Below are 57,671 nucleotides of genomic sequence, written 5' to 3' on the forward strand. Positions count from 1 at the left end.
GACCCCACGCATGACGCATTGCAAGTGAAGGAGCACACAGTGACCGTTTCCGGCATCAGCACGTTCGGCCGCGCCGACGATTCCGACGATTCCGCCGATTCCCCGACCGAGGGCCGCGCGGGCACGGCAGGCTTCCCCGCGGACTATGTGACGCTTGATCTGGAGACCACCGGCTTCTACCCGAACAGCTGCTCGATCACGGAGATCGGCGCGGTGCGCGTACGCGACCGTCGCATCGTGGACCGGTTCCAGCAGCTGGTGAACCCGCTGCGCCCGATCCCCGCGCAGGTGGTCAAGCTCACCGGCATCACCGACGAGATGGTCGCCGGCCTGCCGACGATCGACGAGGTGCTCCCCCTGTTCGTCTCGTGGCTGGCCGACGGCGTCTCGGCCGATCCGGACGCCTCCTACGCGCCCGATTCCGACAGCGCCACCGGCTCGAACGATTCCGCCGCCATCCCCGCGGTCCCGTTCGAGCCGATCGTCGGCCACAACGTGAGCTTCGACATCCGGTTCCTCGATTGGAACGCACGCAAGGTGCTCGGCGGCCCGTTCTCCTGCGTCGACTACGACACGATGCAGATCAGCCGCGTGCTGTTCCCCGAGCAGCGCCACCACCGCCTGCTTGACCTGATCCAGCGCTTCGACATCGCCGACAACGAGGAGCACCGCGCGTTGAGCGATGCGATCCAGACCCAGCAGTGCCTCGAATGGATGCACCGCTACACCGACCGCCACGCCGGCCGCGGCTTCGGCTCGATCGACTGGGCCGACGTCACCTCCAAGGGCAACGACGCCGTCATCCACCGTCAGCTCACGCTGCTGTAACGCGCTGCAATAGACTGTGTAACGCAACCAAGCTTGCCTCACCTGCTGCTGAACACCGCAGTAGCATGGAACATGCACAGTGGCAGGGGCTCAAAAGGGGGATGACGATGGCCGAGGATTTCAATACGCAGGTGCGAGACACGGTGCTCCGCCTGCTCACCGAAGCCAACCGCGTCCCCTTCCTGTTCGTGGGTTCCGGCATCTCCCGCCGATATATGGGTTCCGAGGATTGGGACGGGCTGCTCAAATGGGTGTGCGAAAGCGCAGGCGCCCCGATGAAACCGTACTATCAGTACAAGCTCGCCGCCTCCGCCGAGGGTGATGGCAGGAAGAACACGGTCTATCCACGCATCGCGACACTGATGGAGAGGGATTTCCTCGATGCGGTCAATCGTCCGGAATATGCGGCATGGGTCGAAGCGTATCAGGAGGAGTTCGAATCCGGTATCGAGCCGATGAAGGTGTACATCGCCGACCATCTGAAGACCTTCCAACCGACGCAGCTGTCCGAAGAACTGGAGGTCCTGCGCAGAGCGACACGCCATGTGGCCGGCGTCATCACCACCAACTACGACTCCCTCATGGAATCGGTCTTCCCCAAGTACGACGTGTACGTGAAGCAGGACGATCTGCTGTTCTCACCGCTCATGGGCATCGGCGAGATATACAAGATCCACGGCTCGGCCGACGATCCCGAATCGATGGTCATCGACGAACGGGATTACCAGCGACTCGGCGAACACCGTGATTACCTGACATCGAAGATCCTCACCATCTTCGGCGAGTATCCGATCATCTTCCTCGGCTATTCAATGAACGATCAGGACATCCGCGACATCATCTCGTCGATCGCGTCCTGTGCGGGAGAACGCCGCGCCAGAGAGATCGCCAAACGCTTCATCTTCGTGGAGTATTCGGCCGATCACACGATCACATCCAACCGCTACGAAGTAAACGACAGCCAAGTGGTGGAGATGACCGGCATCCGCACGCAGGATTTCACGCCGATCTACGAAGCCATCGCGAAGACCAACCAACGGTATGCGCCGAAGGTGCTCAACCAGATTCTCAGGCAACTGTACAGGGCATCGTATTCCGGGGAAGACGCCGAAAGCGTGGTTGCCGTGGAACTCTCGCATATGGACGAACTACCGCCCGACAAGAACGTCATCGTAGGCGTGGGCGTGATGGACTACGGGCGCAAGGTGACCTTGTCCGATCTGTATGAAGATGTGCTGTTCGGCACCAAACAGTTCTCTCCCGAACTTGTCGTAGGAGAATACATGGACGCGATGCTCAAACAAGGCGGCGTCCCCATGTACTACTACTTGCGCCGCTACGACGACCCGTTGGGACCACGAACCCAACAGGAGATCGCGACAAAGACCTCAATGGAGTCGTATCTCAATAACACGGACCGAAAGATACGGGAGCATAGTCGTACAAAGCTGTCAGACGCCAGCATCGATGGCCTTATCAAGGCTTTCCCCGATGATGCCTACAAACATCTCATTCTGCTTCATCAATCGGAAATCGACGTCAACCAACTCGAGATGCTGCTGAAAACCACCGCAAAAGGCATGCTCAAGGCCGGCAAACAGCTTGACTACGTATTGCGCAAGGACATCAGAATCTACGATTTCCTCAAATACGGCAGAGACTATCTGAAAACCAGTACGCCCCCACAGTCACCGTCATCAGCTCCAACTCTTATAGCGGAACCCAACGGATCAGCGGGGGCGTCACCGACATCGGACCCAAGCCACGCGTAAGCCTGCAATCCTGCTTCCAAGGATAGTCGCATACCTCCCGGCAGGCAACCCTTATCCATTTCGGAACAGAACATTCACTGACAGCACGCAGCGGACGAACGCGCCTCCGCTCCCCCGTGCCGACTACTGTGGTTGGTATGAGTGAAGCATCTGCAACCACCGGCGCGACCAGCGCATTGAAGTCCGGCATCGACCCGGCATCGTTCTCCGGAGTCGTCAAGCCCGCCGACGACCTGTTCCGTTACGTGAACGGCCCTTGGATCGACACGTACCGTCTGCCCGACGACCGTTCCCGCTACGGCTCGTTCGACAAGCTCGCCGAGAACGCGGAGGACCAGATCCGCGACATCCTCGAGGACGAGGACACGCAGGGCGTCGGCACGGCCGATGCGCCCGACGCGAACGCCTCCGCGGCCGCCGTGGCCGCCATCGCGGCGCCGGCGGCGAAATCGCGCGCCCTGTACCGTTCGTTCCTGAACACGGATGCGATCGAGGCGGCGGGCATCAGCCCGATCAAGCCGGAACTCGACGCGATCGACGCCGCCCAGGACAAGACGGATCTCACCCGCGTGCTCGGCCGTCTCAACCCGGCCGGTGGCCCCGACCTGTTCGGCGTGGCCGTCTACGGGGACCCGGGCGACCCCGATCTCAACATCGCGCACATCGAACAGGGCGGCATCCTCCTGCCGGACGAAGCCTACTATCGCGAGGAGCATTACGCCCCGGTGCGCGAGGCGTTCGTGACGATGATCGCCACGCAGCTGGTGAACGCGGGGTACGCGCCCGCCGCCGAGGACAACCCGAACGTCGACGACGAACTGCCCCGCACCGCAGACGAGGATGAGGCGGACGCCGACGGCGTGGCGATCCCCACGCCGAGCGAGGCCGCGCTCGACATGGCCCGAAGGTTCCTGGACGTGGAGACGCGGATCGCCGCGAACCATTGGGACAACGTCGCCACGCGCGATTCGGTGAAGACGTACAATCCCACCGATTTCGCCGATCTGGCCGCGTCGCTTTCGCACTTCGGACTCGACGCGTGGATCGACGCGTGGCAGCGCGCCTATGACGCGACGCCGGCCGCGACCGTGCAGCCGCTCGACTTCCGCAACGTGTTCAGCCGGGTGATCGTGCACGAGCCGAGCTTCCTGACCGGACTCGACGCGTTCTGGGACGCGGCCGAACTCGATGATCTGAAGCTGTGGGCGCGCGTGCACGTCATCGTCGGCTCCGCCTCCATGCTGTCGCGCGTGTTCGACGCCACGAACTTCTCGTTCTTCGGCAAGGTGCTGTCCGGCGCAAGGAAGCAGCGTGACCGCTGGAAGCGCGGCGTGAGCCTCGTCAACGGCGTCTGCGGCGAGGATGTGGGCCGCGAGTACGTGCGTCGTCACTTCCCGGAAAGCTCCAAGCGGCGCATGGAGCAGCTCGTCGCGAACCTGATCGATGCCTACCGCGTGTCGATCACGAACTCCGACTGGCTGGGTGAGGAGACGAAGGCGAAGGCGTTGGAGAAGCTCGCCAAGTTCACGCCGAAGATCGGCTACACGAACCACTGGCGCGACTACACGGCCCTGGACGTGCACGAGGACGCCGTGCTCGCCGAGAACATGAAGGCCGCGTCCCTCTACGAGACCGGCTACCAGTTGGAGAAGGTCGGCAAGACGGTCGACAAGGACGAGTGGCTGATGAACCCGCAGACGGTCAACGCCTACTACGAGCCGACGATGAACGTGATCGTCTTCCCGGCCGCGATCCTGCAACCGCCGTTCTTCGACCCGGACGCCGAGGACGCGGCCAACTACGGCGGCATCGGCGCGGTGATCGGCCACGAGATCGGCCACGGCTTCGACGACCAGGGCTCCCAGTACGACGGCGACGGTAAGCTCAACGACTGGTGGACGCCCACGGACAAGACGAACTTCGAGCAGCGCACGAAGGCGCTCATCGAACAGTACAACGCGTTCGTGCCCAAGCAGCTCGAGGAGAAGTACGCGGACGAGCCGGACAAGGCTCCGCATGTCAACGGCGCCTTGACGATCGGCGAGAACATCGGCGATCTGGGCGGCGTGAACATCGCGCTCAAGGCGTACGCGTTCGCGCTCGACAAGGCCGCGGGCCGCGAGGAGGACGGCTCGGCCTCCGCGATCGAGGCGTCGCTCGCCACCGCCCCCGAGATGGACGGGTTCACCGGATTGCAGCGTTTCTTCCTGAGCTACGCGTCGATCTGGCGCACGAAGAACCGCGACGAGCTGGCCGAGCAGTACCTGCAGATCGACCCGCACTCCCCCGCCGAATGCCGCACGAACGGCATCGTGCGCAACGTGGACCTGTTCTACAAGGCGTTCGATGTCAAGGACGGCGATCCGATGTACCTCGCGCCCGACCAGCGCGTGCGCATCTGGTGACGTGCTGATTCCACAGTGAACGGCGCCCGTACGATGAATGCCGTACGGGCGCCGTTTTTGCGTGTGATTATGGTGTTAGGTCAGGGATCAGAACGGGTCGGAACCGTCCTCGTCGCCCTGATCGGGAGCGGTCGACCATGAGCCTCCGGAGCCGGTGCGCAGGACGGGGTTCGACGTGCCCGCGCCGGCGCCGGTCTCATTGGTGCCGGTCTCATCGGTGGTTCTCTCATTGATGGCGGTTCCGTCACCGGTATCCGTCACGGTTCCGCCGTCATCCCCGTCATTGTCGACCACGCCATCGTCGACCACGCCATCGTCGACCACGCCATCGTCGTCGTCTCCGCCGGCGGCTCCGTACACGATCTCAGTGCCGCCGGTCTCGTCGACATCCTCCGACGGAGCGCCGAGGATGTCGACCGGTCGCGCCGAAGACGGGATCCTCGATACCGAATCGTTGGTCGGCGCGTTCGCGATGCTCGCGCCGCTCTGCCCAGTCATCTGTCCGGCGGACTGACCCGGCGCTCCCTGCTGCCCGTCCGAACCGTTCTGGCCGGCGGCAGGCTGCTCACGTCCGGCACGGCGGAACCGGCCGACGCCCTGGCTCAGGTCGTGGCCGACCGCGACCGCGTCGATCACCGGCGTGAACCGGTCGGCCTGCTCGCCCTCCTTGCGCCAACGCTCCGAATGGAGCGTGCCGGTCACGATGACGGGATCGCCCTTGTGCAGCGAGCCGAGGATATTCGAAGCGAGCGTGCGATAGGCGCGCACACCCACCCACGTGGTCTCGCGGTCACGCCACTGCCCGCTGTTCGAGTCAAAATATCGTGGAGTAACCCCGAGTCGAAACGAACAGGCGGGAGCGTCGATGCTCTTGCCGAAGGATTTGGGGTCCGCACCGAGATTGCCGGTGACGGTCACTTGGATCTGTTGGATGCCCATGTCGATTGGTCCTTTCCGTATGCGATCGGCCGCCGTTGGCCGTCGCGATCGATTGATGGACCGAAGGAGCGCCGGGACGCGGACGCCATAGGAAAAGCAGGACATCGCAGCACACACGGACACCGCGGACGACGCCCTTCGGTGACCCCAGCGTGCGCCGGACCGGAGCAGACAGGCAAGCCCGACCGGGCGATGTGGACGAAGCCCCTCACCGCGGACGTGTTTGTGGATAAGCCCCATAGGAAAACAAAAACAGCCCCCTCATTTGAGGGGGCTGTCAGGCGAAAACGACCACCGTCAGAGGCGCTTGGCCAGCTCCTCGACGGCCTGATCGGCGGGCACGGCGACCTTGTTCTCGCCGTCGCGGTCGCGGATCTCGATGGTGCCGTCGTTGACGTAGTCGCGGCCGACCACGGCGATGACCGGCACGCCGATCAGCTCGGCGTCCTTGAACTTGACGCCCGGGGAGACCTTCTTGCGGTCGTCGTAGATGACCTCGACGCCCTTGGCCTCGAGCTCGGCGACCAGCTTCTCGGCGCCTTCGAACGCCTTCTCGTCCTTGCCGGTGGCGACCACGTGGACCTGCGCCGGCGCGATGACGGTCGGCCAGGCGAGGCCCTTGTCGTCGTGATGCGTCTCGGCGATGCAGGCGAGCACGCGGGAGACACCGATGCCGTAGCAGCCCATCCACACCGGGACGGCCTTGCCGTTCTGGTCGAGGACCTTCAAGTCCAGAGCCTTGGAGTACTTGAGGCCGAGCTGGAAGACCTGGCCGATCTCGACGCCACGCTCGAAGCTCAACGGGCCGGAGCCGTCCGGGCTCATATCGCCGTGACGCACCTCGACGGCCTCGACGGTGCCGTCGGCCTCAAAGTCACGGCCGTAGACGAGGTCGTAGTAGTCGACCTCGTGCTCGTCGGCGCCGGTGAACCATGCGGAGCCCTTGACGACATGCGCGTCGACGAGGTAACGCAGCGACTCCTCCACGCCGGCCGCCTTGGCCTGCGGGCCGAGCGCCATCGGGCCGATGTAGCCGGGCACCAGCTCCGGATGGGCCTTGAGGTCCTCCTCGGTGGCCTCCTCGATCTCGGCAGGGGCGAACTGGGCCTCCAGACGCTTCATGTCCACGGTGCGGTCGCCGGGCACACCCACGACCACGATCTCGCGCCACGGCTGGTCATGCTCGTTGTCCTCGGCGTGCTTGACCGCGATCACCACGTTCTTGAGGATGTCGGATGCCTGCCATTCGCGGCCGTCGGCGCGCGGGTGGTCGGCGTTGGCGCGCTCAATCATCTGCTCGATGGTCTTGGCGTCCGGCGTGGTCTCCCTGTGCGCGGCCGGGGTGGCGGACGCGTCGATCTCGGGCAGTTCGGGCGTGTGCAGCGCCTCGACGTTCCACGCCTTGCCGGACGGGGCGAGCGCGAACGTGTCCTCGCCGATGGCCATCGGGGCGAGGAACTCCTCGGACGCGGAACCGCCCATCGGGCCGGACATCGCGAACACGGGCACGTACTTGAGGTCGAGACGCTGGAAGATGCGCTCGTAGGCGCCGCGCTCGTCGTAGTACGCCTTGCGCATGCCCTCCTCGTCGATCGTGAAGGAGTAGGCGTCCTTCATGATGAACTCGCGGCCGCGGATGAGTCCGGCGCGCGGACGGAACTCGTCGCGGTACTTGGTCTGGATCTGGTAGAGGGTGACGGGCAGGTCCTTGTAGGACGAATACATGTCCTTGACCAGCAGCGTGAACATCTCCTCGTGCGTCGGCGCGAGCAGGTAGTCGGCCTGATGACGGTCCTTGAGACGGAAGATGTTGTCGCCGTACTCCTCCCAGCGGTGGGTGGCCTCGTACGGTTCACGCGGCAGCAGGGCCGGGAAGTGCACCTCCTGGGCGCCGATGCCGTTGATCTCCTCGCGGATGATGTCCTCGATCTTGTTGAGCACGCGCAAGCCGAGCGGCAGCCAGGTCCAGATGCCGGGCGCGGCCTTGCGGATGTATCCGGCGCGCTGCAGGAGCTTGGCGGAATCGACGTCCGCGTCGGCGGGGTCCTCGCGCAGGGTGCGCAGGAACAGGGTAGACATACGAAGGGTATTGGAAGTCATACGCTCCAAGATATTCACGTCAACCGACAAGCGGGTGACGCGCATCCGTTCCACTCGTTCCGCCCGTTCCACTCGTTCCGCCCGCGATCACCACCTGCCGGCGATCACGGTCCCGCACTCCGGGCATCGCACGCCCTCCGCGTCCCGTCCGTCGCTCCCGCCCTCTCCTGCCGGCGTCCCGCCCGTGAGCCGGTCGGAGACGATCCGGTACCAGTCGCGCACCACGAGCTTTGCCCGGCAATCCGGGTTCGGGCAGTACGTGGTGTCGCCCTCGGTGTCGTGCACGTTGCCGGTGTAGACGTAGTGCAGTCCCTCGTCCAATGCGATGCCGCGGGCGCGGGTGAGCGTCGCGTGCGGGGTGGGCGGCACGTCGGTCATCTTCCACGCGGGGTGGAACGCGGAGAAGTGCAGCGGCACGTCCGGGCCGCAATGCTCGCGGATCCACGTACATTCGGCGTGCAGTTGCGCGTCATCGTCGTTCAGTCCGGGGATGAGCAGCGTCGTCAGCTCGACCCACACATGACGCCCGTCCGGGGTGCGCGCCTCGTTGACGGCGTAGTCGATGGTGTCGAGCACGTCCTGCAAGTGCGTGCCGGTGACCTTCCAGTAGAAGTCCTCGGTGAAGCCCTTCAGGTCGATGTTGGCGGCGTCCATCGCGTCGTAGAAGTCGGCGCGGGCGGGCGCGGCCATGTATCCGGCGGTGACGGCGATCGGGTGGATGCCTCGCGCGCGGCATGCGGCGGCGGTGTCGATCGCGTATTCGGCGAACACGATCGGATCGTTGTAGGTGAACGCGACCGAGTCGATGCCGCGATCGGCGGCGACCTGCGCGATCTTCCCGGGACTCGCCTCGACGCCGAGCCGGTCGTAATCGCGAGCGCGCGAGATGTCCCAGTTCTGGCAGAACCGGCATCCGGAGTTGCAGCCGGCCGTGCCGAAACTCAGCACACTGGAACCGGGATGGAAGTGGTTGAGCGGCTTCTTCTCGACCGGGTCGACGGCGAATCCGGAGCTGCGGCCGTACGTGTCGGACACGATCACGCCGTCGTGGTTGGAGCGCACGAAGCAGAAGCCGCGTTGGCCGGGTTTGAGCACGCAGCGACGCGGGCACAGTTCGCAGCGGGCGCGGCCTGTGCCATCGTCGAACCGCGTCTGCCAGCGGCCTCGGGCCGGGCCGAACGCGTCGGTCTCTTTCGTTCGCGTCATCCGTGTAGTCCGTGCAGTCCGCAGGTCACTCACGTTCGGCATAGGCCGTCACCCCGTAGCGTTCGCACTCGATCTCGCCATGATCCCAGTCGAGATGCGGCGAGATGCCGGCCTTGGCGAGCAGATGGGAGACGAAGTCGTGCGGGTCGGGCAGTTGCTCCCACACCTGCGGCAGGAACGTGGCGCGACGGCCGCGCCCATCGGTGAGGATGAGCCCGTCCTCGCCGGGGTTGAGCGTGCTTTCGAGCTCGGCCCGCGAGCGCACGGCGATCGGTTCGGGGCGTGAAAGCACCGACACCTCCACGTCGAGCAGCGGGTATTCGCGCGGCGTCACGGGCGTGAACCGCGGGTCGCGGCTGGCCGCGTCGACCGCGTGGTCGGCCACGTCCCGGCCCAGCGGCCGGTACGCTTCGAGCGTGCCGATGCAGCCGCGCAGGTCGCCGTGTTCGGTCAGGGTGACGAAGCTCGCGCCGGGCTCGTCGAGCCACGGATGCCGTGCGATGATCGCGTCCGGACGGCCCGCTGGATCGTCATCCAGTCCGAGATGCTCGCGGATCGCGGCGCGGGCGAGTTCGAGGAGCACGATGCCGCGGTCGGCGGACGCATCCTGCTGCCATACCGCGAACGACGAGTAGCCGACGACGGCCTCGTACGGGTCGCGCATCTCGGGACGCGGTTCGCCGGCGAGCGCGACCACACCGTCGTCGCCGGAGGTGCTGCGGCCGAGCAGCCGCAGGTCGAAGGCGACGTCACCCTCGTCCGCGTGGCCTCGGATCGACGATGCCGCAGACGTCGCGGGACGCAACCCTCGTGTCAGTACGTCGAGCAGCCCGTTGACCGGGTACGCCCCGCATGCGCGACGCGGGTGGATGGGCCCGTGCAGGTGCGCGATCGCGTCGATGGTCTCGTCGTCGAGTTCGCGCGCGTACTCCTCGGGATGGTAGTGGGACAGGTCGGAGCTGATCACGATCACGGTCTCGGGACCACCCCACAGGGCGCGCAGTACGTCGCCGACCTCGCGCGGACTGGCGTCGCCGGCGTTGAGCGGCACGATCTCAAGATCGGAGTCGAGCACGGTCTGGAGGAACGGGATCTGCACCTCGACCGCGTGCTCCTGCGCGTGCGTCGGATCGTTGACGATGAGCGCCTGGGCGGGAGCGTCGGGCAGGGCGCGCATGCCGGAACACAGCGCGCCGCCGACATCGTCCGGTTCGTCCGTCCCGTCCGCGTCACCGTCATCGTCGGTCAGCAGTCCCAGCGCACGACGCTCGGACGCGACATCGACCGGAACCGCGCCGAGCGGGGTCGCGAACGCCGTGGCCGAGGAACAGGCGACGCCGCGCACGGCCACGCGATGCGTCGGCCCGACGATCACCGCGCGGCGGATCGTGCCGCGTCCACGTTCGAGCAGCGCGTAGGCGAGCGCCGCGGTCGTGCCGGAGTACACGTATCCGGCGTGCGGCACGATCACCGCCTTGGGGGCGCCCTGCGGCAGCGGATCGCCGCCGTTGTCGTCATCCTCCAGCTTCGCGAGCAATTCGCGTCCGTAGTCGAGCTGCCGGTTGACCATCTTCTTCAATACGACACGATCGTCGGGATAGAAGGCCCCGGCCACCGCCGCCGGACGAATGAAATCGGCACGCACCATAACGACCACCTCTTTCACGTCCCATCGTAGTCGTCCGCGAGCGCGATCGTCCATTCCCGCGAAAGCGGCAGGATCAGTCGGAATCGGGCGAATCAGCAATTATCAGCTGGCGATGCCGGTGTCCTGACCGCCCTTGCGCACGGTGTCGATGTTGTCGAGACTGTAGATCATGTCGCCTGGCTCGACGGGCTGTATGGCGCCGGCGAGGAGCGTGTCGACAGTGACGATGCGGTAGCCCTTCTTCTCGAGACCGTTGATGATCTCGGGCAGGGCCTTGGCGGTTGCGGCGTTGCCGTCGTGCAGGGCGATGATCGAGCCGGCGTAGGCATCGGAGACCACGCGTTTGGCGATCGCGGAGGCCGTGGCCTTGCCGTCCCAGTCGCCGGAGTCGACGCTCCACATGATCATCGACTGGTTGCTGTTTCTGGCGGCTGCCCGCAGTGCGTCGCTCCACGCACCGTCCGGCGGGCGGAACAGGGTGACGGGCTTGCCGGAGGCCTGCGAGATCACGTCGTCGGTGTCCTTGAACCATTTGGCGAGCTGTTCGGCGCTCATTGCGTGCATCTGCGTGTGCCGCCAGGAGATCGATCCGACGGAGTGTCCTTCGGCGACCATGCGCCTGACCAGGGACACGTTGGAGCCGTTGACGAACTGCCCCTGCAGGAAGAACGTGGCAGGCACCTTGGCCCGTTTGAGCTCGTCGAGGATCTCCGGCGTGCGCTGTTTGTTGGGGCCGTCGTCGAAGGTCAGAGCCACGCAATTGATGAAATGGCAGTCGAGCGGCATGGCTGCGATGACCTTGTCCGTGGCGTCGGAGAGCGGCCCGGTCACATTCGCGATGGTCGCCGCGTCGGTGGTGGACGTGGTGTCGAGCGTATGCTGCGCCGCGTCGATGGTCTGTTTGAGCGCGGCGCGCAGGGCGTTGTCGGCTTTGTTCTCGGAACGCGCATAGGCGGTGTTCGCCTTGTCGAGGAGCGCGGTGAGCCGGGTGCGCGCATCCTTGGCGGTCAGACCATCGAGAATGCCCTGCAGGGTCTGCATGTCGTACGGCATGGAGATGAGGGCCGTGTCCATCTGGGTGTCGGCACTGCCGTACCGGTCGGACAGGTCGTCCAGTGCCGTGGCGGACATGTCTGACGCGCAGTCGGCGGTGGCGAGCGCCGTGAAATCGATGCCGTCCGTACGGTTCACCTGTTGCTGGAGTCGTTCGCGGGTGTCGCTGTCGTCAAATCCCTTGGTTTTGTCGAGCAGCGTCTTCGATGCGGCGAGGGTCGGTGTGAACGAGGTGGCGGTCTCCATGTACGCCCTGCGGGAGGCGCGGCATCCGGCGAGTGCGCTCTCATGCGCGCGACGCTGCGACGCAAGCACCGAACTCGCGACCGTCCATCCGGCGAACACCAGTCCCGCCGCGAACAACGCGATCACCGCAACAACGATCGGCGTGCGCAGATGACGGACACCGGCACGACGCCTCTCAGCGCCACTCTCGGCATCGCTCTCTGAGGAGTCCATTCCGCGCCCAGATTGCGCAGCTGCGTGAAAGTCGCCATCCATCGACTCGCTCGCTTCATCAGCAGACTCGTCAGAATAAGACAGATCGTCTAATAGATTCGGATCATCGATCTCGTCATCGTAGACAGAGTCACGACCACCATCGTCATTTCGTGCCGTCTGATTCCCCGTCATAGCATCTGGCCTTTCAGAGTCCGCACCAATCGTCTCATCAATACGATCCTCGTCTCCCCAGTCCAAGCATAGACTCCCCTTTGCGGGACTCAGCACGATTTCGACCGATTTCGACGCTGAATCCCGCAATACAGGGTCAGAACAGCGACTCCTGGGCGAATTCGTCGTCGGCAGCGGACGCGAGTGCCGACGCGCCCGGCTTGAACGCGGCGGCGCCTTTCTCGGCGAGCAGGTCGGATGCGGCGGCGGACGCCTCGCGCAGGTCGCCGTCGAGCATGACCGCGTCGGGCGAGACGAGGAACATGCGGTTGTTGACGCCCTCCAGATACAGTCCGCCCAACGATTCGACGCGGGAGAGCGCCACGTACCCCATGCCGGGCGCGAACGTGCGCCTCAGGTCCATGACCGCGCGGTCGAGCGTCATGCCCTGCGACTTGTGGATGGTGATGCCCCACGCGCAACGCAGCGGCACCTGCGAGACGGAGGCGAGCACCTCGTCGCCGTCCATCATCTGCCATGAGGCCGGCTTCATCGTGACGATGTTGCCGTTCTCGAATTCGACGATCGGCCATCCGCCCTTATTGCTGGCGGCGAACCCGCGCACCGTGCCGAGCGAGCCGTTGACGAACTGCCGATCGGTGTCGTTGCGCAGGGCCATGACGGCAGCCCCCTCCTTGAGCACGAGCCGCTCGGGGGCGAGCATGTTGCGTTTGAGTCGTTCGACGAGGTTCGCGGGCCCCGCCTGTTCGGCGTGGAACTCGTGCGGGGCGTCGTCGATCCGTGCGAGCTTCATGTCGTTGAGGTTGTCGGCCTGACGGTTGACGGGGAACAGGTGGACGGCGACCTCGCCTTCGGCCGGCCGGACGCCGAGGCGGGTGACGAGGAGGTCGCGGTCCGCGTCGTCGACGCGCCCGGCGCGGATGTCGGTCAGCACGCCGAGCAGCTTGCCGTCGTCCTGACGATGCTGCTCGGTCAGATAGCAGACGGCCGGGTCGAGTTCGGCCCAGACGAGCGATTCGGTGACGAAGCCCTCCGGGTTGAGTCCGGCGCGCGCGTACCGTTCGCGCGACGCGGTGAACTCGGGGTTCGCCGGCAGCACGTCGCGGTCGCGTCCGGAGACGGAGACCGGCGGCAGCTGGAAGAAGTCGCCGGAGATCACCACCTGCAGGCCGCCGAAGGGGCGCGGATCGCGCCTGACCTGGCGACAGACCTGATCGACCATGTCGAACAGCCAGGCGTGCAGCATCGACACCTCGTCGATGACGAGGACGTCGGCGCCCTGGATGCGGCGTTTGCGGCGGGTTTTGATGGTTTTGAGCAGGCTTGCGGTGAGCACGTCGGCCAGTCCGATGCCGCTCCACGAGTGGATGGTCTGGCCGTCGATGTGCGTCGAGGCGATGCCGGTGGAGGCGGTGACGGCCACGTCGGCGCCGTCGGCGCGCGCCCCGCGGATGAACTCGTTGAGCACGTACGTCTTGCCGGCGCCGGGCGCGCCCGTCAGGAACACGTTCGCGCCCGAGTTCAGAATCGCCAGGGCCTCGCTTTGCCGCATGCCTTCCTTCTTCCCGACTTTCCCGACCGCTATCCGATCAGCCTGCGCACCGCGTGGATCACGCCGTGATCGGTGTTGGCCGGCGCGAGGTAGTGCGCCGCGGCCTTGAGGTCGTCGTGCGCGTTGGCCATCGCGAACGACCACTCGCCGGCCTCGAGCATCTCCAGATCGTTGAGGTAGTCGCCGAACACGGCGGTCTGCGCGGCGGTAACCCCGAAATGACGCTGCAGCGCGACGACGCCCTGGCGCTTGTTCGTCGCCGGGTCCATGATGTCGACCCAGTGGGCGCCGGAGACGACCACCGCATGCGTGCGCGCCACGTCGCCGAGCAGGTCGGAGGCCATGCCCTCGGCGTCGCCGAAATCGAAGATCGCGAGCTTGAGCACGGTCTCGCCGGGCGTGCCGAGGATCTCGTGCAGGTCGTCGACGACCCTCATCGCCTTGTAGTATTTCGCGCATTCGTCGACGAACGGCTGGTCCTTGCGCTGGATGTACGCGGTCTTGAGCCCGCACACGACCAGTCCGATGTCGTGCGAGCCGGATTCGACCGCGCGATCGACGATGTCGATCAGATCGCGCGTCAGATCCCAGCCGACGCCGTGCACGTCGACGATCTCGCCGTCGGCGACCACGACGTTGCCGTTCTCCGCGACGAACGACATGGCGCCGCCCGACCCGCCGGTCTCCTCCGATCCGTCGGATTCGAACATCGACTTGAGCGTCGCCAGCTGGCGGCCGGATGCGGGCACGAACTCGACGCCACGCGCCTTCAAGTCGTCCAGCAGAGGCCAGAAGTCGTCCGGGATGCGGCTGTCGCCGTCGAGCAGGGTGCCGTCCATGTCCGCCACGACGAGGCGGATGTCATGCGGTCCGGCGGTGATGGTGGTCCAGTCCTGTGCGCTCATAGGTCCTCTCGTTGGTCGTTCGTCGCTGATCGTTCGTCAATAGCCGTTCGTCACTGGTTGTTCAGGCTGGTCGCGACGATCTCGTCGCGGATGCGCGCGGCCTCGGCGGCGTCCGGCCCGGGGGCGGCGGCCATGACGGCCGCGCGGTAGTAGCGCAGTTCGTCAAGCGATTCGATGATGTCCGCGAGCGCGCGATGGCCGCCGTTCTTCGGCGGACGGTTCTCATACACGGCCGGGTACCAGCGGCGGGCGAGCTCCTTGATCGTGCTCACGTCGATGCTGCGGTAGTGCAGGTGGCTCATGAGGTTCGGCATGTAGTGGTCGAGGAACTTCTTGTCGGAGCCGATGGTGTTGCCGGCGAGCAGCGGACGCACGCCGTCCGGGGTGAAACGCGCCACGTACTCGGTGACCTTCCTCTCGGCCTCCTCGAGCGTGAGGCCGTGCTCCCACTCGTTGATCAGGCCGGAACGGGTGTGCATCTGGCGCACGAAGTCGTTCATGTGGTCCACGGCCTTCGGGCTCGGCTTGATGACGTAGTCGACGCCCTCGTCCAGCACGTTCAGGTCGAAGTCGGTGGGCACGACCGACACCTCGACGAGCTCGTCGCCGCCGAAGATGTCGAGTCCGGTCATCTCGCAGTCGATCCAGATGAGGCGCGAATCCTTCGCGCTGTAGGTTTCGGCGTCATGTGCGTCAACCATGATGTGGCCACCTTTCTGATTCTCGTTTTCCCTCGGCTTGACGGCCTGTTCCGCGTCCTACGTGCACGGCACGCGCCGTTCCGCGTGGAACGTTTCAGCGTATAACGAAGCCACTACAAAGATGCGGCGAGTGACGATACATCGCGTCAGGATGCAACCACATGTCATGCATAGCAGCGGTACACAACATCATATGCGCATGGCGCCAACGGTCAATCGAAACCAACTGATGAGAGGAGTCATTCCATGACGCCTTGTGGGGCGCACGCCTGCATATGGTTCCGTACGAACCGGCCCACGGTGGCGGGATGAACATGGTATTTGCGGGCGATGTCGGCCTTGGTGCGACCCTGCCCCAGCATGGCGCGGATGTCATCCTCATAGTCCGATAGCTTCGTGCGCGCCGACAGGCTCCCCACCGGACGGCCCAGCCGCACCCCCTCGGCACGCCTCCTAGCCAATGCCTCCTTGGTGCGCTGGCTGATCAGGTTACGCTCGATCTCCGCGGACAGCCCGAACGCGAACGCCAGCACCTTGCTCTGGATGTCGTCGCCCAGACGGTATCCGTCCTTGATGGTCCACACCCGCACGCCCTTGTCCATGCAGCAGCTGAGCACGTCCATGATCATAAACAGGCTCCTGCCCAAGCGCGACAGCTCCGAGCATACGATCAGGTCGCCCTTGTCGGCCCTGTCCAGCAGGCCGCCCAGCTTGCGCTTGTCCGGCGCCTTCGTGCCACTGACCGTCTCCTCCACCCACTCGTCCACCACCAGACGCTCCCCGGCGCAGAACCGTTCGATCTCGAACCGCTGGTTCTCCACCGTCTGCATGCCCGTGCTCACCCGCACATACCCATAGATCATGGCCACAGTGTCACAGGCGGCATAGGCAATCGGGCGATTTCTCGCAACCGAAGATCGTGTGGGGTGAGATTTCCGACAAGGCTAAGTTCGCGCTTGACGAGAAAGGGACATTCGTGCCCGAAGCGACGACCTTCCTGATGGTAGGTTCCAAGCTTCCAATAATCTTGGGATTCCTTAACTCGCGTCTATCCGAATATTATTTCTCCACGTTGGGAACCACCACTGGCATGGGGACAGTCCGATGGAAGAAATACACCATCGAGCAGCTCCCCATCATCATGCCCCAAGGGGCGGAGAGGAACGAGTTCTTGGAACTCATCCATGAGCGGATCAATTCCCAATACCCGGAACCTAGGCAACAGGAAATTGAGCGGGAAATTGATGCCCACATTGCCAAAAGCATCGGTTTGACCGCGGAGGAAAGCGATTTTATTCGGCGCTTCTCGCTAGCCCAATGATTGTTGGATTGCGGCTTGTTCGGCATCACCAAGCTTGAACAGGTCGTATACTAATGCGTTGATTCGCTGCTCCTCATTCATGGTTGACGTTCCCCGTTGTGCTTGTTCCTGAGCCCTTTGGGCCAGTTCGGTGATCTCGCGGCGCATGGCGTCCGGCACATCCCGGGGAATCGGAATCTGCTCTACGAAGACGGGCTTGTATTCCATGTAGCCGCCGCTGCGGGTGACGCCGACCTGATGCACGTACCAATCCGCCGCCTTGGAATTCAGCACCCCCAGCAGGAACCAGTCGTCGGTGGCGATGAACGGAGATGGCGCACAGACGATGGCATCGTCCTTCACCATGGCGTACTGGGCATGGAGGCAGAGGTTGCCCCACACGATCTTCGGTTGCGAGAAATCGCCCATATAGGCACAATCGCGCAGATTGTACGGCGTGTCACCCTGATCGGCGCGCTTGGACAGCTTCGGCTCGAAGGACTCTAGCCATTCCTTGATTGCCGGATACCTGTCCACATCCACACGCTGCACTTCGGTTCCGTCGTTTTTGTAACCGTTATGGGTCGTGACCAGATAGCAATCCGCGAACTCGTAGCTGTAGCGCTTGATGTCGCGTCCGCGTAGCACGGGACGGATGATCTCAGCGCTCTTCGGGTCGGCGGCGATGAGCTCGTCGCGCCTCTCCTTGGAGATGATGAACGCATCGTTCAAACCAGTCAATACACCGCGGTAAATACGCACGTCAAGCCGCTTGAGCGGTATGCCAGCCTCCTCCATCTTGTGCTTGATGGAGCGCTCCACATCAGTCAGGATGACCCAAGGGCTACCGTCCGGTATCTTCTTGCCCGCGTCCGACTTGCTGGAGCCATCGACATAATTGAACGGAATAGTCACGGCATTGTTCGCGACATAATCGCCGATGTCTGTCAGCGAATTGTCCTCATATCTCACGGCCTGTCGCACCCCGTCCGACTGCCCCTTGGCGAGCAGCATGATATTCGTGTCGACGGTGGCGTTGTTGAAGCGTTCGGCACCTAAATCGATAAGCGAAATCACTTCGGCATTGCGGGCGAAATACTCGCGCAACTCCTTGCCGTACCGGTTGCGCATCCACTTGTTCGACGTGATGTAGTCCAGAACACCATGCTCAGACAGCAACTCCAAACCACGCTCGTAGAACAATTCGTACAGGTCGCCGGTCTTGTTGTACGACCGGTACCCCAGTGACTCGTAGACGGTACGCATGGCCTTCATCTTCTGCAGCTGCACATACGGCGGGTTGCCGATGACCACGTCGAAGACGTCGACGCCAAACATAAAGTCCGGGTCGAAGAACGGCGCGTGCCCCGTCTCGGAAACCGAGGACGCATGGGGATGGAAGTTGGCGATCTGCCGTCCCCGTGGGGAGGATTCGTCCCTGCCACCCAGCTGGGAGGCAAGGGTCTCGAATCGTTGCATCAGGTCGCCCTTCCTCTCCGGATCGGTGGTGGAGAAGTAACGGGCACGGATGTCCTTCAACTGGTCGAACAACTCATCCTCATCGGCCAGATCGAACGCGCCTTGGTTCAGACGATTCAACGACGATGCGTCATCTATCGAAGCGCCGTTAGACTGTTCTGAACCGCGCACATCGGCGGCGGCCAACGGTACCAGCGAATCGGCGCACACGAACTTGAAATCCAGATTCGGCAACGGTTCGACCTGATCAATCGAATCCCGCTCCACGATCATGGACAGCCAGACGCGCAGACGGGCGATCTCCACCGCCATCGGCTCGATATCGGCTCCAAACACGTTGTTCCGCAGGATCTCCAGCTTCTGCCGGTAGGCGTCGGCCGTGGCGGTCTTACCCATCAGACGAGCACGGCATCGCATCAGCAGCTGCAGCATGCCCATGGGGAAGGCTCCAGAACCGCACGCGGGATCCAACACGCGCACATGTTCAAGTGCACCGAGCACCCGGGGCAGCACGGTCCTGGTGTTCGAATTCCACAGAGCCTTGCGCGGGTCACTCTCACTTTCCCACTGCCCGTCCGGCGTGTTCAGCAAGGTGTCGATGCCCGTACAGATGACGTCGTCACCGTCGAACGCACGGTGCAGGTATTGGCGCAACGCCTCGCGGCACATATACGCCACGATCTCTCGCGGCGTATAGAACGCACCTTGGGCGTTGCGCGCGCTTTTGCCAGTGTCGTCCATCTGCTCAGCGAGCAGGGATTCGAAGATGCGTCCCAGCATTTCCGGATCGATGGCCACCTGCTCGTAATCCGGCGTGGACTCATCGGTGGTGAAGTCGTACTGGTCGAAATGCTCATACAGATCGGCGAAGAAGCCATCCGGGAACGGAATCGACCTATCGGAGAAATCGGTGGCCTGTTCCTCGAACAAACCGCCGTTGAGGAACGGCGTGACCATATCTCCGTCTGCGTCACGGCGGTCCTTCGCCGTGTTCAACGTGGCGAAGAACAATCGCTTCAGTTTCCTCTCGTAATAATCGGTGGCATTCAATCCATCGATATTCAAATAGCGCTCATCGGGATTGATGAACCCCTTCTGGTTCAGGAACCATGCAAAGAGGACACGTCCGATCAGACGGCTGGCAAACATCTTCGCGCCATCCTCGTCATAGTCCGCATCGACAAGCGTCTTGACCAGCTCGTTGAATCGTGTCGCGATGCCGGCGTAGAAGCTCTGGTTGACCTCGGCAACATTGAGCGCATCCCAAAGCGTGGCGTGTACATACGCTTTGTCCGCGTCACCGGCGGTTCGCACCGCCTCATCGTCGCCCAATACGCCTTCCAGTTTGCTCAGAATACGTTTCTGCGTGTTCGACAGCGTGCCGCGCAGCTCCATGGTACGCAGGTTGCCTACCTTGGATACCGCGATGATAATCGACGCCGAGCCGGCCGGCGCGAAGAAATTCACTCCAACCGGAAGCCACTCGAATAGCTCGCCGTCCTCCCAATGCTGCATCATCGCCACGCAGGCGCTGATGCGAGACTTCGTGGCGGTCCCCCTCAAACCACTGAATGTGGCTTCGAACAGCTTGTTCTCCTCAGCAAGATCGCAGACGAAGGCCGTCTTCTTCATCTGCGGATGGATAGTGAACCATTCCCGGTGACGATCCACCTCTTTTGGCGAGCGGAGAAGAGCATCATCAACCGCGGTATCGTCAAGAGCGACACCGCGGAGAATGGACATCACCTGCATGGCGACTCGAATGGCCGCGATCTTGCGGTCGATGTCCTCCGCATCGGCGGAGGCATATCGACCGTACTCATCAAGCGACTGCTGCAGACCAGAGAACATAACCATGCCCATTCCTCCCACTCCCGACTGCATGCCCAAGGCTCTAAGGATTGTATACCACCAAGCCCCACGGTGCGACGGCGCCACGCTCCATCACAGGTCGGGGGACATGCTGGCCATGACGGTCCGCCACTTGCCGCCGTCGTCGCCCTTGTCCTGACTGATGTCGTCCAGGAAGGCGTGCCAGTCAGCTATCAACTGTTCGCTAAACTCCAACGGCTGCGAGGAGTCCCTCTTCCTGATTTCCTTTCTCATCCGGCCCATCAGCGTCTCATATCGCTGCTTGGCCTGCACCAGATTCCGGACCGGCCCCAATGCCTGCAGCAAAGACCTCATGCCCAGCTGCCGTTGCAAGAACGTCAGCGGTTCGATTTCGTTCTTCTTCGGCTGGTATCCCGTCGTGGCATCGGACGCCTTGTGCATCCCGACCATGGACAGCGCCGACTTTCCGATGCGCTTTCGATCCAACTGAGCATCATCCAGCCGGCTGGCGTTGTCCTCGGGACCGGTCGCGAGCAAGTCCAAGGCCTCCTCATTCGAAATCGGATCGGCTACTGGCATGGTTCCCGGCTCCACCCGGACAAATCGATAGTTCATACCGTTGCCGATTCCACCGAACTGTTCACACATCATCACCACGGATCGGCGGAGATGCGAATCAGACGGCAGATAGTTCCACTTGTCCTTCGGCATCTTCTCGATACGGTTGACATCCTCTTGCGACGCATGATGTAGGAACTCCCTCAGCGCATATACATGACTGTTTCTCCACGAGAGCATGTCGTTGTCCGCATCCACGGAAGCGATCACGTCTTGGATCTTTGCATCATCTCCGCTATACAGGTCTTGGATGTATTCAATCGGGTTCTCGTCCGCGGAGGTCAGCACGCCCTGATCGGTGCCGATCGAATTCTTGATCGTGTCGATCTTGCCCTGCAGACGGGAAAGCAATCCCAGATAATATTCCAGGTCCTCGGTGGGCGCCATATTGCCGATGAGCACCTTGTCAAAGCACGACCCCAATCGATTCACTCGCCCATTGCGCTGCACCATGCGGACCGGATTCCAGTGAAGGTCATAGTTGATGAGGATAGCCGCGTCCTGCAAGTTCTGTCCCTCCGACAGCACATCCGTGGAGAACAGGTAATCCAGTTCGTATTCCGAATCGGAAAGGGTGTGCTTCTTGGACACCGGGGAGAAACGCCCCACGACATTGTCCAGATCCGAGGAGGCCGCCGTCAGGAACGCTGATTTTCCACCGAAGTCGGGAACATCCTTCTTCAGCAACGCCGGAAGATGTGACTGGAGGTAGTCGATGGTGTCGGCATAGGCACTGAACACGAGCACCTTTCCGCCGAACCGTCCATCATGCAACGCCTTCACGAATTCCCTGGCGAAGGAACCCAGCTTGGCGTCCAGACCGTCGTCGATGCACGTCGACAATATCTTAAGAATCACATCAGTGATGTCCAGATCACGCTTCACATCACGATGCAGCCCTTCCACATCGAAAACAGCCTCGTTCGCCTTGTCGTAGTCGATGCTCCTGTCATCGAGGTTCTGACCCGGATCGCCGATTGCGTCATCCCAGAAGGTCAGGCGCGACTGCTCCTCGTCATCGTCATCCAGCATCGACAGCGCGGATGAACCGATGACATAGCCCCGGTCCAGCCATGTGGAGAACACATCGAGCCGATGACGGTACCGTTCCACGGACAGGCGCAGCGCCTGTAGCGAGGACTCAAGCCGCTTCAGCCAGATGGTCTGCAGGATGTTGTGAATCGTCATCGCCGAACGCAGCCGCGCGCGTTCATCGTCATCGGCGAAGGGCAGCAGCCCCATATCCTCCACGGTCATGTTCCGATAGTCCCACGCATACAGTTGCGACCGGTATATGGGGAAGCCAAGGAGAACCACCAGGGAAAACACATCCCGCACCAAGGACGGGGAGTTGTCCCCGTCGCTGTGGAACCTCTCCGATTCCTGCGCGATGATGTCCAACGGATGGCGCAGACGCTGTGTCTCGTCGGCCAACTCCGCCCCATCCACTTTCAATGGGTCAATGCCCTCGAACACATCGGCATGGCCGCCGATAATGGCTTTGGCCGTCTCCGCCGCCTGCGCCGGGAACGCATAATCAACCGTGTCGAACGTGTTCTCGGGGAAGATCATCGACGGGCCGCCATCGCTCAGCAGCTTCGATTCCTCCTGGACTCCCTGTCTGGTCGAACGGACGATGAAATGGCTGATGCCTTGGGACAGTGGCTGCCGATAGACGTTCCAGTCGAACTTGCCGCCCTTGCTCTCCACGTTCTTTTTCCGGGTATCAAGCCACTGGAGGAATTCGAAGAAGTCCTTGTTACGTACGCCTGAAACAGCCTCACTCGGGTCTTGGTACGACACCATGATCCCGGATTGCCTGCGGCCGCCTAGACCGAGTTCCAGCTCGCTGACCAAATCCTTGAATCCATTGTTGATGGGCGTCGCCGTCAACAACAGCACCTTGGCGTTGGGATTCTGCCCGATCAGGTTTAGAATGGCCTTGAAACGTTCGGAACGCTCGTTACGGAGGTTATGCGCCTCGTCGACGACAATCAGATCGGCGGGATACGAACGACGGTACGCCTCGCCCAGCCGCTGGATGGCCGGAATGTCCTGCTGCGACACCAAGCTGTAGCACGATTCGTCCAGTTTGAAGAAGTTCTGGAGATCCATGCGCCATTGACCCTTCAATTTCGCCGGGGGAAGGATGGCGATGTTCCTCTTGCCTTCCTTCCTGAAGCGGTTGATGACGGCACCGGCAGTCACCGTCTTGCCTAGGCCGACAGAATCAGCAAGAATCGCAGTTCCCATCGTCCTGAGCTTATTGACGAGGATCCCCGCATTGCGCCTCTGATACGCATACAGCACATCCGCATCATCCGTAGCATTGCCATCGTCCAGCTCCGGAGACAGCTCATCAGGGAACAGACGCATCAACGCCCTGATGTACACGTCATACGGACCATAGGTCTTGTTCCCCACGGGAGAACTACTCAGAATCTCCTGGAAATCCCCCGTCCACTCCTTCACCTCGGGCAGGTTCCACATCATGTCAAACCATGAGAGATGACCGTATTGCTGCCCTTCGGCATGCGGCTGAAAGAGGACTATGCCTTCCTTGTCCTCCAGATAGTTCAACTCTGCATTGCCACCGGTTGCAACGTCGGACAGGCCCCGACCCGTGAAATTGGAGGAACCGATGATGCCGACCGCCCCCACTGAGTCATAGGCGCCGAACACATATTCCTTAGCGTGGATGAACGGCCTACGGCAGATACGCACCTGCAGACGTCCCTCGCGAACCATCACTGCCAGAATGCGCGCGGTCTCGCGATAACGCGCCACTTCCTCCTCGGGAAGTTCCCCCAGTCCCTTGAGATCCTCGGCAATATCCGCATCAGGAAAATCCTCATACAAATTCTTCAGCTTGAGATTCCGCCTGGAGAACGGCTCCGCGCCAATCAGAATCCGTACAGAACGGTAATCCTTGATGAGGTCGATCAGCATTGACGTGCCGATCATGTCCCAGTAACCGGTGACGATAGACAGATCCTTATACGCGGGATTGGACGCGACCTGACGAAGAATCGCCCCCAGAGATTGCTTTCTGTTATCGATAAACTGAGTCAAACCCGACATCATCGTCCTCCTTCGTTCGTTCTACGCGATATCGAATACGCCATCATGCTAAATCGCACTTCCCCCCATAGAGAGATATGCATCTTTTTAGATGTTATCGGTGTTTCTCATTCGATGCATCCCAGATCCATCCGATCCGCCACAACGCGACGTCCCCCTCGCGGACGGGCTCCCGAAGGAGCGAGCTGCGAGGAGGACGTCATAGATGCGACGGATCGGGCGCGCACGGACACCGGGCACCACGAACGCACACGGACCGGATCAGTTGTTGTGGAAGCCGGAGTAGTTCGGCGCCTCGGCGGTCATCACGATGTCGTGCGGGTGCGATTCGCGCAGGCCGGCGTCGGTGATGCGGATGAAGCGGCCCTTCTCGGGCATCTCGGCGATGTTGTGGGCGCCGATGTAGAACATCGACTGGTGCAGGCCGCCGATCATCTGGTAGAGCACGGCGTTGAGCGGTCCGCGGTACGGCACCTCGCCTTCGACGCCCTCCGGCACGACCTTGTCGTTGGAGGTGACGTCGGCCTGGAAGTAGCGGTCCTTGGAGTAGGACTTCTTGCCGCGCGGGGCCATGGCGCCGAGGGAGCCCATGCCGCGGTACAGCTTGTACTGCTTGCCGTGCAGCAGGACCTTCTCGCCCGGGGCCTCCTCGCAGCCGGCGAGGGTGCCGCCGAGCATGACGGAGGACGCGCCGGCCACGAGGGCCTTGGCGATGTCGCCGGAGTAGTGGATGCCGCCGTCGGCGATGCAGGGCACGCCGGCCGCGCGGCAGGCCTGGGCGGCCTCGTACACGGCGGTGAGCTGCGGGACGCCGACACCGGCGACGATACGGGTGGTGCAGATGGAGCCGGGGCCGATGCCGACCTTGACGGCGTCGGCGCCGGCGTCGATCATGGCCTGGGCGCCCGAGCGGGTGCCGACGTTGCCACCGATGATCTGCACGCCGTCGAAGGCGGAGTCGTGCTTCAGGCGGGAGATCATGTCGAGGGCCAGACGGGCCTCGCCGTTGGCGGTGTCGACGACGAGCACGTCGACGCCGGCCTCCATCAGGGCGGAGGCGCGCTGCCAGGCGTCGCCGAGGAAGCCGACGCCGGCGGCGACGCGCAGGCGGCCCTGCTCGTCCTTGGTGGCGTCCGGGTACTGCTCGGTCTTGACGAAGTCCTTGACGGTGATCAGGCCGGTCAGGTGGCCTTCGGCGTCGACGAGCGGCAGCTTCTCGACCTTGTGCTTGGCGAGCAGGTCGTGCGCGTCCTCCTTGGAGATGTTGGACGGGCCGGTGACCAGGTTCTCCTTGGTCATGATGTCCTTGACCTTGAGGCGGTCGTAGTCCTCGGAGGCGATGAAGCGCATGTCGCGGTTGGTGATGATGCCGACGAGCTTGTTGTCCTTGTCGACGACCGGCAGGCCGGAGATGTGGAACTTGCCGCACAGCTTGTCGAGGTCGGCGAGGGTGACGTCCGGGTTGACGGTCAGCGGGTCGGTGATCATGCCGGACTCGGAGCGCTTGACGACGTCGACCTGGGCGGCCTGATCGTCGATGGACAGGTTGCGGTGGAGCACGCCGATGCCGCCGTTGCGCGCCATGGCGATGGCCATCTCGGACTCGGTGACGGTGTCCATGGCGGCGGAGAGCACCGGGGCCTTCATCGTGATCTTGCGGGTCAGGTGGGTGGTGGTGTCCACCTCGGAGGGGATGACGTCCGTCTCGTTCGGCAGCAGCAGCACATCGTCATAGGCGAGGCCAAGCTTCGCGAAAATCGGCGGAAGGGGAGCATACGCGGATTCTGCGTTCATATCGAGGTTTGTAGCCATGTGACCACTATATGAAAGTGTGTTGACGTAGGACATCAACATCGCCTATGAGCGCTCCCCCAAGTGTTTCGCATGCGTTCCCCGGCGATTCCACCTTCGTTCATCGGACGTTATGCGATTGTTCACCGCATATCTCTCCCCCAGTCAGCTTTGCTGACAGCCCCGTCGTCAGAGGGGGCCAAAAAGGAGAGGATTCACTTGGAGCTGCGTATGTGCTTGGCGCCTTCGTTTTCGGCGCGGATCTCGGGGATGCGTCGCTTCAGGTACGGGTACATCGTGGCGACGGCGAGCAGGGCGCCGACCACGGCCATGCCGAGGAAGACATGCCACGCCTTGAAGAACAGGATCATCAGGGACCCGAAGCCGATGAGCGCGGCCCACGCCCACAGGATGAGCACGGCCCCCTGCACGGTGTGCCCGATCCGAAGCATCCGGTGGTGCAGGTGCATGCGGTCCGGGTGCATCGGCGACTGGCCCTTCGCCAGACGCCTCGTGATCGCCAGGCACATGTCGAGCACCGGCAGGAACAGCACGAGGATCGGCAGCAGGATCGGCATGAACACCGGCAGATAGACGCTCGTGTGCACGGACGCGGGGTCGATGCGTCCGGTCATCACGATCGACGCGCAGGTGATGAGGTAGCCGAGCAGCATCGAACCGGAATCACCCATGAACAGTTTCGCCGGATGCCAGTTGTGCAGGATGAATCCCACGCAGATGCCGACGAGCGCGACGTCGATGAGTGTGGCCATCGACGCGTACGAGGGCGAGGTGCGCGCGAGTATATAGGAGTAGATCGCGAAGGCGATGCCGCCGATCGCGACGATGCCGGAGGCCAGTCCGTCGAGTCCGTCGACGAAGTTGACCGCGTTGATCGACGCGACGATGAGGAACGCGGTGATCGCCATCGACAGGCTGGGTGAGGCGGTGACGAGCGATCCGAGCGGCAGGGAGATGATCTGCAGGCCTCCCCACGCGACGAACACGGAGATGAGCAGCTGTCCGGCGAGTTTGAGCATCCAGTCGAGATCCCACAGGTCGTCGGCCATGCCGAGCAGGCAGATCATGATCGCGCCGAGCAATACGACCCACGCCTGCCGTGTGGACTCGAACAGCCCTTGGATGAACGGGATGTGGCTGGCGAACAGCATGGCGACGGCGAAGCCGAGCAGCATGCCGAGGCCGCCCATGCGCGGGGTGGGGATGGTGTGCACGTCGCGGGCGCGCACCTCGCCGACGGCGCCGATCTCGATCGCGATGTGGCGGATGAGCGGGGTGAGCAGGTAGGTGGCGCCGCCCGCGATGGCGGCGATGAACAGGTAGATCCTCATGCGCCCAGACCTCCGCCGTTGACGTGCAGGGCCTCGCGGATCGCCGACTGCGGGATCACGCCCTCCCTAAGGATCCGGATGCCGTCACGCTCGTGCGGATCGGCGGCGACGACGGTGCTGGCCACATGGCCCGGCGTGCTGCCGCCGTCCAGATACAGCGGCACGGCGTCACCGAACGCCTCGACCGCCTCGTAGACGCTCTGCGCGCTCTCCCCTCCGGACAGGTTCGCGCTGGAGGCGGCGAGCGGGCCCACCGCGCGCAGGATCTTCAGGCTCAGGGCCGAATTGGGCACGCGCACGCCCTGCGTGCCGTCCTTGGCGAGGGTCTTCAGCGTGCAGCCCTCCTGGGCCACGGAGATCGGGGAGAACGCGCCGGGCAGGAACCGCGCGGCGAGGCGGTTGAGCGGCGCGGGCAGGGCGAGTCCGAGGTCGTCGATCTGGTCGATGTCGGCGAGAAGCACCTGCAGCGCCTTGAACCGCGGTCGGCGTTTCAGCTCGTAGATGCGGTCGAGGGCAGCGCCGTTGCGGGGGTCGCCCGCGATGCCGTACACGGTGTCGGTGGGGATGACCACCAGCCCGCCGTCCCGGATGATCTCGGACGCCTTGGCGAGCGCCTCGTCGTCCACCGTGAGAATCTCGCTCATCGTTCGTCCTCCTCCTCGTTCCGTACGACCCATGAATCGGAACACAATCTATCATTGCATCATTGCGCACGGACCGCACGACCGCCCGGCCGTCCGGCCCCGGCACACGCGAACGTCCCTGCGGCCACTACAATACAGTTATTCGAACAACTCGCCGCCCACCGGCACGCAAAGGAGCTGCACATGACCGACCAGACCATCACCAACGACATTCCCGGCACCCCCGCTTCCGCCGAGGCATCCGATCCGTTCCGCGTGCCGCCCGTCGAGCTGCGCACCCCGCGCCGCTCCGAGCGCGAGGAGATGCTCGACGGCAAGCTGTACGACGTCTCCGATCCAGAGCTCGACGAGCTGCGTCGCAGGGCCGGCGACCTGTGCACCCGGTTCAACGCCACGTCGCGCCACGACGACAGGACCCGCGCCGAGATCCTCGACGAGCTGCTGCCCGGACACGGTGAGAACCTCGACGTGATGGGTCCGGTGTTCTTCGACTACGGATGCCATACGACGATCGGCGACCGCGTGTTCGCGAACTTCAACTTCACCGTGCTCGACTGCGCGCCGGTGACGATCGGCGACGACGTGCTGTTCGGCCCGAACGTCTCCCTGCTGCCGCCGATGCACCCGCTGCGCTGGCAGGACCGCAACGTGCGCAAGCGCGCCGACGGCACCGCGTATGACTACGAGTACGGCGAGCCGATCACGATCGGATCGAACTGCTGGTTCGGCGGCAACGTGACGGTGCTCGGCGGCGTGACGATCGGCGAAGGATGCGTGATCGGCGCCGGCGCGGTCGTCACGAAGAACATCCCCGCCAACTCGGTGGCCGTCGGCAACCCGGCCCGCGTCATCAAGACCATCACCGACAAGGACGCCAGCGTGTATCAGGAGTACGCGCAGTAACGGCAGATTTGGTACCTCCGCATTCGCGCAGCATGTGTCTCTCCCCCAGTCAGCCCATGGCTGACAGCCCCCTCGTCAGAGGGGGCCAAATCAGAGGGACCGAGTCATTCGGTCATTCGCCCCTGACTGCGAAGAGGAAGCGGGGGCGTCCGGTCCAGTCGTTTTCGGTGCGCGCCTCGGCGAAGCCGTTGGCGTGCGCGAAGGCGACGAGCCGGTCACCCTGCGAGATGTCATGCTCCATGACGAGCGCGCCGCCCGAACGCAGCAATCCGGCCGCGCGCAGGATGATCCGCTCGGGGATGAGCACGCCGTCGGCCGACCCGCCGTACAACGCCATGTCCGGGTCGAAGTCGCGCACCTCGGGCTGTTCGGGCACTGCATCGAGCGGCACGTACGGCGGGTTGGTGATGACGATGTCGACGGTGCCGTCGAGCTGCGGCAAGGTCAGCGGACTGGTCGCGTCGCCGCGCTCCAGATGGTAGTTGCCGGCGACCGACGGATACGCGCGCGCGACGATCGCGTGGTTGCGTTCGGTCCATGCGTACGCTTCCGGCGACAATTCGACCGCCCACACCTCGGCGCCCGGCACCTCGCTGGCGACGGCGAGTCCGATCGCCCCGGACCCGGCGCACAGGTCGACGACGCGCGGATGGTACATCCCGTGCCGCGTGATCCAATCCAATCCGGCCTGCACCACGGTCTCGGTCTCCGGCCGCGGGATGAACACCCCCGGCCCGACTGTCAGATCGAGATACCTGAACGGCGCGTGCCCGACGATGTACTGCAACGGCTCGCGCCTCGCACGCCGCCCGATCATCGCGTCGAACCGCTCCACGTCATAGGCGATGTCATCGCCCATCAGCAGCGCCTTGTCCACATCGCGCAGCTCAACGCCGTCACCGGCCGCCTCGGCCATCAGCAGCTTCGCGTCATGCTCCGGCGTCTCGATCCCCGCCGCCCGCAACTCCGCCGCGGCGGCCTTCACCACCTCATTCAGGGACACGGTCACTGCTGCTTGGCGAGGCGTTCGGCCTCGTCGGCCTGGATGTCCGAGTCGATGACCGCCTGCAGGTCGCCGTCGAGCACCTGATCGAGGTTGTACGCCTTGTAGTTCGTGCGATGGTCGACGATGCGGTTCTCCGGGAAGTTGTACGTGCGGATGCGCTCGGACCGGTCGAGCGAGCGCACCTGCGAGTGACGCATGTCGGCGGCCTCGGCGGCCTCCTGCTCGTGCTTCATCGCGAGCAGTCGCGACTTGAGCACGCGCAATGCGGAGGCGCGGTTCTGGATCTGCGACTTCTCGTCCTGCATGCTCACGACGATGCCGGTGGGGATGTGCGTCATGCGCACCGCGGAGTACGTCGTGTTCACGGACTGTCCGCCGGGTCCGGAGCTCATGAAGATGTCGATCTTCAGGTCCTTCGGATCGATTTCGATCTCGTCGTCGTCCTCGTCGGCCTCCGGGAAGACGATGACGCCGGCCGCGGAGGTCTGGATGCGTCCCTGCGATTCGGTGACGGGGATGCGCTGGACGCGATGCACGCCGCCCTCGTATTTGAGGGACGCCCACACGCCGTCCTCGGGGGCGGGCGTGCCCTTGGCGCGGATGGCGACCTGCACGTCCTTGACGCCGCCGAGCTCGGTGCCGTTCTCGGACTGGATGGTGACGGTCCAGCCGCGCTTCTCGGCGTAGCGGGTGTACATGCGCAGCAGGTCGCCGGCGAACAGCGCCGCCTCCTCGCCGCCGGTGCCGGCCTTGATCTCCATGATCACGTCACGGGCGTCATCGGGGTCGCGCGGGATCAGCGCGGTGCGCAGCTTCTCCTCGGCGCCGGGCAGTTCGGCCTCGAGGCGCTTGGCCTCGTCGGCGAAGTCGGGGTCCTCGGACGCCATCTCGCGTGCGGCCTCGAGGTCGTCGCGGACGGAGAGGTACCGCTGGTATGCGGAGACGATGGCGCCGAGTTCGGCGTGACGACGGCCGAGCTTGCGCATCTTGTCGGGGTTCGTCACCACTTCGGGGCTGGCCATCTGCTCTTCGATGGACCGGTATTCCTCCAGCGCGGTCGCGGCCGCGGGGAACTGTTCGTCTGCCATGGCGTCCTTCCTGGGATCTGTGCCGGGGTATGAAAAAAGCCAGTCCGGCGACCGGGCGCGCTGATGCGCGCCGGACCGCGACGGACTGGCCTGAAGTATGCTACTTGGTCCTCTTGCCGTAGCGCTTCTCGAAGCGGGCCACGCGGCCGCCGGTGTCGAGAATCTTCTGCTTGCCGGTGTAGAACGGGTGGCACTTCGAGCAGACGTCAACCGTCATGTGGTCACCGTTGTAGGTGGAACGGGTGACGAAGGTGTTGCCGCACGAGCACAGGACCTCGACGGCATGGTAATCGGGATGGATACCCTGCTTCATGATGTCTCCTAAGGAATTCAGGTGACCCGGGTCGCCATGCCCCTCTGGCTGGCGTGAACCGGAACCTTCGAAATACTAGACGCACACGCCGACAGGAAACGCCGGGATGACGTCGGAGTGGCGCGGGAGTGAACGTGCCCCCGCTGGGACTTGAACCCAGGACCCACACCTTATAAGGGTGCTGCTCTAACCGACTGAGCTACGGGGGCGGACCCACATATTCTATCGGGGGCGGGGACGAGGACGAGGCCTGATCGCGGAGAACGTCCGCAAGGTGTTTCACGAGGTGTTTCACAGCGCACCCCATCACGGCCCACATGTTTCACGGGATGTTTCACGGAAGCGTTCCACATGACAGGCCCGCGCGACAGCCCCGGCCCGCCACGCCCGCCCGGCGCACACACGACACGCCCGAACGAATCAGCGAATCGCACATCCATGTTCGCTTCAAAGGCAAAAGTACCAAAGCGCATGTTCATAACGGCAGCAATGTGAACAGAAGATCAATCCAGCGAACAATATCGACCATTTCGGTTACGCAGAGATGAACGAGGTAAAAAATCGCATTATTTCACCGATTTGAAACATTCCGCCGTGCTACGCTTAGGTCTCGGACGTTCACATGGACGCCTGTTTCAGTCAGTGGAATATACGCTATACGCACATATCACGCAGGCACAATCGAACATGATTCATGTTCGGTTTAGCTGCGGAAGGGGACATCATGGCAGAGGACACCAAGAAGGTCATCACCGTCAACTTCGACATGTTCAACAAGACCCCGGAGGAGAAGACCGCCGAGGCCAACAAGGTCGCCAAGTCGTTCGGCATCAGCGACGAGGCCATCGCCGAGGTCGAGGACTACAAGGCCAAGCTCACCCGCTACGACGCCTGGGACCTGCCGTTCATGGGCTACGTGAACGACGACGGCTACGGCTACGCCTACGTGCCGGACGCGGCCATCGTGCATGAGCCCTACTGGGACGCCCACAAGGCGTTCCTCGCGCTGCCGGAGGACGTGCAGACCGCCTTCGCGATCCGCATGCTGTTCACCCACCGTCCGGTCGACCGCTACGGCGCGAGCATGTTCCTGCACTACCAGCGCGGCTTCCAGGTGAACTTCATCGGTGAGGGCGCCAACAAGTACTGATCCCAGATACCGATCCGGCGCATCCGCAACACAGCAGCAACAACGGAACGCCACACGGACGGAGGGCTCGCGGTCATCGTCGACCGCGAGCCCTCACTGCCCTCCATGGAGCGGACACGCCCCGCCGGCGACCACGGTCACCAGCGCATGTCCTTCAGATCAAGTTTCAGATACGGGTCGCACCCGAACAGCAACCGCACGAGATCAATGAACTTCGGGTTCCATGTGCGCAGGCACGAGGCCAGATGCAACCGGAACCGCGCCGAATCGGGTTTCCTCGCCTGGAAGAGCGGATCGCCCACCATGCGCCACGCGCCGCGTACGCGCGCGATGCGCACCACCACGGCACCGCCCGTGGCGCCGTCGAACGCGGCGGCGGCCGGGAAATCGCGCACGCCGTATATGCCGCCGTTGATCACGTCCTCGAGCACGATCCGCGATTCGGCGGCGTTCGCCTCACGCACCCAGAACCATGAAGCGAAGTTCGTCTTCGCGGTCTCGCACAGCTCCGCGTAGCCGCGCTCCCCCACGTTCTCGTTCTCGTCGCGCGCGTACGCGGACGCGACCGCGAACGGCGTCAATCCCAGCTGGTCGATGTGGTAGTCGAACGTGAACCACTGGTCGAACGCGTCCTCCATCCGCCGCTGGAACTCCTCGGTCCGCGTGCGGAACGGGTTGAGGTTCACCTGGATGAAGAACTCGCGTCTCGCGTCGTCATAGGACTCCGGATCGGCCCGCCGGAACATGCTCGCCACATGGAACGCGGGGATGGTGGCCGGACCACCCCAGTCGTCGCGCCCGCATACCGTCGCCGTCTCGCCCATCGTCATGATGATCGTCCCCTTCCTTGGGGTTCGTGGGATGGCTCCGTCGCCCTCCTCGTGCCTGCCACATTAGGAGGCGGGCCGGCGGCGGGCAAACGCGGCCGGGGATCATGTGGATGCGGTGGATGCAGTTGTGGATAACCCAGCCCCGATGGCGTCTCCGACGACGTCTCCGATGCCATCTCCGACGACGCCGAGCACAACCGATATGAAATTGTTATGAAACTGTTAGCGTTAACCATGACGTGGAATGTATCATGTTGATGACCATTTTCCGCCAGCTGCACGCGTGCGTGGAATCAGAGCCGAACGGACCCGAAAGGACGGCAGGCATGACGTTCACCGAGGAGCAGATCAGGTATCTCGAAGCTCTCCCGGCGGTCGAACACGCGACCGCGACCCGCATCACCTACACGGACGAGTTCAAGACACGGTGCATGGAACGCTATGCGCAGGGCGCCAGCCCGACCACGCTGTTCCGCGAGGCGGGGCTCGATCCGAGGATCGTCGGTTACAAGCGCATCGAACGCAGCTTCGCACGCTGGCGCGAAGTCCACGACGTGCCGGCCCATCCCCGCATCGCCGGTGCTGGCGAGCTGTCGGCCGGAGCCCCCGCCCGGAAGCGCGGCGCCGGCTCCCCCGATCCGCGGGACCTGCTCATCGCCCGCCAGCTCCACCGCATCACCGAACTCGAACGCGAGCTGGCTGAACTGGTCGAACTGGCCGAACTGACGCACGTCAAGGCCGCGTGACGCCCGGAGGAGAGGCGTCCGCCGCCACGGCCGGCACGGACGGCACACGCCCAGATGAACAGACCGCGACCACGGCATGAACAGCGTCGTTTCGGGCGCACGGCAACGTAATACGACTCTTAGACTTGGGATTCGTGACATCCATGGATTCCGCGACGCGACCGTCGCCAACACCGTCGCCAACAGCGTCGTCAGCACCGCTGTCAGAACCGTCTGACGCCGATACAGACCCCCGCGAGCACCCGTATGAGGAGCGCCGGCTTTCGGTGCTCATCGTCAGCGAGTCATCGCTGGAGCAGACCAACGGCGTCTCCGGAAGCGTGAAGCACATCCTCGACCGCTTCGCCGAACGCGGGTTCGACGCGCATGTCATCACCCCGCAACCGGCCCCCGATGACGGCGAATACGACGGATACAACGTGGACACGGTGCCGTCGTGGCCGATCCAGAACTTCAACGTGGCCGTACCGACGAAGACGTCGGTGATCCACATGATCGAGGAGCTGCCCCGCCCGGACATCATCCATGTGGCGGCGCCGATCTCGAAGCTCGGCCATGCGGCGCTGATCGCCGGCGAGGAACTGGGCATCCCGACGGTGGCGATCTATCAGACCGATGTGGCGCAGTATGCGCGACGGTTCGTCCGCGAGGCGCTGGACGGCGTGGTGGACGGCGTCATGCCGAAGCACACCGGATGGCTGCGTAAGGTGAGCAAGGCCTCGGGCGAGAGCGCCGAGCAGATCGTGGGCGCCCGCATCGCGCAGATGCACAACATGGCCACGCTGACGCTCGCGCCCACCAAGCAGGCGGGCGAACGGCTCGCCGCGTTCGGCGTCGACCCCTCCCTGGTACGCCCGTGGGGGCGCGGGGTCGACTCGTGGCTGTTCAACCCTCGCCGCCGCAGCCGCGACGAGGTGCGTCGCCTGCATGACAAGTGGAGCGGCGACGGCGCCCGACCGGTCGTCGGATACGTGGGCAGGCTCGCCCCGGAGAAGCAGGTCGAACGGCTCACGGCGCTGGACGGGCTCGGCATGCGGCTGGTCGTCGTGGGAGGCGGCCCGTGCGAGGAGGAGCTGCAGGAGCTGCTGCCGAACGCGGTGTTCACCGGCATGCTGCACGGCGATGAACTGGCCGACGCCTACGCGGCGTTGGACGTGTTCGTGCACACCGGCGCCGAGGAGACGTTCGGGCAGACGATCCAGGAGGCGATGGCGAGCGGCCTGCCGGTCGTGGCACCGGCCGCCGGAGGCCCGATCGACTTGGTGGACGACGGACGGACCGGACTGCTGTTCGACCCCGATGACGACGATGACCTGCGTTCGTGCGTGGAACGCCTGATCGAGGATCCCACGTTGCGCGAGACCATGGGGTTCAACGGGCTCGCGGCGGTGAAAAGCCGTACGTGGCCGGCGCTGGTGGATCAGCTGATCGGCTACTACCGGCTCGCCTCAGAACTGCGGATGGCGATGACGGCGTAGGTTCAGGATCGGTCTTCGGCCGATGCTGCGCTCCCCGCGACCCTATCGGGCGCTCTTCTTCTCTCCCCCAGCCGGCTTCGCCGACAGCCCCCTCATCAGAGGGGGCCACACATACGAAAAACGGGCTTCCGAATGATCGGAAGCCCGTTGCTGGCGACCCCGGCCGGACTTGAACCGGTGACCTCCGCCGTGACAGGGCGGCGCTCTAACCAACTGAGCTACGGGGCCGTGTGTTTCCCGCTCTCGCGAGGCACGAGTGGATATATTACACACTTTCCCACGATCGCAAAACCCGGCGTGTCGCGTGCCGTATCACGCATCATGTCGCGCGTCATATCGATATCGCGTGCCATTCAGCCAAGTCGCCTCACCCGAGCATCGTCTTCGCCCATGCGATGAGCGCGACGAACGCGAGGAACCCGACGGAGACGAGTGTGTATCGCAGGAACATGCGGCGTTCGCGCTTGGCGCGCACCATGTCCAATCCCCAGCCTTCCGACGCGACCTGCGATTCGGCCCGCGCCCGACGCGCGATGTCCGCATCGATGCGTTCGCGGTATCTCGGCATGGTCACCGGCCCCGGCAGGGCGATGGAGGCGACCGACCGGACGGCCCGCAGGAGCGTGCACGCCGAACCGTACGCCATCGCGAGTGCGCCGCAGGCGTATCCGTCATGGGACAGCATCCATGTCACGATCAGGCCGATGACCCCCAGTACGATCAGCGCCCAGCGCATCCGGCCGAGCACACGGATGGCGCCCTCAGTCGGGCGTGCGACGAAGACGAAACACCAGACGGCCAGCGCGAGGAACGGCAGGCACGCGAAGGCGAAACCGATGCGGAAGCCGTTCATGGCCGGGGACGTGCCGAGCAGACGCATCACGACCTCCATGATGATGAACGCCACGGCCGCCAGCGCCAGCATCACCCCCATGACGAGCACTTTGCGGCGTTCGGTCGACGGTCTGACCGGCGGGGTGGCCCACCACCATTCGACCGTGCCCAGTTGCGGTCCGCGCTTCAGATAGGCGATGGCGATGGGATCGCCCGCCTCGGCGTCGCGGATCGTCGCCGCCGACCTGCGCCAGCCGACCACGTACGTGAGGGCGACCACGCTCAACGCGAACGCGCCTGACGCGAGCCACGGGTAGGCCCGGCTCAGCGCCGTGGCGTTGGTGACGCCGTTCAGGGTCTCATAGATCCCGCCGTCGTACGCATAGGCGTCGAGCCGCTGGCCGGGATGGTAGGCGAATTCCGAGTGTTTCCTGTGACGCAGCACGGAGTCACGCCCGTCGGCCGAGACCGTGACCTCGTTGTTCCGCGTGTCCACGGCTGTGACGACCGCCGCGACCGGCGTCCCCTGCACCGGCCCGCCGCTGCGATCGGTGCCGGCGACAACGGCCGCCACGAGGACCGCCAGGAACACCACCAGCCAGATCAGGGCCTTGGCGCGGATACGCGCGGCCGCGGCGCGTTCGGCGTCGGTCACCACGTTCGCGGCCGCGATTCCGGCGCCGAAGCCGGCATCGCTCCCCACGTCGCCATCGAACGGACTCTGATACGTATTCCCCATGACTCCATCGTGTCATCGCCCATGCGGGACACGTCCGCCGAAGAGATGAACAGTGCATGAACCGGCGATCAGCGCACGGCCAGATCGCGCACGGCCAGATCGCGCACGGCGAAGGCGCGGTAGGCGGCGACGAACCCGGCCACGACGATCAGCGCGGCCAGCGCGACGAACGCCGCCGGAGCCCGCCCGTCGATGATGTCCTGCGGCGTGGCGTAGCGGAACGGGGAGAGCACGCGCGCCACGACCGAGGCATCGTGGTCGGAGAACATGTCGTAGACGACGCCCGCGCCGTAGGCGACGACCACCGAGGCGTTGCCGATGGCGGCGCCGCGCTCGGGGCGCGCGCATGCCGCGGACGCGCACGCGCCGATCGCGCCGAACACGAGCATCACGGCGAACAGCCAGACACAGAACCGCCAGATCACCGTCGCGGCCGCACCGTCGTCGAGTCCCGGTACATCTCCCAGCATCGACAGGCACAGCAGCGACGAGACGAGGTTGACCGCGACGAACGCGACCGCGTCACCCAGCGCGGCCGTGAGCTTCGCGCTCAGGATCGTGGTACGCGACACGGGCCGCACGAACAGGAATTCGTAGGTGCCGTCCGTCAGCTCGCGCGACACCGCGTTGCGGGCGAGCGCGACCGCGTAGACGGCCGCCATGATGCCCGTGTAGAACTCGAGCACCGCGTAGTAGCCGGCGAATGTGGACATGTCGAGGTCGGCGATGCCCATGACGGCGAGCGCGACCTTCGGGAACGCGTCGGTGAGCTTGCGTACGGCGTCGGCGTCACCGCCGGCGATGCCCTCGAACTTCATCACGCCGGCGATGTTGAACAGGATGATCACCACGCTCCAGATCAGCCAGACCTTCATGTTGGCCTTCGACTCGCGTGCGATCATGGCGAATACGGCCCTCATCGCGGCACCGCCCGTCCTTCGTTGCCCTCGCTTCGACATCATTCGGCCCTCACCTCGCCGCGCGCGTACACGACGGCCCCAGCCGCCAGGCAGGCCACGGCCACCGCGGTGGCCAAAGCCACATAGCCCGCCTCGTAGCGCCCATGGTCCAGCGCCTCGGACACGTTGAACCAGGTGAACGGCGAGACGATGCGGTACTTGTCCTCGCCGGTCATCTCGGGCAGGGAGACGAGCATGAATCCGAGTATGCCGAATGTGGTCGCGATGCCGGATACGCTGCGGATCCGCCGCAGCAGCACGGCGGCCAGCGCACCGAAGGCGAGGAACAGCACGCCGACGCCAAGCAGCGACGACGCGGCGAGGATGAGCCGCGGCAGGGCGATGGAGGTCGCGGTGGGATCGTCGCGGAATCGCGTGTAGACCAGCGCGACCGAGGCGAGGAACGCCAAAGAAGCCACGACGACCATCGTGAGCCCGGCCGCGAGCTTGGCCGCGTAGATCGCGCCCCGCGGCATCGGCATGACGAACAGGAAGTCGGTGGCCTTCGCGCGCTTCTCACGTCCGAACACCGCCAATCCCCATGCGCAGGCCATGATCGCCATGGTCAGCATGAGGTAGAGCGAGCTGAACCGGTAGAAGCCGCCGAAGGAGAACACGTCGTCGTTGACGCCGAACAGCGCGGCGAACTGCGGCGGGAAGCCGTCGATCACCTGTTCGACGCTCGACTTGGAGTCGCGGTAGATCGGGTAGGCGCCCGCCAGCAGCAGGACGGCCACAGCGAGGAGCGTGGCCGCGCCGATGAGGAACGGGCGCAGCTGGGCCTTGAGTTCGAAGAGGTAGACGTGCACCGCGGTCGATACGTTCATCGGACCGACTCCGGCTGGTAGTAATGCATGAACACTTCCTCCAGCGTCGGCTCGGCGATCTCCACGTCCGTGAGCCTCATGCCGGCGAGCGCCGCGATGAGCGCGTTGCAGTCGCCCTCGTAGAGGAACGTGGCGGTATCCTCTTTTTCGCTTTCCACTCCCGGAACTCCCGAATTCAGCGACCTGACGCCGGGCATGGATTCAAGCGCCTGCACCGCGTGCGCACAATCGCTCCCCAGTCCGAGCGTCACACGCTTGACCGCGGACCGCCGCATCTCGGACACGCTGCGCACCGCGACGATCCGGCCCTCGCGGATGATCGCGACGCGGTCGCAGATGCGCTGCACTTCGGAGAGGATATGCGAGGAGAACAGCACCGTGGCGCCGCGCGCATGCTCCTCGCGAATCAGGTCGAAGAACGCGCGCTGCACGAGCGGGTCGAGGCCACTGGTCGGCTCATCGAGGATGATGAGCTTCGGCGAGTGCATCAGCCCCTGCACGATGCCGACCTTCTTGCGGTTGCCGAGCGACATGTCCTCGACCTTCTGATCGAGGTTCAAGCCGAGCCGGGTCGAGATCTCCTTGATGCGCGCCGAGCAGTCCGTGCGGTAGAAGCCCGCCGCATACTTGAGCAGGTCGCGGGCGCGCATGCCGTCGTAGTAGAACACCTCGCTGGGCAGGTAGCCCACCTGTTCGAGGATGCGCGTGCGGTCGCGCTCGCAGTCGAGGCCGAGGATGGACGCCTCGCCGCCCGTCTTGCGGATCAGGCCGAGCAATGTGCGGATCGTCGTCGACTTGCCCGCCCCGTTCGGTCCGATGAAGCCGAAGATCTCGCCCTGCCGCACGGTGAGGTTCACGTCCTCGATGCCCCGTGCCTTGCCGTATCGTTTGGTCAGGTGACGTGTGAGGATCGCCGGAACGTCATTCGTCGTGGTCATTGTCCCTCCTCGAGATGCCGTCGACTTCTCCTGCGATACAGGATAGGGGCACGCCGCTCACCTGTCATGCCTTCCTTACGGAATCCTTATGGCGTTCATATCGTGCGCGCAGAACAACGTCCCTCGGGCGCAATGGCCATCGCCCTGCTCATCACCATCATGAACACGCACGCCGCGAGCGCCGTCCGATCCGGCATGGACGAGGCCGCCGCATCCACCCTCGGCATGCGCGCCTCGTTCCGCGACGTGGCCATCGTGTGCGCGGTCTGCCTCGTCGCCTCCCTGTTCATCCGCGACCGCGGCCGCCGGGCCGAGTGAGCGGTTCCCGACGCGTATCGGCGGGGATCGCTCAGTTCATGACCGACAACATGTCCGATTTGTCCGATATTGGCGATATGTCCAGTAATGGGTACAATCAGAGAAAGCGTCATCGGAAAGGAACTGCCATGAGCACATTCGAGGCGATCCCCATTTCACAGATCAGCGAAGGTTCCGCGTACATCACCTCAGGCGACGGCAAGGCGATCCCACTGGACGCAGAGGAGCTGCGCCGAGCGTTCGACGCGATCGTGCACGGTGGTGGCGCGGATCTCATCACCACGGGCGAAGCCGCGCAGATCCTCGGCGTCTCCCCGAAGACGGTCGCGCGCATCCTCGACTCCGGCGAGATCCCATTCACAAGATACGGCTCGAAAGGCAACCGCATGGTCTCCCGAGCGAAAGTCGTCGCCTACCGCGATACATCCGAAGCCCATGGACGTCAGGCACTCGAGGACATGCGGGAGGCCGCCAGCCAAGGTGGATTGGACAGCGTCGATTACACCGCCTACCTGTCCCGTTTCAACTGAGACGGGACAGGTGAAACCCACTATGGTCATCGCCTTCCTCGATGCGAACATCTTCCCCCACACATGGTTGACGGACGTATTGCTCACGTTCGCCGACCATCATCTGTTCGACCCCCAGTTCTCCGACGACGTGCTCGAAGAGGCCCGATGCGCGTTCGTGGACGATCTGGGACATGACCCGATATGGGTGGATCGCTATCTCGCCGCCATCCGGGACATCAAACCGTACTACCTCGTCCCCTCCAAACCGGAATTGGCCGGCGAAGTCGTACTGCCTGACCCCGATGACCGTCATGTGGCGGCCGCAGCCCATAACGGCGACGCCGATGTAATCGTCACCTTCAATCTCAAGGACTTCCCGGCAAACCAACTTGCCAAAATCGGACTGGCCGCACGACACCCCGATACGTTCCTGACCTCCCTGGCCGAATCCCAACCGGAACAGGCGGTCAAGGCCATGCAGGAACTGGTATCGTCCAAGAAACATCCGCCGCGCACCATGCGTGAAGAGCTGGAGCGGCTCGAAGCTTCCGGCATGCCCGAGTTTTCCCGCACAATGTGTGGATTGCTTCACTTGTAAGCTCCGACAATCTAAGTCTTGGCGTTCCCGTTCGGGGCCGCTCGGCGGACGGCCCCAAACGAGCAGAGGACACGGTCTCTCAGTGGCGTTCGCCGGCGGCGACGGGGACGGTCACGGTGTTCTCGGCCGGGGCCAATGGGCAGGTGCAGTAGGGCGAGAACGCGCACGGCGGGTTGAAGGCGCGGTTGAAGTCCAGCAACACGTCCGACTCGCCATTCGGCTCCCCGTCGGCGTCCTCGGCGACCGTCGCGTTGAGGAAACGGCCGCTGCCGTAGGTGGTGTCGCCGTTGGTGGGATCACGGAAGATGATGAACAGCTCGCGGACGCCGTCCTTCACGCCTCCGTCGAACGCGATGAGGCGCTGTTCGACGCCCTGCGCCTCGAAGCGCACCACGCCGATGGCCTCGAGCGTGCTCGTCAGCCATTCGACGCGGGTGCTCACCACCGTGTCCTGCGACTCGCCGTACGGCTCGAACCGGCCCTCGATCCGCCACGCCGGGTCGAAGTCATAGGCCGGGATGCCCGTGAAATCACGGCGGAACTGCGATTCGGGGTCCCTCACGCGGATGCCGAACCGGCCGCCGCGCTCGATCACCGCGGCGCGGATCTGCCCGGCTTCGACGTACGATCCGTTCGCGGTGGCGTCGCTCGGCACACGCACGGGGCCGGCGATCGGCGTGCGATCGCCCTTGGCATCCACCAGCGTCAGCGCGTTGGACTGGTCGCCAGCACTGTCGGTTCCCTTACCGCTTTCCCCGGACGGCTGCGGCGTGAACATGACCTCGCCATCCTGTAACAGCCATTCGCCATTGATGCCCGGAATGACGGCCCTGAACCCGCCAAGCGCCTGCAACCAGTACAGTCCGGTCTGGGACAGCCATCCGTACGGCGCACACAGCCCCTCCTCACGTTGACGCCTCCATGCCAGCCAGTCGGCACGTTCATCCGACAGCACCCCGTCGGGCTGCGTGATCGTCGTGGAATCGGTCATCATACGCTCCTTTTCGATGTTTCGAGGTATCGGAGTCCGGCTTCCCTCGCCGTTCCTCCCCCATACGACCATACCGGTACGGTTCCAGTGCCGCCAGTCACCCCCTCCCAGAGACAACCCCGGTCCTGGGCGTACGTTCGCCCGGATATTCCCCCATCCTTTCCGGGCAAACGTACGGTAACGAGCACTCACTGTACGTTCGTCCGGACATTTCTTCGTCTCTTCCGAATCAACGTACGGTAGGTATCTGTTAACGTACGTTTGCCCGGATACGGCCGCAAAACACCCGGACAAACGTACGGCAATCCGGCAACCTGCCATCAAGATATGCCGTCGACACCGAGCCAGCTCGCCCCGATGCCGAACTTGGCCAGAATGATCACCGCATCCGGCATGACTCGTCCATCGTGGACGCCCATCGTCCTGATGCATCGCGATGGTCCGCATCCTGAGATTGCCGTACAAACCTGTCCCGCCGGCCTTGTACGTTCAGGAATCGCTAATTGAACAAGCATCTTCAGGGCAGGGTGAAATTCCCGATCGGCGGTACAGTCCGCTAGCCTCGCGAGCGATTGAGGGGCCGAACCGGTGAGATTCCGGTACCGACAGTCATAGTCTGGATGGAAGAAGTTGCGGCGGTGCGAGCATGCGCATGTATCGGCATGCCCTTGCGCGGCCCCTTTGACGACGCCCTGGCATTCCTTTGGAATCCAGGGTTTTCGCGTTTTCGGGGCCGCGCGAGGGCATGGTCCGGCATACCGCTCGCGTCAGCCTTCCCATGAACCCCTGGACATGCCCTATCGAGCGAAAGGGGATTCATGGACGATAGGGACTTCATGTCCGTGGCGCTGCGCCACGCACGGCTCGGAGCGGGCAGAGTCAACCCGAATCCGATGGTGGGCGCCGTCATCGTACGAGATGGCGAGATCATCGCCACCGGCCATCATGACCATTTCGGCGGCTGGCATGCCGAACGCGCCGCATTCGAGGCCGCGAAACGGGCGGGCGTCGACGTTCGCGGCGCCACCATCTACGTCACGTTGGAGCCCTGCTGCCATACCGGCAAGCAGCCGCCGTGCTCCAAGGCGCTCATCGATGCGGGACTGGCCCGCGTGGTGGTCGGCTCCCCCGATCCGAATCCTCTGGTTTCCGGCAAGGGTGTGAATCAGCTGCGCGACGCCGGCATCGAGGTCGTCGAAGGCGTATTGCGGGACGAATGCGACCGGCTCAACGAGATCTTCCTGCATGCCATCACCACGCGCACGCCGTTCGTCATGCTCAAATACGCGATGACGCTGGACGGCCGCATCGCCACCTCGACGGGTCTGTCCCGTTGGATCACCGGCGAGGATGCGCGCCGCCGCGTGCACGAGGATCGCGGCAGGTTCGCCTCGATCATGGTGGGCGTGGGCACCGTGCTGGCGGACGATCCGCAGCTCACCTGCCGCATCGGCGGCGGTCACGATCCGGTGCGCGTGGTGTGCGACACCCATTTGCGCACGCCGATCGACGCGATGATCGTCGCCACCGCGCGCGAGACGCCGACGATCATCGCCACGACGGTCGACGATGAACGGCGTACGCTCCCCTACCGTGAGGCCGGATGCGAGATCCTTCGCGTGGACGCTGACGATGACGGTCACGTGAGCGTCGCCGGGATCGTGAGGGCACTCGGCGAGCATGGATTGGACAGCGTGATGATCGAGGGCGGCGGAACGCTGGCGTGGTCGGCGCTGCGAGATCATGTGGTGTCCAAGGTGAGCGCCTACGTCGCGCCGAAGCTGTTCGGCGGACGAAACGCCCCCGGCCCGGTGGGCGGCGAGGGGGTCGAGGCTCCCGATGACGCCTTCCGCATCATCGATCGCACCGTCGCCACGGTGGGCAGCGACATCGTCATCGAGGGAGGTGTCGAGTATGTTCACGGGAATCGTTGAGGATTTGGGCACGGTCGTGCGATTGGATCGCGGCGCCGATTTCGCCCATCTGACCGTCGACTCGCCGGTGGCGGTGACCGACCGGACGGCCATCGGCGAAAGTATCGCCGTCAACGGCGTGTGCCTGACCGTGACGGCCGTACAGGGCACGGCGTTCACCGCGGACGTGATGCACGAGACGCTGCGCCGCTCCTCCCTCGGAACCTTACGGCGCGGCGACCATGTCGATGTGGAGCGAGCGATGCCCGCCGACGGCCGTTTCTCCGGACACATCGTCTCCGGGCACATCGACGGCACCGGCGTGATCGAGTCGATCACGCCCGACGGCATCGCGAAGGTCTATACGATCCGCGCGCCGTACGAGCTCATGCGGTTCATCGCCGAGAAGGGGTCGATCGCCGTCGAGGGCATCAGTCTGACGGTGACGACCGTGACGGAGACCGCATTCGGCGTCTCCCTCATCCCGCATACCGCCTCGCGCACGGTGCTTGCCGAGCGCGGCGTCGACGACACCGTCAATCTCGAAACCGATCCGATCGCGAAATACGTGGATCGTCTGCTCACGATGCCGGCACACGGGGCCACCGTCAGTGACGGCGCAGGATGTTCCGGAGCGATCACCGAGAACTTCCTCATCGAACACGGATTTTGACATGCGCACGAACCTCTTCACAGACAAAGGACACAATATGACTTCATCGAACACCGATCAGACGAATACCGATCAGGTGGCACGCGCGATCCGCGACATCCGGGCGGGACGCATCGTCGTCGTGGCGGACGACGAGGGACGCGAGAACGAGGGCGACCTCATCTGCGCCGCCCGCCACGCCACGCCGAGCAACATCGCCTTCATGGCCTCGCACGGCCGGGGGCTCATCTGCACGCCGATGAGCGCCGAGCTGGCATCGCGACTCGAACTGCCGCCGATGGTCGCCACGAACACGGACAACCATCACACGGCGTTCACCGTGTCCATCGACCATGTGACCACGTCCACCGGCATCAGCGCGCGCGACCGTTCGCTGACCGCACTGGCCTGCATCGACCCGAATACGCGGCCGGAGGACTTCCGCCGCCCCGGGCACATGTTCCCGCTGGTGGCGCGCGAAGGCGGCGTGCTGGAACGCAACGGACACACCGAGGCGACCGTCGATCTGGCCCGGCTGGCCGGATTCGAGCCGTGCGGCCTGTGCTGCGAGATGATGAAGGAGGACGGCACGATGATGCGACGCGGCGATCTCGAACGGTTCGCCGCCGAGCACGATCTCGCGTACATCACCATCGCCCAGCTGCAGGAGTACCGGCGCACGCACGCGTTCCCGAGCGTGGTGCGTCGCGTCGCACAGGTGGATCTGCCCACCGACTACGGACGGTTCACAATGGTCGGCTATGAATCCGAGGACGGCGGCGAGCATGTGGAGCTGGTGATGGGCGACGACATCCTCGCCGCGATGGCCGACACGGAAAACGCGTCCGGCGCATCAGATACGGCGGCGGCGATCCCGCCCGTGCTGTGCCGCATCCACTCGCAGTGCATGACCGGCGACGTGTTCGGATCCCAGCGCTGCGACTGCGGTCCGCAGCTGCACGAGGCGATGCGTCGCGTGGCCGATTCGGGCCGCGGCGTGATCCTCTACTTAAGCCAGGAGGGTCGTGGCATAGGACTCCTTAACAAGCTGCGCACGTATGAGCTGCAGGAGCAGGGCTTCGACACGCTTGACGCGAATCTGAAGCTCGGCTTCCCCGCCGATGCACGCGAGTATGACACGGCGGCGGCCATGCTGCGCGATCTCGGCATCGTATCCGTCGACCTGATGACGAACAACCCGGACAAGATCGGTCAGCTGGAACGTGCCGGCGTCACCGTCGCATCCCGCGTGCCGATCGTCATCCCGCCGAACGCGTTCGACGCGAACTACCTGTCCACCAAACAACGGCGCATGGGACACCTGTTGGGCGTCCCCGCGACCGCCACAACCACCACAACCACCACTGCAACAATCACCAAGGAGAACTGACATGACCGTATTCGAAGGCCAGCTGGTCGCGAACACCACCACCCTCACCGAAAGCGCAGCGAACGCGCCGATCCGCATCGGCATCGTCGTCGCCCGTTTCAACGAGTTCATCACCTCGAAGCTATTGTCTGGCGCACAGGACGGTCTGCGCCGTCACGGCGTGGCCGACGAGAACATCGACGTGGCGTGGGTGCCCGGCTCGTTCGAGATCCCGATCGCGGCCAAGCGCATGGTGTCGACCGGCCGCTACGACGCGGTAATCTGCCTCGGCGCGATCATCCGCGGCTCCACTTCTCACTACGACCTCGTATGCAACGAGACCGCGAAGGGCATCGCACAGGTGTCGCTGAGCTCCGACGTGCCGGTGCTCTTCGGCGTGATCACCACCGAGAACATCGAACAGGCCATCGAACGCGCCGGCACCAAGGCCGGCAACAAGGGCTTCGACTGCGCGCTCGGCGCCATCGAGATGATCAACGTACTGCGCGCCATCGGCGACGGCGAGTGATTGGCATAGCCGACGTAACCGACGTAGATGTACGCCCATGACCGACCCCAACGGGAATCCGGTCCTAGGCGTACGTTCGCCCGGATATTCCCCCATCCTTTCCGGGCAAACGTACGGTGAGTGCCCGTCAACGTACGTTTGCCCGGATACGACCGCAAAACACCCGGGCGAACGTACGGTTCACCGCCCATAGCACGGTGCCGTACACGAGTCCGACCACGGTCACCACCACAAGCCAGACGACGCCGGCCATTCCGGTGAAATCCGTATGCCACCACCATCCCGTCAGGACGGCGAGCGACACACCCGCCACGGCGAACATCACCTCGTTACGGCGCAACGTCGGTTGCGCCAATAGCATGTCCGCCAACAGCCGACGCACATACAGGAACTGGACGACCATCAATACCCCGACCAGCACGACCAGCTTCCAGAACCCCGGTGGCACGGGACGATCAGCCCCCAAAGCAAAGACGACCACCCACCCGAGGAAGCACACCACGCTCTCCGCCCCGGAGATGACCGCCGTCCTCCGCTTCGACGGTTCCACCTGTCCGATCGGTTTCATGCGCCCCATTTCGCCAGTCTTGTTTCCGCTTCCCGCTCCGGTTACTCGTCACTCCATCGTATCGCCGCCCTGAGCTTCGTAATAGCGCACCAACGGCAGAAACAGCTCGTCCACGACGGCGCCGATGTCCGATTCCGAGAGCGGCCGCATGTCGCGGATGATGGCGGCCCGGCCCAGATCGCCCGGCATGTGCATCAGGGTTTCCGGCAGTTCGCCGGCAACATCCCCGTGCTGCTCGCCGCCCGCGGCATCATGGGCGCAGGAGCCGGCATCGTCATACCGATGGGGCAGGCCCTGCTGAGCATCATGTTCCGCGGAGGCGAACTGTCGCGCGCGATGACCGCATGGGCCATCGCGGGCACGCTGGGCGTGCCGTTCGGCCCCGTCGTCGGCGGCGCCGTCACCGCGATATTCGGATGGCGCGGCATCTTCGTCGCTCGTCATCGCGATCACAACCACCGCCGTAGCAGCGATCTCGCGCAAGCACAACCCACACGATTGACAGTGGCGGCATCACCGCATGAGCCGCATGACCTCTGATCTCCGATTCGTCTGGCACCGTCAATCTGCCCGATGCCCGCTGCGATACGGCGCGAGCGCGCACTTCGTCAAACCGCATCATAAGCCGTCCCATCGGCCGTCCTGCAGAGACGCAGCAAACACTAAAGCAGACTTTTGGCATCGACTACAGCAATATTATGGCAATGGCTACAGCAATATTCAATATTATGGCAATGGCTACAGCAATGTTATGGTATATCGACTGCACGCATTCCCAAACCAAGCCGGAACTCATCGAGATCAAATCCGGGCGCATGTACCATGACAGGTTCGCAAGGCATCTACGATCGGTTGGCACATTGCTGAACGTTCCGGAAACGAACCGCACGGTTGCCATGCGAATCGACACCCCATACATCGATCACGGCATCAACGTATGCCCCATCCGCAATCTGCTGCTGCGGGGGGAACCTCCCGTCGCATGATTCACGGTTCCTCCATTTCGCTGATTCGCCATTACCTTACATCGACTGGATTCTCTTTGGGCGAGCCCTTGTATTGTTTCAAAGACAACCCCGGCTATGGGCGTCCGTCCGTCCGGGTATTCCTTCATCTCTTCCGGATAAACGTACGGTAGGTATCTGTTAACGTACGTTTGCCCGGATACAACCACAAAACACCCGGGCAAACGTACGGCACCCCGCCGCCGACAGTCACACCCCCGCCATTCCAGCCCTTCCGTTACCATGGTAGGCGGTGGTTTGGCATGAAATCGGCCGCTATGCGGACGCGCGCCGCATGGAAGCGGACGACAAGGCGAGATGACGGCAACGCGACCTACGGACGGCGACCGTCAATCGTGTGTCAATCTGCATGCACGAACCAAAGAAACGGCGGAATTCCAACATTTTTAAGGAGTGACTGCACCTCATGGCAGAATTCGTGTTCCAAATGATCAAGGCCCGCAAGGCGTTCGGCGACCGCGTCATCCTCGATGACGTGACGCTGAGCTTCCTGCCGGGCGCGAAGATCGGCGTGGTGGGCCCCAACGGCATGGGCAAGTCCACGCTCCTGAAGATCATGGCCGGCATCGAGCATGTCTCCAACGGCGAGGCCACGCTCACCCCCGGCTACACGGTCGGCATCCTGCAGCAGGAGCCGCCGCTGGACGACACCAAGACCGTCGGCGAGAACATCAAGATGGCGTTCGGCCCGATCGCGGAGAAGGTCGCCCGCTTCAACCAGATCGGCGAGGAGATGGCCAACCCGGACGCCGACTTCGACGCGCTGATGGAGGAGATGGGCAAGCTCCAGACCGAGATCGACGCCGCCAACGGCTGGGATCTCGACTCCCAGCTCGATCAGGCGATGGACGCCCTGCAGTGCCCGGACCCGGACACCCCGGTCTCCGTGTGCTCCGGCGGCGAGCGCCGCCGTGTGGCCCTGTGCAAGCTCCTGCTCGAGGCCCCGGACCTGCTGCTGCTCGACGAGCCCACCAACCACCTCGACGCCGAGTCGATCCTGTGGCTGGAACAGTTCCTGCACCAGTACAAGGGCGCCGTCATCGCCGTCACCCACGACCGTTACTTCATGGACAACGTGGCCGAGTGGATCTGCGAGGTCGACCGCGGCCACCTGTACCCGTACAAGGGCAACTACTCCACGTATCTGGAGACCAAGGCCAAGCGTATGGAGATCCAGGGCGCCAAGGACGCCAAGCTCGCCAAGCGTCTCAAGGACGAGCTCGACTGGGTGCGCTCCTCGCCGAAGGCCCGTCAGGCCAAGAACAAGGCCCGTCTGGAGAGGTACGACCAGATGGAGGCCGAGGCCCGCAACAACAAGAAGCTCGACTTCTCCGAGATCCAGATCCCGGCCGGCCCGCGTCTGGGTTCGCTGGTGCTCGAGGCCAAGCACATCCACAAGGCGTTCGGCGACCGCGTGCTCATCGACGACCTGTCCTTCACGCTGCCGCGCAACGGCATCGTCGGCGTGATCGGCCCGAACGGCGTGGGCAAGTCCACGCTGTTCAAGACCATCGTCGGTCTGGAACCGCTCACCAGCGGCGAGCTGAAGATCGGCGACACCGTCAAGATCAGCTACGTCGACCAGAACCGCGAGGGCCTCGACCCGAACAAGAACCTGTGGGAGGCGGTCTCCGGCGGTCTCGACTTCATCGAGGTGGCCGGCGTCGAGGTGCCGACCCGCGCCTACGTGGCGAGCTTCGGCTTCAAGGGCTCCGACCAGCAGAAGCTCACCGGCGTGCTTTCCGGCGGCGAGCGCAACCGTCTGAACCTGGCCCTGACCCTGAAGCAGGGCGGCAACCTGCTGCTGCTCGACGAGCCCACCAACGACCTCGACGTCGAGACGCTCGAGAGCCTCGAGAACGCGCTGCTCGGCTTCCCCGGCTGCGCCGTCGTGATCTCCCACGACCGTTGGTTCCTCGACCGCGTCGCCACGCACATCCTCGCGTGGGAGGGCGATGACGAGAACCCTGCCAAGTGGTACTGGTTCGAGGGCAACTTCCAGGCGTACCAGGAGAACCGCGTCGCCCGCCTCGGCGAGGATGCGGCTCGCCCGCACCGCCTGCACAGGAAGCTGACGCGCTAGTACATGCATACCGGCTTTCTCTCCCCCAGTCAGCTTCGCTGACAGCCCCCTCGTCAGAGGGGGCCGGAATTATCGGGCCTTTCTCCGCCGCGGATAACCGCCGACGGCCGGAGGAAGGCCCTTACCATATCCGCGTTACCATTGCGCGATAACCCGATGTTCACGTTGCACATACGCTCGTAACAATCGCCTCCGGCACGGGTAACGCCCCGTCGCTACAGTATGAGCAAACGACAGTGAACCGAGCAAGTACATCAGGGGGAGAACATGACCGATGACACCTTGACGCCGCTGGAGCATCTGGTGAAGGTGCTCAAACTGGGCAAGCCCTCGGATTATCGCAACCACACGTACGTCAACGGCGAGAGCCTCTACTTCCCCACAGGCCGCGTCTACGGCGGCCAGGTCATCGCGCAGTCGCTGATGGCCGCGGCCAAGACGGTGCCGCTCAACCGTCTGCCGCATTCGATCCACGGGTATTTCGTGGCTCCCGGCGACATCCGTCAGGATCTGCTGTTCGACGTCGAGAAGCTGCGCGACGGGCGCTCCTTCTCCGCGCGCCGCGTCAACGTGACGCAGGCCGAGGGGGCGATCCTCACGGCGATCGCCTCGTTCCAGGTCGAGGGGCAGTCCGGCGTGGAGTTCGCCGATCCGATGCCGTCCGACCTGCCCGACCCGGAGTCGCTCACCAGCGCGAAGGAGCTGATGGAGCCGTACGCCGGCAAGTCGCCGTTCGCGAACTATTACGTGAAGAAGTCGCCGTTCGACATCCGCCATATCACGCGCACGATCATGCTGGGCCCGGACAAGGAGTCGGCCGCCGCCGATTCCGGACGGCAGATGGTGTGGATGAAGGCCGATGGCGAGGTCGACGTGCCGCAGCTCATGCACCGCGCGATGCTGGCGCTCGGCTGCGATCAGGTGATGATGGAGCCGGTGCTGCGTCGCGCCGGCCTGTCGATCTCGACGCCCGGCATCTCCTATGCGTCGATCGACCATTCGATGTGGTGGTACCGCGACGTGGACATCAACCAGTGGCATCTGTACGTGCAGGACACGCCGACCGCCGCGCACGGCCGCGGACTGGGCCTCGCGAAGGTGTATTCACAGGACGGCGAACTGGTCGCGGCGATCGCGCAGGAAGCGATGATCCGCGTGCCGCGCGACTGAGTCGCGCTAGCGCACGGTCTTGGCGGCGGCGGGGGCGACGCCGCGTTCCCGCTCGGCCCGCTTCATCTTGGGATTCTCCGGGCCTTCGGTGGGCGGCAGCTGGCACAGCCACTCCCCCACCAGTCCGATGACCATGTCGATCAGGCAGACCACGGCCGTCACCGCACATTCCAGCACCGCCTGCGAGTAGAAGTCAGCCTCGATGTGCCCGATGGTGGGGATGATCTGGCCGCCATACCATCCGGCGAGCATCGCACCGGCCAGCGCGAGCGCCTTGGAGAGCACCAGCGTGTCGAACGCGAGCCGCGGATTGATGAAGGTGCTGGGACGTTTGCGCGGGTCCGTGGTGGCGTATTTATGCACGTTCAGCGCGAGCACCAGCACGAGAATGCCGATCGCGATCAATAGCGCCGCGACGAACCACGGCGCGCCGATCAGGGTGAGGTTGAAGCGTTCGCCGAGCTCCGCGACGACGGCTCCGGCGACCGCGCCCAACGCGAGGGCGAGGGCCGGCTGCCACCAAGGCGTGCGTTTCGCGCTCATCGGACGGCACCTCCCAGAATCCAGTTGTCGGACAGCATGCCGACGCGCGCCGCATCGGGCGCCATCGCCAACAGGAACGACACCGGGTCGCCGCCGAGCGTGGCGTTCGGGTCCATGTCCATCCACGGGGCGAGCACGGAGGCGTGTTCGCGCGCGGAGGGCCACGGCACGCGGCAGTCGGGTTCGTCCGATTCGACGCCCTCCATGTCGACCAGATCGAGGTCGACGGCGTCGTCATGCGACCGTCCGATGGCGTCGAGCGCGCTGATCAGGGCTCGCGCGCCGAGTCTGGTCTCGATCTGGATGACCGCGGACATCGCGTCGGGGCCGTCGAAGTTGCTCACATGGTAGAGGGGCGAGATGCCTTCGACCTGATTGCCGGGGATGCCCTCGAGCGAGACGATCGCCTCGCGGAACAGCCGTTCGGCGTCGGCGGAGGTCGAGTCCATCGAGATCACGGCCTTGCTGGGGATCATCGCGCCGTCCCCCTGAGCGGCAGGCTGTGGAATGGCCTCCGGCACCCGTTCGGCCGGCATCGTCGTCGACGCGACGCTCATCCAATCCTTCGCGACGAGTTCGACCGGCGGCGTGTCCGGATCGGATTCGGCGAGCAGCCCTTCGGCGAGCTCGGACACCGGACCGCCGTGGATGCCGGGCAGATCGGCCTTGGGGTCCAACGCCGCCCACGGCACGAGCACGAACGCCCGCTGCCATGCGCGCGGATGCGGCAGGGTCAGGGTCGGATCGTCCGATTCGACGCCGTCGTAATCGATGATGTCGAGGTCGAGCGTGCGATCGGACCAGTGCGTGTCACGCGTGCGCCCGTGATCGGCCTCGATGTGCGACAGCTCCCGCAACAGGCCGGCCGCGTCAAGCGTGGTCGTCACCTCGACCACGGCGTTGAGGAAATCGGACGTGCCGTCGGGCATGCCCCATGCGGCGGTGCGATACAGCGGCGAGACCCCGATGACCTGCGTGCCGTCCAATGCGTCGATGCGGCGCACGGCGTCGCGCAACGTCGATTCGACATCGCCCTGATTGCCGCCGAGCGCGATCACCGCGCGATGGACGCTGTCCGACGCGGCGGACACAGCCGATGCGGACACAGCGGACACATCCGAGGCAGACACGGCCAATTCGCGGGTGCGATCGATCGTGACGGCCACGTCGTCGAACGGCACGGTGATCGGCGCGTGCGGCTTGTGCACGGTGACTTCGACCTCGCGGATCGCCGTATCGACCGCGAACACCCTGTCGACGATGTCCTGCGCGAGTTTCTCGATGAGATCGACGTGATCGCCTTCGATGACGTCGACGATGGCCGCGGCGACCTTCCCGTAGTCGACGGTGTCACCGAGCGCGTCGGTACGACCGGCACGGGCCAGATCGAGATGCAATGTGGCGTCGACGATGAACGGCTGCGCGCGTTCGTGTTCGAAGTCGAGCACACCGTGCGTGCCGTTCGCACGCACGCCGGTCAGTCGGATGATGTCCATCGGGTTACCGAATTCCTTTACTTACTTTCGATTCGCGTACTGGCGCCACACATCGCCCACGGCCACGGCGGCACGGGATTTCGACACGTCGTGCACGCGCACCGCCCAGGCGCCGTGCTCGGCGGCGAGCGCGCTCAGCGCCGCGGTGGCGTCGTCTCGCGCCGCCATATCGGGGCCGGCCCCGTCCTCGCCGTCGATGCCCGCCCCGGCGAGGATCGCGGTGACGAAACGTTTGCGGGACTGTCCTATGAGCACCGGATACCCGGTGGCGCGGAACGCGTCAAGTCCCGCGAGCAGCGGCAGATTGTGTTCGATGCCGGGTTTGGAGAAGCCGAGGCCGGGATCGATGATCACGCGCTCCGGTTCGACGCCGGCGGCGAGCACGTCGTCGACCTGACGCATGAGTTCGTCGCGCACGTCGTTGAGCACGCCGTGCTCGTAGTGCGAGGTATCGGCGTCGGGGGTTGCGCCGTGGGATCCGGCGAGCCAGCCGCGCCAGTGCTGCACGATGTAGAGGCAGTCGTGATCGGCGACGACGTGCTGCAGTTCGCGGTCGAGCGTGCCGCCGGAGACGTCGTTGATGATCTGCGCGCCCTCGTCGAGCGCGGCCTTCGCGACCGATGCGCGCGTGGTGTCGATGGACAGCGTCACTCCGGTGGGGGCAAGCGCCTTGACCGCGCCGGTGATGCGCGCCAGTTCGTCGGCTTCGGATACGCGCTTGGCGCCGGGGCGTGTGGATTCGGCGCCGATGTCGATGATGTCGGCGCCGGCGTTGGCCATGGCCCGCCCATGGTTCGCAGCCGCGACCGGGTCGAGCCAGAGCCCGCCGTCCGAGAAGGAATCCTCGGTGATGTTGAGCACGCCCATCACCAGCGTGCGATCGGTATCGTGCAATGCCCGCAGATCAACCATGATGTCCCCCTTCGTATGATTGCGTGCGATCGAGTGTGATTGCGATTCACAGCTTGCGATGATTCGGCCGTCACCTCGGCCGACTGTGCGGCGCGCCCTCACCGGCTCATGATGAGGCTCATCGCCTCCGAACGAGTGGCGGGATTGCGCAGCAGCCCGCGCACGGCCGAGGTGACCGTGCGCGCCTCGGATTTCTTGATGCCGCGCATCGACATGCACAGGTGCTCGCATTCGGTGACGACGATCACGCCGCGCGCGCCCGCGTATTCGACGAGCGCGTCGGCGATCTGCTGGGTGAGGCGCTCCTGCACCTGCGGACGGCGCGCATACACCTCGACGAGCCGGGCGAGCTTGCTCAGCCCCATCACACCGTCCTTCGCGGGGATGTACCCGACGTGGGCGACGCCGTGGAACGGCAGCAGATGATGCTCGCACACCGAATACAGCTCGATGTTCTTGACGAGCACGAGCTCGTCGGTGTCCACGTCGAAATGCTTCTCCAGCACCTGCGCGGGCGAGGAGCCGAGACCGGCGAACAGTTCGCGGCAGGCCCGGGCGATGCGGTCCGGTGTCTCCACGAGCCCCTCGCGATCGGGGTCCTCGCCGATGGATGTGAGGAAGAGGCGCACGGCTTGGCGCACTCCCTCCTCGTCGTAACCGCGGTAATCCGGGTTCGTCATCGCTCGATCACTCGCCCCGTCACTCGCCCGGCTTCATGCCGACCGAGCGCTTGAGCGATTCGGGGATCTCGACCGGCGGGCGGTCCGAGTCGGGGCGCTGGTCGTCGGACAGCCACACCTGACGGACCGGGGCCTTCTTGATCGGCGCGAAGATCTCGGCCAGTTCCTTCTCGTTCAGCGTCTCCTTGACGAGCAGCTGGCGGACGAGTTCGTCGAGGATGTCGCGGTTGTCGTTGATGATCTTCCACGCCTCGGTGTGCGCGGTCTCGACGAGCTTCAGCACCTCCTCGTCGATGATCTCGGCGGTCTGGTTCGAGTACTTGTGCGGCCCGATGCCGTTGAGGTCCGAGCCCTGATCGTCGTCATCGGCCCACTTGATGGCGCCGAGCTTCGCGGAGAAGCCGTACTGGGTGATCATCGTGCGGGCGATCTTCGTCGCCTTCTCGATGTCGTTGGACGCGCCGGTGGTCGGGTCGTGGAACACGATCTCCTCGGCGGTGCGGCCGCCCATCGCGTACGCCATCTGATCGAGCAGCTGGTTGCGCGACTGGGAGTAGCGGTCGGAGGTCGGCATCACGGCGGTGTAGCCGAGCGCGCGGCCACGCGGCAGGATCGTCACCTTGGTGACCGGGTCCGTGTTGTGCAGCGCGGCGGCGACGAGCGCGTGGCCGCCCTCGTGGTACGCGGTGTTGCGCAGCTCGTCCAGGGCCATGCCCTTCGACTTGCGCTTCGGGCCGGCCTGGACGCGGTCGATCGCCTCGTCGATGGCGCGGTTGTCGATCAGCTGGGCGCCGGCGCGGGCGCACAGGAGGGCCGCCTCGTTGAGCACGTTGGCGAGGTCGGCGCCGGTGAAGCCCGGCGTGCGCACGGCGACCATGTGCAGGTCGACGTCCGGCACGAACGGCTTGCCCTTGGCGTGAACCTTGAGGATCGCCTCGCGGCCTTCGAGGTCCGGGGCGGCGACGCCGACCTGACGGTCGAAGCGGCCCGGACGCAGCAGGGCCGGGTCGAGCACGTCGGGGCGGTTGGTGGCCGCGATGATGATCAAGTTGGTGTCGTTGTCGAAGCCGTCCATCTCGACGAGCAGCTGGTTCAGGGTCTGCTCGCGCTCGTCGTGGCCGCCGCCCATGCCGGAACCGCGCTTGCGGCCGACGGCGTCGATCTCGTCGATGAAGATGATGGCCGGGGCGTTCTTCTTCGCCTCGTCGAACAGGTCACGCACGCGGGAGGCGCCGAGGCCGACGAACATCTCGACGAAGTCGGAACCGGCCATCGCGTAGAACGGCACGCCCGCCTCGCCGGCGATGGCTCGCGCGAGCAGCGTCTTACCGGTACCCGGAGGGCCGTACAGCAACACGCCGCGCGGGATGCGCGCGCCGAGCGCCTTGTACTTGGACGGGTCCTTGAGGAAGTCCTTGATCTCCTCGACCTCGGCCAGGGCCTCATCCTCGCCGGCGACGTCGGAGAACTTGGTGGTCGGGGTCTGGCCTTCGAGCAGCTTGCCGTTGTTCTTCTTGCCGCCCATGCCGAGCATGCCGCCGGCGCCGCCCATGCGGCTCATCATCCACCAGAACAGGGCGAAGAAGATGATGAACGGCAGGATCGAGCTGATGAGGTAGCTCATCATGCTCGTCTGCTCGATGTCGGCGCTCCAGCCCTTGGAGGGCTCCGCGTTCTCGACGGCCTTGAGGATATCCTGACCCTGCGCGAACGTGTAGTAGAACTGCACCTTCTGACCGTAGTTGTGGTCCTTGCCGGTGTCGGGGTCCTTCTTGGTGTAGTCGGCCTTGAGGTCGAGCGTCACCTTCTGCTTGTTGTCGACGATCTTGGCGTAGTCGACCTGCCCGTTCTTGAGCAGCTGCAGGCCGTCCTTCGTGTCGATGGTCTGCGTGCCGGTGCCCGTGAACATCTGGAACATCAGCGCGACCATCACGACGATCACCGCGCCCCACAGCCACGGCGACTGCCAGAACGGCCTGTTGCCGTTCCCGTTGCCCTTGCCGCCGCGGTTGTTCCCGTTGCCGTCATTGCCGTTGCGACGGAACGGGTTGTTGAACGGGTTGCCGTTCCCGTTGTTCGGGTTGTTCGGCTGCCCCGGCCCCTGAGGGAAGCTCATGCCTGTTCTCCTTGATATACCGACGGCTTCAGCACCGCGATCGAATCGAGGTTGCGGTAACGCTCGTCGTAGTCCAGACCGAATCCGACGACGAACTCGTCGGGGATCTCACGGCCCTTGTACTTCACATGCACATCCACCTCGCGGCGGGCCGGCTTCTCGAGCAACGCGAAGATCTCGACCGATGCGGCCCCGCGGCGCTTCAGCTCCCCGACCAGCCACGCGAGCGTATGGCCTGAATCGATAATATCCTCGACGATCAGAATGTGCCGACCGCGAACATCGGTCGACAGATCCTGACGGATCGTCACGGTTCCGCTCGATTCGGTGCCCGAGCCGTAGCTCGACAGGCTCATGAAATCAAGCTGGCACGGGATGGACAGCGCCTGCGAGAACGCGGCGATCGTGTTCACCGCGCCCTTGAGCACGGCGATGACCAACGGATTCTTGCCGCGGTAGTCCTCGCTTGCCTGCGCGGCGGCATGGTTGATGATGCCCTGGATCTCTTCTTTGCTGACCAGCTCGTGGTCGATGTCGTCTTGTAC

General features: G+C 64.3%; 49 protein-coding genes, 2 tRNA genes, 1 pseudogene and 1 riboswitch (1 of these 53 only partly in view). Of the genes and pseudogenes, 19 read left to right on the forward strand and 33 right to left on the reverse strand.

Annotation, left to right across the window (positions count from 1 at the left end; translation table 11 throughout):
• Positions 1 to 39: 39 nt before the first annotated feature.
• The 3 genes from CSQ85_RS05400 (at position 40) to CSQ85_RS05410 (ending at position 5,005) form a co-directional block, all read left to right on the forward strand.
• Complete coding sequence (locus CSQ85_RS05400) at positions 40 to 828, forward strand: 3'-5' exonuclease (protein WP_223846856.1); 789 nt, start codon at positions 40 to 42, stop codon at positions 826 to 828.
• A 107-nt stretch (positions 829 to 935) separates the two neighbouring features.
• Entirely contained in the window at positions 936 to 2,600 is a 1,665-nt protein-coding gene (locus tag CSQ85_RS05405) for an SIR2 family protein (RefSeq protein WP_190972904.1), read from the forward strand.
• 137 nt (positions 2,601 to 2,737) lie between these two features.
• Positions 2,738 to 5,005 (forward strand): M13 family metallopeptidase, encoded by a 2,268-nt coding sequence (locus tag CSQ85_RS05410; RefSeq protein ID WP_150383193.1) that lies wholly within the window; start codon positions 2,738 to 2,740, stop codon positions 5,003 to 5,005.
• 87 nt (positions 5,006 to 5,092) lie between these two features.
• Here CSQ85_RS05410 and CSQ85_RS05415 read toward each other — a convergent pair whose 3' ends face one another.
• The 9 genes from CSQ85_RS05415 to CSQ85_RS05455 all read right to left on the reverse strand — a co-directional run bounded on the left by CSQ85_RS05415 (position 5,093) and on the right by CSQ85_RS05455 (position 16,605).
• A complete protein-coding gene (locus CSQ85_RS05415; protein WP_190972905.1) occupies positions 5,093 to 5,944 on the reverse strand; it encodes a single-stranded DNA-binding protein in 852 nt (283 codons plus the stop codon).
• Positions 5,945 to 6,241: 297 nt separating this feature from the next.
• The gene (locus CSQ85_RS05420; protein WP_190972906.1) at positions 6,242 to 8,044 is read right to left on the reverse strand and encodes a proline--tRNA ligase; all 1,803 of its coding nucleotides are present in this window, start codon (positions 8,042 to 8,044) and stop codon (positions 6,242 to 6,244) included.
• Between the two features lie 87 nt (positions 8,045 to 8,131).
• On the reverse strand, positions 8,132 to 9,250 hold the full coding sequence (gene amrS, locus CSQ85_RS05425) for an AmmeMemoRadiSam system radical SAM enzyme (protein WP_190972907.1): 1,119 nt from the start codon (positions 9,248 to 9,250) through the stop codon (positions 8,132 to 8,134).
• A 25-nt stretch (positions 9,251 to 9,275) separates the two neighbouring features.
• On the reverse strand, positions 9,276 to 10,898 hold the full coding sequence (gene amrB / locus CSQ85_RS05430; protein ID WP_223846857.1) for an AmmeMemoRadiSam system protein B: 1,623 nt from the start codon (positions 10,896 to 10,898) through the stop codon (positions 9,276 to 9,278).
• 102 nt (positions 10,899 to 11,000) lie between these two features.
• The gene (locus tag CSQ85_RS05435) at positions 11,001 to 12,323 is read right to left on the reverse strand and encodes a polysaccharide deacetylase family protein (RefSeq protein WP_190972908.1); all 1,323 of its coding nucleotides are present in this window, start codon (positions 12,321 to 12,323) and stop codon (positions 11,001 to 11,003) included.
• Positions 12,324 to 12,720: 397 nt separating this feature from the next.
• Positions 12,721 to 14,136: a PIF1 family DEAD/DEAH box helicase gene (locus tag CSQ85_RS05440; protein WP_150383199.1), complete on the reverse strand. Its 1,416-nt coding sequence runs from the start codon at positions 14,134 to 14,136 to the stop codon at positions 12,721 to 12,723.
• Between the two features lie 29 nt (positions 14,137 to 14,165).
• Positions 14,166 to 15,041, reverse strand: a complete 876-nt coding sequence (locus CSQ85_RS05445; RefSeq protein ID WP_150383200.1) for a Cof-type HAD-IIB family hydrolase — start codon at positions 15,039 to 15,041, stop codon at positions 14,166 to 14,168.
• Positions 15,042 to 15,091: 50 nt separating this feature from the next.
• Positions 15,092 to 15,742 carry an oligoribonuclease gene (gene orn / locus CSQ85_RS05450; RefSeq protein ID WP_150383201.1) on the reverse strand — a complete coding sequence of 217 codons (651 nt, stop codon included), beginning with the start codon at positions 15,740 to 15,742 and terminating at the stop codon, positions 15,092 to 15,094.
• A gap of 239 nt (positions 15,743 to 15,981) precedes the next feature.
• Positions 15,982 to 16,605, reverse strand: coding sequence for a master DNA invertase Mpi family serine-type recombinase (locus CSQ85_RS05455; protein ID WP_150383202.1), 624 nt, complete (start codon positions 16,603 to 16,605; stop codon positions 15,982 to 15,984).
• Positions 16,606 to 16,652: 47 nt separating this feature from the next.
• On the opposite strand from CSQ85_RS05455, the pseudogene CSQ85_RS05460 reads away from it, so the two are divergent.
• Positions 16,653 to 17,063: pseudogene (locus CSQ85_RS05460) on the forward strand (TaqI-like C-terminal specificity domain-containing protein); the annotation flags it as partial.
• Here the strand turns inward: CSQ85_RS05460 and CSQ85_RS05465 are convergent.
• The 5 genes from CSQ85_RS05465 to CSQ85_RS05485 form a co-directional block, all read right to left on the reverse strand.
• Entirely contained in the window at positions 17,052 to 20,378 is a 3,327-nt protein-coding gene (locus tag CSQ85_RS05465; protein WP_190972909.1) for an Eco57I restriction-modification methylase domain-containing protein, read from the reverse strand. The pseudogene CSQ85_RS05460 and the gene CSQ85_RS05465 overlap by 12 nt on opposite strands.
• A gap of 87 nt (positions 20,379 to 20,465) precedes the next feature.
• Positions 20,466 to 24,053 (reverse strand): SNF2-related protein, encoded by a 3,588-nt coding sequence (locus CSQ85_RS05470; protein WP_190972910.1) that lies wholly within the window; start codon positions 24,051 to 24,053, stop codon positions 20,466 to 20,468.
• A gap of 261 nt (positions 24,054 to 24,314) precedes the next feature.
• Complete coding sequence (guaB, locus tag CSQ85_RS05475; protein ID WP_107041293.1) at positions 24,315 to 25,865, reverse strand: IMP dehydrogenase; 1,551 nt, start codon at positions 25,863 to 25,865, stop codon at positions 24,315 to 24,317.
• A 194-nt stretch (positions 25,866 to 26,059) separates the two neighbouring features.
• The gene (locus CSQ85_RS05480) at positions 26,060 to 27,196 is read right to left on the reverse strand and encodes an MraY family glycosyltransferase (protein ID WP_107041292.1); all 1,137 of its coding nucleotides are present in this window, start codon (positions 27,194 to 27,196) and stop codon (positions 26,060 to 26,062) included.
• Positions 27,193 to 27,840 carry an L-threonylcarbamoyladenylate synthase gene (locus CSQ85_RS05485; RefSeq protein ID WP_150383206.1) on the reverse strand — a complete coding sequence of 216 codons (648 nt, stop codon included), beginning with the start codon at positions 27,838 to 27,840 and terminating at the stop codon, positions 27,193 to 27,195. The genes CSQ85_RS05480 and CSQ85_RS05485 overlap by 4 nt, the downstream gene beginning before the upstream one ends.
• A 303-nt stretch (positions 27,841 to 28,143) precedes the next feature.
• On the opposite strand from CSQ85_RS05485, the gene CSQ85_RS05490 reads away from it, so the two are divergent.
• Complete coding sequence (locus tag CSQ85_RS05490) at positions 28,144 to 28,743, forward strand: sugar O-acetyltransferase (protein WP_150383256.1); 600 nt, start codon at positions 28,144 to 28,146, stop codon at positions 28,741 to 28,743.
• 112 nt (positions 28,744 to 28,855) lie between these two features.
• On the opposite strand, the gene prmC is transcribed toward CSQ85_RS05490, so the two are convergent.
• The 4 genes from prmC to CSQ85_RS05510 all read right to left on the reverse strand — a co-directional run bounded on the left by prmC (position 28,856) and on the right by CSQ85_RS05510 (position 31,359).
• Positions 28,856 to 29,746, reverse strand: coding sequence for a peptide chain release factor N(5)-glutamine methyltransferase (prmC, locus tag CSQ85_RS05495; protein WP_150383207.1), 891 nt, complete (start codon positions 29,744 to 29,746; stop codon positions 28,856 to 28,858).
• A gap of 2 nt (positions 29,747 to 29,748) precedes the next feature.
• A complete protein-coding gene (prfA, locus tag CSQ85_RS05500) occupies positions 29,749 to 30,837 on the reverse strand; it encodes a peptide chain release factor 1 (RefSeq protein WP_107041290.1) in 1,089 nt (362 codons plus the stop codon).
• Between the two features lie 100 nt (positions 30,838 to 30,937).
• Positions 30,938 to 31,150, reverse strand: coding sequence for a 50S ribosomal protein L31 (rpmE, locus tag CSQ85_RS05505; RefSeq protein ID WP_043164901.1), 213 nt, complete (start codon positions 31,148 to 31,150; stop codon positions 30,938 to 30,940).
• 135 nt (positions 31,151 to 31,285) lie between these two features.
• A tRNA-Ile gene (locus CSQ85_RS05510) sits at positions 31,286 to 31,359 on the reverse strand.
• A 515-nt stretch (positions 31,360 to 31,874) separates the two neighbouring features.
• Here CSQ85_RS05510 and CSQ85_RS05515 point away from each other — a divergent pair.
• On the forward strand, positions 31,875 to 32,300 hold the full coding sequence (locus CSQ85_RS05515; RefSeq protein ID WP_107041289.1) for a glycerophosphodiester phosphodiesterase: 426 nt from the start codon (positions 31,875 to 31,877) through the stop codon (positions 32,298 to 32,300).
• A gap of 137 nt (positions 32,301 to 32,437) precedes the next feature.
• Here the strand turns inward: CSQ85_RS05515 and CSQ85_RS05520 are convergent, their stop codons facing one another.
• Positions 32,438 to 33,130, reverse strand: coding sequence for a hypothetical protein (locus CSQ85_RS05520; protein ID WP_150383208.1), 693 nt, complete (start codon positions 33,128 to 33,130; stop codon positions 32,438 to 32,440).
• 251 nt (positions 33,131 to 33,381) lie between these two features.
• Between CSQ85_RS05520 and CSQ85_RS05525 the strand changes: the two genes are divergently transcribed.
• Together CSQ85_RS05525 and CSQ85_RS05530 are read left to right on the forward strand one after the other, a co-directional pair.
• Positions 33,382 to 33,876 (forward strand): hypothetical protein, encoded by a 495-nt coding sequence (locus CSQ85_RS05525; protein WP_223846858.1) that lies wholly within the window; start codon positions 33,382 to 33,384, stop codon positions 33,874 to 33,876.
• Between the two features lie 266 nt (positions 33,877 to 34,142).
• Positions 34,143 to 35,354 (forward strand): glycosyltransferase family 4 protein, encoded by a 1,212-nt coding sequence (locus CSQ85_RS05530; RefSeq protein WP_223846859.1) that lies wholly within the window; start codon positions 34,143 to 34,145, stop codon positions 35,352 to 35,354.
• Between the two features lie 151 nt (positions 35,355 to 35,505).
• Here the strand turns inward: CSQ85_RS05530 and CSQ85_RS05535 are convergent.
• From CSQ85_RS05535 to CSQ85_RS05555, 5 genes are all read right to left on the reverse strand, one after another.
• A tRNA-Asp gene (locus tag CSQ85_RS05535) sits at positions 35,506 to 35,582 on the reverse strand.
• Between the two features lie 139 nt (positions 35,583 to 35,721).
• A complete protein-coding gene (locus tag CSQ85_RS05540) occupies positions 35,722 to 36,927 on the reverse strand; it encodes a hypothetical protein (RefSeq protein ID WP_150383209.1) in 1,206 nt (401 codons plus the stop codon).
• Positions 36,928 to 36,995: 68 nt separating this feature from the next.
• The gene (locus tag CSQ85_RS05545; RefSeq protein WP_190972911.1) at positions 36,996 to 37,847 is read right to left on the reverse strand and encodes an ABC transporter permease; all 852 of its coding nucleotides are present in this window, start codon (positions 37,845 to 37,847) and stop codon (positions 36,996 to 36,998) included.
• Between the two features lie 38 nt (positions 37,848 to 37,885).
• Positions 37,886 to 38,713 (reverse strand): ABC transporter permease subunit, encoded by an 828-nt coding sequence (locus tag CSQ85_RS05550; RefSeq protein WP_150383211.1) that lies wholly within the window; start codon positions 38,711 to 38,713, stop codon positions 37,886 to 37,888.
• Positions 38,710 to 39,651, reverse strand: a complete 942-nt coding sequence (locus CSQ85_RS05555; RefSeq protein ID WP_150383212.1) for an ABC transporter ATP-binding protein — start codon at positions 39,649 to 39,651, stop codon at positions 38,710 to 38,712. Before CSQ85_RS05555 ends, CSQ85_RS05550 begins: the two co-directional genes overlap by 4 nt.
• Positions 39,652 to 39,753: 102 nt before the next feature.
• On the opposite strand from CSQ85_RS05555, the gene CSQ85_RS05560 reads away from it, so the two are divergent.
• The 3 genes from CSQ85_RS05560 (at position 39,754) to CSQ85_RS05570 (ending at position 41,079) form a co-directional block, all read left to right on the forward strand.
• A complete protein-coding gene (locus tag CSQ85_RS05560; protein ID WP_223846860.1) occupies positions 39,754 to 39,969 on the forward strand; it encodes a hypothetical protein in 216 nt (71 codons plus the stop codon).
• A 128-nt stretch (positions 39,970 to 40,097) separates the two neighbouring features.
• A complete protein-coding gene (locus tag CSQ85_RS05565) occupies positions 40,098 to 40,499 on the forward strand; it encodes a helix-turn-helix domain-containing protein (protein WP_190972912.1) in 402 nt (133 codons plus the stop codon).
• Between the two features lie 22 nt (positions 40,500 to 40,521).
• Entirely contained in the window at positions 40,522 to 41,079 is a 558-nt protein-coding gene (locus tag CSQ85_RS05570) for a PIN domain-containing protein (RefSeq protein ID WP_150383214.1), read from the forward strand.
• 79 nt (positions 41,080 to 41,158) lie between these two features.
• On the opposite strand, the gene CSQ85_RS05575 is transcribed toward CSQ85_RS05570, so the two are convergent.
• Entirely contained in the window at positions 41,159 to 42,070 is a 912-nt protein-coding gene (locus tag CSQ85_RS05575; protein WP_190972913.1) for a DUF1684 domain-containing protein, read from the reverse strand.
• Positions 42,071 to 42,579: 509 nt separating this feature from the next.
• A riboswitch (FMN riboswitch) is annotated at positions 42,580 to 42,706 on the forward strand.
• A 182-nt stretch (positions 42,707 to 42,888) separates the two neighbouring features.
• Here CSQ85_RS05575 and ribD point away from each other — a divergent pair.
• The 4 genes from ribD to ribH are packed head-to-tail and all read left to right on the forward strand — an operon-like array spanning position 42,889 to position 46,533.
• Entirely contained in the window at positions 42,889 to 44,004 is a 1,116-nt protein-coding gene (gene ribD, locus CSQ85_RS05580) for a bifunctional diaminohydroxyphosphoribosylaminopyrimidine deaminase/5-amino-6-(5-phosphoribosylamino)uracil reductase RibD (RefSeq protein WP_150383216.1), read from the forward strand.
• A complete protein-coding gene (locus CSQ85_RS05585; protein ID WP_150383217.1) occupies positions 43,985 to 44,656 on the forward strand; it encodes a riboflavin synthase in 672 nt (223 codons plus the stop codon). The genes ribD and CSQ85_RS05585 overlap by 20 nt, the downstream gene beginning before the upstream one ends.
• A 37-nt stretch (positions 44,657 to 44,693) precedes the next feature.
• Positions 44,694 to 46,025, forward strand: a complete 1,332-nt coding sequence (ribB, locus tag CSQ85_RS05590) for a 3,4-dihydroxy-2-butanone-4-phosphate synthase (protein WP_150383218.1) — start codon at positions 44,694 to 44,696, stop codon at positions 46,023 to 46,025.
• Between the two features lies 1 nt (position 46,026).
• The gene (ribH, locus tag CSQ85_RS05595) at positions 46,027 to 46,533 is read left to right on the forward strand and encodes a 6,7-dimethyl-8-ribityllumazine synthase (protein ID WP_150383219.1); all 507 of its coding nucleotides are present in this window, start codon (positions 46,027 to 46,029) and stop codon (positions 46,531 to 46,533) included.
• A gap of 127 nt (positions 46,534 to 46,660) precedes the next feature.
• Here the strand turns inward: ribH and CSQ85_RS05600 are convergent, their stop codons facing one another.
• Together CSQ85_RS05600 and CSQ85_RS13030 are read right to left on the reverse strand one after the other, a co-directional pair.
• Complete coding sequence (locus CSQ85_RS05600; RefSeq protein WP_150383220.1) at positions 46,661 to 47,101, reverse strand: hypothetical protein; 441 nt, start codon at positions 47,099 to 47,101, stop codon at positions 46,661 to 46,663.
• A 48-nt stretch (positions 47,102 to 47,149) separates the two neighbouring features.
• Positions 47,150 to 47,290 carry a hypothetical protein gene (locus CSQ85_RS13030; RefSeq protein ID WP_190972914.1) on the reverse strand — a complete coding sequence of 47 codons (141 nt, stop codon included), beginning with the start codon at positions 47,288 to 47,290 and terminating at the stop codon, positions 47,150 to 47,152.
• On the opposite strand from CSQ85_RS13030, the gene CSQ85_RS05605 reads away from it, so the two are divergent.
• The 4 genes from CSQ85_RS05605 to CSQ85_RS05620 all read left to right on the forward strand — a co-directional run bounded on the left by CSQ85_RS05605 (position 47,291) and on the right by CSQ85_RS05620 (position 51,379).
• On the forward strand, positions 47,291 to 47,641 hold the full coding sequence (locus CSQ85_RS05605) for an MFS transporter (protein WP_150383221.1): 351 nt from the start codon (positions 47,291 to 47,293) through the stop codon (positions 47,639 to 47,641).
• Between the two features lie 158 nt (positions 47,642 to 47,799).
• Positions 47,800 to 48,087: a hypothetical protein gene (locus CSQ85_RS05610; RefSeq protein WP_150383222.1), complete on the forward strand. Its 288-nt coding sequence runs from the start codon at positions 47,800 to 47,802 to the stop codon at positions 48,085 to 48,087.
• Between the two features lie 445 nt (positions 48,088 to 48,532).
• The gene (gene ettA / locus CSQ85_RS05615) at positions 48,533 to 50,209 is read left to right on the forward strand and encodes an energy-dependent translational throttle protein EttA (RefSeq protein WP_150383223.1); all 1,677 of its coding nucleotides are present in this window, start codon (positions 48,533 to 48,535) and stop codon (positions 50,207 to 50,209) included.
• A 267-nt stretch (positions 50,210 to 50,476) separates the two neighbouring features.
• Positions 50,477 to 51,379: an acyl-CoA thioesterase gene (locus tag CSQ85_RS05620; RefSeq protein WP_150383224.1), complete on the forward strand. Its 903-nt coding sequence runs from the start codon at positions 50,477 to 50,479 to the stop codon at positions 51,377 to 51,379.
• 6 nt (positions 51,380 to 51,385) lie between these two features.
• Here the strand turns inward: CSQ85_RS05620 and CSQ85_RS05625 are convergent, their stop codons facing one another.
• The 6 genes from CSQ85_RS05625 to hpt all read right to left on the reverse strand — a co-directional run.
• Positions 51,386 to 51,922 (reverse strand): DUF3180 domain-containing protein, encoded by a 537-nt coding sequence (locus CSQ85_RS05625; protein ID WP_150383225.1) that lies wholly within the window; start codon positions 51,920 to 51,922, stop codon positions 51,386 to 51,388.
• The gene (gene folK / locus CSQ85_RS05630) at positions 51,919 to 53,418 is read right to left on the reverse strand and encodes a 2-amino-4-hydroxy-6-hydroxymethyldihydropteridine diphosphokinase (protein WP_150383226.1); all 1,500 of its coding nucleotides are present in this window, start codon (positions 53,416 to 53,418) and stop codon (positions 51,919 to 51,921) included. Before folK ends, CSQ85_RS05625 begins: the two co-directional genes overlap by 4 nt.
• 21 nt (positions 53,419 to 53,439) lie before the next feature.
• The gene (folP, locus tag CSQ85_RS05635; protein WP_150383227.1) at positions 53,440 to 54,330 is read right to left on the reverse strand and encodes a dihydropteroate synthase; all 891 of its coding nucleotides are present in this window, start codon (positions 54,328 to 54,330) and stop codon (positions 53,440 to 53,442) included.
• 98 nt (positions 54,331 to 54,428) lie between these two features.
• On the reverse strand, positions 54,429 to 55,010 hold the full coding sequence (gene folE / locus CSQ85_RS05640) for a GTP cyclohydrolase I FolE (RefSeq protein WP_150383228.1): 582 nt from the start codon (positions 55,008 to 55,010) through the stop codon (positions 54,429 to 54,431).
• Positions 55,011 to 55,029: 19 nt separating this feature from the next.
• Complete coding sequence (ftsH, locus tag CSQ85_RS05645) at positions 55,030 to 57,126, reverse strand: ATP-dependent zinc metalloprotease FtsH (protein ID WP_150383229.1); 2,097 nt, start codon at positions 57,124 to 57,126, stop codon at positions 55,030 to 55,032.
• Positions 57,123 to 57,671, reverse strand: the 3' portion of a protein-coding gene (hpt, locus tag CSQ85_RS05650; RefSeq protein ID WP_150383230.1) for a hypoxanthine phosphoribosyltransferase. It continues 24 nt past the right edge of the window; 549 of the gene's 573 nt are visible here — the last part of the coding sequence; the start codon falls outside the window, past its right edge — the gene reads right to left on this strand; its stop codon occupies positions 57,123 to 57,125. Before hpt ends, ftsH begins: the two co-directional genes overlap by 4 nt.

Source organism: Bifidobacterium rousetti (assembly GCF_008698235.1).
Classification (GTDB): Bacteria; Actinomycetota; Actinomycetes; order Actinomycetales; family Bifidobacteriaceae; genus Bifidobacterium; species Bifidobacterium rousetti.

Coding starts and splice junctions, on each gene's coding strand:
- CSQ85_RS05405 (WP_190972904.1), top strand. CDS start 936: ATGGCCGAGGATTTCAATACGCAGGTGCGAGACACGGTGCTCCGCCTG.
- CSQ85_RS05410 (WP_150383193.1), top strand. CDS start 2,738: ATGAGTGAAGCATCTGCAACCACCGGCGCGACCAGCGCATTGAAGTCC.
- CSQ85_RS05415 (WP_190972905.1), bottom strand. CDS start 5,944: ATGGGCATCCAACAGATCCAAGTGACCGTCACCGGCAATCTCGGTGCG.
- CSQ85_RS05420 (WP_190972906.1), bottom strand. CDS start 8,044: ATGACTTCCAATACCCTTCGTATGTCTACCCTGTTCCTGCGCACCCTG.
- amrS (WP_190972907.1), bottom strand. CDS start 9,250: ATGACGCGAACGAAAGAGACCGACGCGTTCGGCCCGGCCCGAGGCCGC.
- amrB (WP_223846857.1), bottom strand. CDS start 10,898: ATGGTGCGTGCCGATTTCATTCGTCCGGCGGCGGTGGCCGGGGCCTTC.
- CSQ85_RS05440 (WP_150383199.1), bottom strand. CDS start 14,136: ATGCGGCAAAGCGAGGCCCTGGCGATTCTGAACTCGGGCGCGAACGTG.
- CSQ85_RS05445 (WP_150383200.1), bottom strand. CDS start 15,041: ATGAGCGCACAGGACTGGACCACCATCACCGCCGGACCGCATGACATC.
- orn (WP_150383201.1), bottom strand. CDS start 15,742: ATGGTTGACGCACATGACGCCGAAACCTACAGCGCGAAGGATTCGCGC.
- CSQ85_RS05455 (WP_150383202.1), bottom strand. CDS start 16,605: ATGATCTATGGGTATGTGCGGGTGAGCACGGGCATGCAGACGGTGGAG.
- CSQ85_RS05465 (WP_190972909.1), bottom strand. CDS start 20,378: ATGGTTATGTTCTCTGGTCTGCAGCAGTCGCTTGATGAGTACGGTCGA.
- CSQ85_RS05470 (WP_190972910.1), bottom strand. CDS start 24,053: ATGTCGGGTTTGACTCAGTTTATCGATAACAGAAAGCAATCTCTGGGG.
- guaB (WP_107041293.1), bottom strand. CDS start 25,865: ATGGCTACAAACCTCGATATGAACGCAGAATCCGCGTATGCTCCCCTT.
- CSQ85_RS05480 (WP_107041292.1), bottom strand. CDS start 27,196: ATGAGGATCTACCTGTTCATCGCCGCCATCGCGGGCGGCGCCACCTAC.
- CSQ85_RS05485 (WP_150383206.1), bottom strand. CDS start 27,840: ATGAGCGAGATTCTCACGGTGGACGACGAGGCGCTCGCCAAGGCGTCC.
- CSQ85_RS05490 (WP_150383256.1), top strand. CDS start 28,144: ATGCTCGACGGCAAGCTGTACGACGTCTCCGATCCAGAGCTCGACGAG.
- prfA (WP_107041290.1), bottom strand. CDS start 30,837: ATGGCAGACGAACAGTTCCCCGCGGCCGCGACCGCGCTGGAGGAATAC.
- rpmE (WP_043164901.1), bottom strand. CDS start 31,150: ATGAAGCAGGGTATCCATCCCGATTACCATGCCGTCGAGGTCCTGTGC.
- CSQ85_RS05515 (WP_107041289.1), top strand. CDS start 31,875: ATGGCAGAGGACACCAAGAAGGTCATCACCGTCAACTTCGACATGTTC.
- CSQ85_RS05520 (WP_150383208.1), bottom strand. CDS start 33,130: ATGACGATGGGCGAGACGGCGACGGTATGCGGGCGCGACGACTGGGGT.
- CSQ85_RS05525 (WP_223846858.1), top strand. CDS start 33,382: ATGTTGATGACCATTTTCCGCCAGCTGCACGCGTGCGTGGAATCAGAG.
- CSQ85_RS05540 (WP_150383209.1), bottom strand. CDS start 36,927: ATGGGGAATACGTATCAGAGTCCGTTCGATGGCGACGTGGGGAGCGAT.
- CSQ85_RS05545 (WP_190972911.1), bottom strand. CDS start 37,847: ATGAGGGCCGTATTCGCCATGATCGCACGCGAGTCGAAGGCCAACATG.
- CSQ85_RS05550 (WP_150383211.1), bottom strand. CDS start 38,713: ATGAACGTATCGACCGCGGTGCACGTCTACCTCTTCGAACTCAAGGCC.
- CSQ85_RS05555 (WP_150383212.1), bottom strand. CDS start 39,651: ATGACCACGACGAATGACGTTCCGGCGATCCTCACACGTCACCTGACC.
- CSQ85_RS05565 (WP_190972912.1), top strand. CDS start 40,098: ATGAGCACATTCGAGGCGATCCCCATTTCACAGATCAGCGAAGGTTCC.
- CSQ85_RS05570 (WP_150383214.1), top strand. CDS start 40,522: ATGGTCATCGCCTTCCTCGATGCGAACATCTTCCCCCACACATGGTTG.
- CSQ85_RS05575 (WP_190972913.1), bottom strand. CDS start 42,070: ATGACCGATTCCACGACGATCACGCAGCCCGACGGGGTGCTGTCGGAT.
- ribD (WP_150383216.1), top strand. CDS start 42,889: ATGGACGATAGGGACTTCATGTCCGTGGCGCTGCGCCACGCACGGCTC.
- CSQ85_RS05585 (WP_150383217.1), top strand. CDS start 43,985: ATGTTCACGGGAATCGTTGAGGATTTGGGCACGGTCGTGCGATTGGAT.
- ribB (WP_150383218.1), top strand. CDS start 44,694: ATGACTTCATCGAACACCGATCAGACGAATACCGATCAGGTGGCACGC.
- ribH (WP_150383219.1), top strand. CDS start 46,027: ATGACCGTATTCGAAGGCCAGCTGGTCGCGAACACCACCACCCTCACC.
- CSQ85_RS05600 (WP_150383220.1), bottom strand. CDS start 47,101: ATGAAACCGATCGGACAGGTGGAACCGTCGAAGCGGAGGACGGCGGTC.
- CSQ85_RS13030 (WP_190972914.1), bottom strand. CDS start 47,290: ATGCCGGGCGATCTGGGCCGGGCCGCCATCATCCGCGACATGCGGCCG.
- CSQ85_RS05610 (WP_150383222.1), top strand. CDS start 47,800: ATGGCAATGGCTACAGCAATATTCAATATTATGGCAATGGCTACAGCA.
- ettA (WP_150383223.1), top strand. CDS start 48,533: ATGGCAGAATTCGTGTTCCAAATGATCAAGGCCCGCAAGGCGTTCGGC.
- CSQ85_RS05620 (WP_150383224.1), top strand. CDS start 50,477: ATGACCGATGACACCTTGACGCCGCTGGAGCATCTGGTGAAGGTGCTC.
- CSQ85_RS05625 (WP_150383225.1), bottom strand. CDS start 51,922: ATGAGCGCGAAACGCACGCCTTGGTGGCAGCCGGCCCTCGCCCTCGCG.
- folK (WP_150383226.1), bottom strand. CDS start 53,418: ATGGACATCATCCGACTGACCGGCGTGCGTGCGAACGGCACGCACGGT.
- folP (WP_150383227.1), bottom strand. CDS start 54,330: ATGGTTGATCTGCGGGCATTGCACGATACCGATCGCACGCTGGTGATG.
- folE (WP_150383228.1), bottom strand. CDS start 55,010: ATGACGAACCCGGATTACCGCGGTTACGACGAGGAGGGAGTGCGCCAA.
- ftsH (WP_150383229.1), bottom strand. CDS start 57,126: ATGAGCTTCCCTCAGGGGCCGGGGCAGCCGAACAACCCGAACAACGGG.